At 57.2% G+C, this 56,185-nt stretch carries 52 protein-coding genes, 1 tRNA gene and 1 pseudogene (1 of these 54 only partly in view); 28 read left to right on the top strand and 26 right to left on the bottom strand.

The annotated features are described in order from the left end of the window. A protein-coding gene (locus CI070_RS09580) for a UDP-glucose dehydrogenase family protein (RefSeq protein WP_094135346.1) crosses the window boundary here: on the bottom strand, positions 1-1,174 show its 5' portion. The gene continues 149 nt to the left of window position 1, outside the view; 1,174 of the gene's 1,323 nt are visible here — the first part of the coding sequence; its start codon is at positions 1,172-1,174; the stop codon falls past the left edge of the window. 187 nt (positions 1,175-1,361) lie between these two features. Here CI070_RS09580 and CI070_RS09575 point away from each other — a divergent pair, with 187 nt between their 5' ends. The 5 genes from CI070_RS09575 to CI070_RS09550 all read left to right on the top strand — a co-directional run bounded on the left by CI070_RS09575 (position 1,362) and on the right by CI070_RS09550 (position 9,893). After that, positions 1,362-2,351 (top strand): malate dehydrogenase, encoded by a 990-nt coding sequence (locus CI070_RS09575; RefSeq protein ID WP_094135345.1) that lies wholly within the window; start codon positions 1,362-1,364, stop codon positions 2,349-2,351. A gap of 142 nt (positions 2,352-2,493) precedes the next feature. Continuing rightward, positions 2,494-4,644 (top strand): hypothetical protein, encoded by a 2,151-nt coding sequence (locus CI070_RS09570; RefSeq protein WP_094135344.1) that lies wholly within the window; start codon positions 2,494-2,496, stop codon positions 4,642-4,644. A gap of 39 nt (positions 4,645-4,683) precedes the next feature. After that, complete coding sequence (locus CI070_RS09565; RefSeq protein ID WP_179219372.1) at positions 4,684-6,573, top strand: NPCBM/NEW2 domain-containing protein; 1,890 nt, start codon at positions 4,684-4,686, stop codon at positions 6,571-6,573. A gap of 78 nt (positions 6,574-6,651) precedes the next feature. Continuing rightward, entirely contained in the window at positions 6,652-9,039 is a 2,388-nt protein-coding gene (locus CI070_RS09560) for an LPS-assembly protein LptD (RefSeq protein ID WP_143245495.1), read from the top strand. Positions 9,040-9,251: 212 nt separating this feature from the next. Continuing rightward, positions 9,252-9,893 carry an NAD(P)H-dependent oxidoreductase gene (locus CI070_RS09550; protein WP_094135340.1) on the top strand — a complete coding sequence of 214 codons (642 nt, stop codon included), beginning with the start codon at positions 9,252-9,254 and terminating at the stop codon, positions 9,891-9,893. 13 nt (positions 9,894-9,906) lie between these two features. Here the strand turns inward: CI070_RS09550 and CI070_RS09545 are convergent, their stop codons facing one another. Both CI070_RS09545 and CI070_RS09540 read right to left on the bottom strand, forming a co-directional pair. Then, positions 9,907-10,683, bottom strand: a complete 777-nt coding sequence (locus CI070_RS09545; protein ID WP_094135401.1) for an RluA family pseudouridine synthase — start codon at positions 10,681-10,683, stop codon at positions 9,907-9,909. Positions 10,684-10,697: 14 nt separating this feature from the next. Beyond that, a complete protein-coding gene (locus CI070_RS09540) occupies positions 10,698-11,390 on the bottom strand; it encodes a pseudouridine synthase (protein ID WP_094135339.1) in 693 nt (230 codons plus the stop codon). Between the two features lie 135 nt (positions 11,391-11,525). On the opposite strand from CI070_RS09540, the gene CI070_RS09535 reads away from it, so the two are divergent. Both CI070_RS09535 and CI070_RS09530 read left to right on the top strand, forming a co-directional pair. Next, positions 11,526-12,908, top strand: a complete 1,383-nt coding sequence (locus CI070_RS09535) for a tetratricopeptide repeat protein (RefSeq protein ID WP_094135338.1) — start codon at positions 11,526-11,528, stop codon at positions 12,906-12,908. Between the two features lie 130 nt (positions 12,909-13,038). Further along, positions 13,039-13,555, top strand: a pseudogene (locus tag CI070_RS09530) (adenylate kinase). Between the two features lie 570 nt (positions 13,556-14,125). Here CI070_RS09530 and CI070_RS09520 read toward each other — a convergent pair. Further along, positions 14,126-14,202, bottom strand: a tRNA-Pro gene (locus CI070_RS09520). Between the two features lie 102 nt (positions 14,203-14,304). On the opposite strand from CI070_RS09520, the gene argC reads away from it, so the two are divergent. Genes argC through CI070_RS09505 form a run of 3 tightly spaced genes read left to right on the top strand, consistent with a single transcriptional unit; the run spans position 14,305 to position 17,147 of the window. Beyond that, positions 14,305-15,348, top strand: a complete 1,044-nt coding sequence (gene argC, locus CI070_RS09515) for an N-acetyl-gamma-glutamyl-phosphate reductase (RefSeq protein WP_094135336.1) — start codon at positions 14,305-14,307, stop codon at positions 15,346-15,348. Positions 15,349-15,357: 9 nt separating this feature from the next. Beyond that, a complete protein-coding gene (argJ, locus tag CI070_RS09510) occupies positions 15,358-16,635 on the top strand; it encodes a bifunctional glutamate N-acetyltransferase/amino-acid acetyltransferase ArgJ (protein WP_256943507.1) in 1,278 nt (425 codons plus the stop codon). A gap of 11 nt (positions 16,636-16,646) precedes the next feature. Then, positions 16,647-17,147 (top strand): YkgJ family cysteine cluster protein, encoded by a 501-nt coding sequence (locus CI070_RS09505; protein ID WP_256943506.1) that lies wholly within the window; start codon positions 16,647-16,649, stop codon positions 17,145-17,147. Positions 17,148-17,276: 129 nt separating this feature from the next. Here the strand turns inward: CI070_RS09505 and CI070_RS09500 are convergent, their stop codons facing one another. From CI070_RS09500 to CI070_RS09480, 5 genes are all read right to left on the bottom strand, one after another. After that, positions 17,277-18,419 (bottom strand): tetratricopeptide repeat protein, encoded by a 1,143-nt coding sequence (locus tag CI070_RS09500; protein WP_179218285.1) that lies wholly within the window; start codon positions 18,417-18,419, stop codon positions 17,277-17,279. Positions 18,420-18,550: 131 nt separating this feature from the next. Continuing rightward, positions 18,551-19,576, bottom strand: a complete 1,026-nt coding sequence (locus CI070_RS09495; protein WP_094135333.1) for a hypothetical protein — start codon at positions 19,574-19,576, stop codon at positions 18,551-18,553. A 170-nt stretch (positions 19,577-19,746) separates the two neighbouring features. Then, a complete protein-coding gene (locus CI070_RS09490; RefSeq protein ID WP_094135332.1) occupies positions 19,747-22,248 on the bottom strand; it encodes an excinuclease ABC subunit UvrA in 2,502 nt (833 codons plus the stop codon). 1 nt (position 22,249) lies between these two features. After that, positions 22,250-22,888: a polymer-forming cytoskeletal protein gene (locus tag CI070_RS09485; protein WP_094135331.1), complete on the bottom strand. Its 639-nt coding sequence runs from the start codon at positions 22,886-22,888 to the stop codon at positions 22,250-22,252. A 70-nt stretch (positions 22,889-22,958) separates the two neighbouring features. Further along, positions 22,959-23,546, bottom strand: a complete 588-nt coding sequence (locus CI070_RS09480) for a bactofilin family protein (RefSeq protein WP_256943505.1) — start codon at positions 23,544-23,546, stop codon at positions 22,959-22,961. 210 nt (positions 23,547-23,756) lie between these two features. Here CI070_RS09480 and CI070_RS09475 point away from each other — a divergent pair, with 210 nt between their 5' ends. Next, positions 23,757-24,770, top strand: coding sequence for a hypothetical protein (locus tag CI070_RS09475; protein ID WP_143245494.1), 1,014 nt, complete (start codon positions 23,757-23,759; stop codon positions 24,768-24,770). A 49-nt stretch (positions 24,771-24,819) separates the two neighbouring features. Here CI070_RS09475 and CI070_RS09470 read toward each other — a convergent pair whose 3' ends face one another. Continuing rightward, positions 24,820-25,200, bottom strand: coding sequence for a hypothetical protein (locus CI070_RS09470; RefSeq protein WP_143245493.1), 381 nt, complete (start codon positions 25,198-25,200; stop codon positions 24,820-24,822). A gap of 202 nt (positions 25,201-25,402) precedes the next feature. Between CI070_RS09470 and hisA the strand changes: the two genes are divergently transcribed. The 6 genes from hisA to CI070_RS09440 all read left to right on the top strand — a co-directional run bounded on the left by hisA (position 25,403) and on the right by CI070_RS09440 (position 30,119). Continuing rightward, positions 25,403-26,188, top strand: a complete 786-nt coding sequence (gene hisA / locus CI070_RS09465; protein ID WP_094135328.1) for a phosphoribosylformimino-5-aminoimidazole carboxamide ribotide isomerase — start codon at positions 25,403-25,405, stop codon at positions 26,186-26,188. Beyond that, positions 26,185-26,475: a DUF167 domain-containing protein gene (locus CI070_RS09460; RefSeq protein WP_094135327.1), complete on the top strand. Its 291-nt coding sequence runs from the start codon at positions 26,185-26,187 to the stop codon at positions 26,473-26,475. Before hisA ends, CI070_RS09460 begins: the two co-directional genes overlap by 4 nt. A gap of 134 nt (positions 26,476-26,609) precedes the next feature. Continuing rightward, a complete protein-coding gene (locus tag CI070_RS09455) occupies positions 26,610-27,164 on the top strand; it encodes a nucleotide exchange factor GrpE (RefSeq protein ID WP_094135326.1) in 555 nt (184 codons plus the stop codon). 23 nt (positions 27,165-27,187) lie between these two features. Then, the gene (dnaJ, locus tag CI070_RS09450) at positions 27,188-28,345 is read left to right on the top strand and encodes a molecular chaperone DnaJ (protein WP_094135325.1); all 1,158 of its coding nucleotides are present in this window, start codon (positions 27,188-27,190) and stop codon (positions 28,343-28,345) included. Positions 28,346-28,367: 22 nt separating this feature from the next. Then, positions 28,368-29,105, top strand: coding sequence for a 16S rRNA (uracil(1498)-N(3))-methyltransferase (locus CI070_RS09445; protein ID WP_094135324.1), 738 nt, complete (start codon positions 28,368-28,370; stop codon positions 29,103-29,105). Positions 29,106-29,126: 21 nt separating this feature from the next. After that, positions 29,127-30,119, top strand: a complete 993-nt coding sequence (locus tag CI070_RS09440; RefSeq protein ID WP_094135323.1) for an HAD hydrolase-like protein — start codon at positions 29,127-29,129, stop codon at positions 30,117-30,119. A 12-nt stretch (positions 30,120-30,131) separates the two neighbouring features. On the opposite strand, the gene CI070_RS09435 is transcribed toward CI070_RS09440, so the two are convergent. The 5 genes from CI070_RS09435 to CI070_RS09415 all read right to left on the bottom strand — a co-directional run bounded on the left by CI070_RS09435 (position 30,132) and on the right by CI070_RS09415 (position 36,284). Continuing rightward, positions 30,132-31,922, bottom strand: coding sequence for an alpha-1,3-galactosidase-related protein (locus tag CI070_RS09435; protein WP_094135322.1), 1,791 nt, complete (start codon positions 31,920-31,922; stop codon positions 30,132-30,134). 98 nt (positions 31,923-32,020) lie between these two features. Continuing rightward, positions 32,021-32,941, bottom strand: coding sequence for a phytoene/squalene synthase family protein (locus CI070_RS09430; RefSeq protein WP_094135321.1), 921 nt, complete (start codon positions 32,939-32,941; stop codon positions 32,021-32,023). 39 nt (positions 32,942-32,980) lie between these two features. After that, positions 32,981-34,303, bottom strand: coding sequence for a signal peptidase I (gene lepB / locus CI070_RS09425; RefSeq protein WP_094135320.1), 1,323 nt, complete (start codon positions 34,301-34,303; stop codon positions 32,981-32,983). A gap of 16 nt (positions 34,304-34,319) precedes the next feature. Next, positions 34,320-35,696, bottom strand: coding sequence for an FAD-binding oxidoreductase (locus tag CI070_RS09420; RefSeq protein ID WP_094135319.1), 1,377 nt, complete (start codon positions 35,694-35,696; stop codon positions 34,320-34,322). Between the two features lie 3 nt (positions 35,697-35,699). Next, positions 35,700-36,284: a DOMON-like domain-containing protein gene (locus tag CI070_RS09415; RefSeq protein WP_094135318.1), complete on the bottom strand. Its 585-nt coding sequence runs from the start codon at positions 36,282-36,284 to the stop codon at positions 35,700-35,702. Between the two features lie 91 nt (positions 36,285-36,375). Here CI070_RS09415 and CI070_RS09410 point away from each other — a divergent pair, with 91 nt between their 5' ends. Then, positions 36,376-37,029, top strand: coding sequence for a hypothetical protein (locus tag CI070_RS09410; protein ID WP_094135317.1), 654 nt, complete (start codon positions 36,376-36,378; stop codon positions 37,027-37,029). 15 nt (positions 37,030-37,044) lie between these two features. On the opposite strand, the gene CI070_RS09405 is transcribed toward CI070_RS09410, so the two are convergent. Both CI070_RS09405 and CI070_RS09400 read right to left on the bottom strand, forming a co-directional pair. Beyond that, positions 37,045-37,767, bottom strand: coding sequence for an EpsI family protein (locus CI070_RS09405; RefSeq protein WP_179218284.1), 723 nt, complete (start codon positions 37,765-37,767; stop codon positions 37,045-37,047). Positions 37,768-37,781: 14 nt separating this feature from the next. After that, positions 37,782-38,732 (bottom strand): exosortase/archaeosortase family protein, encoded by a 951-nt coding sequence (locus tag CI070_RS09400; protein WP_094135315.1) that lies wholly within the window; start codon positions 38,730-38,732, stop codon positions 37,782-37,784. Positions 38,733-38,814: 82 nt separating this feature from the next. On the opposite strand from CI070_RS09400, the gene CI070_RS09395 reads away from it, so the two are divergent. The 5 genes from CI070_RS09395 (at position 38,815) to hisH (ending at position 43,341) form a co-directional block, all read left to right on the top strand. Beyond that, the gene (locus CI070_RS09395) at positions 38,815-39,744 is read left to right on the top strand and encodes a ribose-phosphate diphosphokinase (protein ID WP_012420508.1); all 930 of its coding nucleotides are present in this window, start codon (positions 38,815-38,817) and stop codon (positions 39,742-39,744) included. Between the two features lie 133 nt (positions 39,745-39,877). After that, complete coding sequence (locus tag CI070_RS09390; protein ID WP_094135314.1) at positions 39,878-40,483, top strand: 50S ribosomal protein L25; 606 nt, start codon at positions 39,878-39,880, stop codon at positions 40,481-40,483. A 140-nt stretch (positions 40,484-40,623) separates the two neighbouring features. Next, entirely contained in the window at positions 40,624-41,850 is a 1,227-nt protein-coding gene (locus CI070_RS09385) for a hypothetical protein (RefSeq protein ID WP_094135313.1), read from the top strand. A gap of 286 nt (positions 41,851-42,136) precedes the next feature. Next, positions 42,137-42,727 (top strand): imidazoleglycerol-phosphate dehydratase HisB, encoded by a 591-nt coding sequence (hisB, locus tag CI070_RS09375; RefSeq protein ID WP_094135311.1) that lies wholly within the window; start codon positions 42,137-42,139, stop codon positions 42,725-42,727. A 5-nt stretch (positions 42,728-42,732) separates the two neighbouring features. Next, positions 42,733-43,341 (top strand): imidazole glycerol phosphate synthase subunit HisH, encoded by a 609-nt coding sequence (gene hisH / locus CI070_RS09370; RefSeq protein ID WP_094135310.1) that lies wholly within the window; start codon positions 42,733-42,735, stop codon positions 43,339-43,341. Between the two features lie 287 nt (positions 43,342-43,628). Here hisH and rpsF read toward each other — a convergent pair whose 3' ends face one another. The 4 genes from rpsF to CI070_RS09350 form a co-directional block, all read right to left on the bottom strand. Next, complete coding sequence (rpsF, locus tag CI070_RS09365; RefSeq protein ID WP_012420513.1) at positions 43,629-43,913, bottom strand: 30S ribosomal protein S6; 285 nt, start codon at positions 43,911-43,913, stop codon at positions 43,629-43,631. 435 nt (positions 43,914-44,348) lie between these two features. Beyond that, the gene (pdxA, locus tag CI070_RS09360) at positions 44,349-45,218 is read right to left on the bottom strand and encodes a 4-hydroxythreonine-4-phosphate dehydrogenase PdxA (RefSeq protein WP_094135309.1); all 870 of its coding nucleotides are present in this window, start codon (positions 45,216-45,218) and stop codon (positions 44,349-44,351) included. Between the two features lie 19 nt (positions 45,219-45,237). Beyond that, a complete protein-coding gene (locus tag CI070_RS09355; protein WP_094135308.1) occupies positions 45,238-45,498 on the bottom strand; it encodes a hypothetical protein in 261 nt (86 codons plus the stop codon). A gap of 146 nt (positions 45,499-45,644) precedes the next feature. Next, on the bottom strand, positions 45,645-46,055 hold the full coding sequence (locus CI070_RS09350) for a thioredoxin family protein (RefSeq protein ID WP_094135307.1): 411 nt from the start codon (positions 46,053-46,055) through the stop codon (positions 45,645-45,647). 173 nt (positions 46,056-46,228) lie between these two features. Between CI070_RS09350 and CI070_RS09345 the strand changes: the two genes are divergently transcribed. Beyond that, positions 46,229-47,200 carry a D-alanyl-D-alanine carboxypeptidase family protein gene (locus CI070_RS09345; RefSeq protein ID WP_094135306.1) on the top strand — a complete coding sequence of 324 codons (972 nt, stop codon included), beginning with the start codon at positions 46,229-46,231 and terminating at the stop codon, positions 47,198-47,200. 44 nt (positions 47,201-47,244) lie between these two features. After that, positions 47,245-48,324 carry a 6-phosphofructokinase gene (locus tag CI070_RS09340; protein WP_094135305.1) on the top strand — a complete coding sequence of 360 codons (1,080 nt, stop codon included), beginning with the start codon at positions 47,245-47,247 and terminating at the stop codon, positions 48,322-48,324. A gap of 77 nt (positions 48,325-48,401) precedes the next feature. Here CI070_RS09340 and CI070_RS09335 read toward each other — a convergent pair whose 3' ends face one another. From CI070_RS09335 to CI070_RS09315, 5 genes are all read right to left on the bottom strand, one after another. Then, positions 48,402-49,499 carry a DUF805 domain-containing protein gene (locus CI070_RS09335; protein WP_094135304.1) on the bottom strand — a complete coding sequence of 366 codons (1,098 nt, stop codon included), beginning with the start codon at positions 49,497-49,499 and terminating at the stop codon, positions 48,402-48,404. A gap of 95 nt (positions 49,500-49,594) precedes the next feature. Next, on the bottom strand, positions 49,595-50,407 hold the full coding sequence (gene zupT / locus CI070_RS09330) for a zinc transporter ZupT (protein WP_094135303.1): 813 nt from the start codon (positions 50,405-50,407) through the stop codon (positions 49,595-49,597). A 50-nt stretch (positions 50,408-50,457) separates the two neighbouring features. After that, positions 50,458-51,477, bottom strand: a complete 1,020-nt coding sequence (locus CI070_RS09325) for a thioredoxin family protein (protein ID WP_094135302.1) — start codon at positions 51,475-51,477, stop codon at positions 50,458-50,460. Between the two features lie 12 nt (positions 51,478-51,489). Beyond that, positions 51,490-52,494: a hypothetical protein gene (locus tag CI070_RS09320; RefSeq protein ID WP_094135301.1), complete on the bottom strand. Its 1,005-nt coding sequence runs from the start codon at positions 52,492-52,494 to the stop codon at positions 51,490-51,492. A gap of 20 nt (positions 52,495-52,514) precedes the next feature. Further along, positions 52,515-52,976 (bottom strand): hypothetical protein, encoded by a 462-nt coding sequence (locus CI070_RS09315; RefSeq protein WP_143246909.1) that lies wholly within the window; start codon positions 52,974-52,976, stop codon positions 52,515-52,517. A 108-nt stretch (positions 52,977-53,084) separates the two neighbouring features. Between CI070_RS09315 and CI070_RS09310 the strand changes: the two genes are divergently transcribed. Genes CI070_RS09310 through gmk form a run of 3 tightly spaced genes read left to right on the top strand, consistent with a single transcriptional unit; the run spans position 53,085 to position 55,857 of the window. Next, a complete protein-coding gene (locus CI070_RS09310; RefSeq protein ID WP_094135299.1) occupies positions 53,085-54,359 on the top strand; it encodes a valine--pyruvate transaminase in 1,275 nt (424 codons plus the stop codon). A 20-nt stretch (positions 54,360-54,379) separates the two neighbouring features. Next, positions 54,380-55,255: a YicC/YloC family endoribonuclease gene (locus CI070_RS09305; RefSeq protein ID WP_094135298.1), complete on the top strand. Its 876-nt coding sequence runs from the start codon at positions 54,380-54,382 to the stop codon at positions 55,253-55,255. A gap of 5 nt (positions 55,256-55,260) precedes the next feature. After that, positions 55,261-55,857 carry a guanylate kinase gene (gmk, locus tag CI070_RS09300; RefSeq protein ID WP_256943504.1) on the top strand — a complete coding sequence of 199 codons (597 nt, stop codon included), beginning with the start codon at positions 55,261-55,263 and terminating at the stop codon, positions 55,855-55,857. The last annotated feature ends 328 nt before the right edge of the window (positions 55,858-56,185 follow it).

Raw genomic sequence — 56,185 nt, 5'->3', positions numbered from 1 at the left:
CGCTCCATTCCGTGGCGATCACCAGCACTTCCGCGTCCCGGGCGCATTCGTACATGTCTTCCACCAGTTTGACCCCCCTGGGTTTCAGAATGGGGGCCGCCGTGTGCATGGCTTTGGGATCCGTAGCGGTGACAATGGCTCCTTCCGCGCAGAGTTTTTCACATAGTTTCAGGGCGATGGATTCCCGGATATCATCCGTGTTCTGTTTGAAGGCAAGGCCCCACACGGCTATCTTTTTATCCTTCAGAACCCACAGGCGGTCCCGAATTCTGTCCAGGAAATGGATGTGCTGGGTGTCGTTGATGTGTTCCACTTCCTCCAGCAGGGTGAAGGGAATGCCCAGCGTGCGGCTGATGTTGATGAAGGCCTTGACGTCTTTCGGAAAGCAGGAGCCTCCGTAGCCCAGCCCCGCGTTAAGGAAGTGGCGTGAGATGCGTTTGTCCATGCCGATGCCTTCCGCCACCAGTTCCACGTCCGCGCCCGTTTTTTCACAGACCTTGGCGACAGCGTTAATGTAGGATATTTTAAGGGCCAGGAAGGAGTTGGCCGCGTGCTTGATGAGTTCCGCAGAGTTGACGTCCGTTTCCAGAATGGGGGCGTGGATGGGCTGGTAAACGCGCTTGATGACGTTCATGGCCTGTTCCGAGTTGGCGCCTATGACAATGCGGTCGGGATGCAGCAGGTCGTCCACGGCGCATCCTTCCCGCAGGAATTCCGGATTGGAGACGATATCGAACTGAACATGCGGCCCCGCATAGTGCTTGATGGTCTGGCTGACTTTTTCCCCGGTTTTGACGGGTACGGTGGATTTGTCCACAATGACTTTGTATCCCATTTCAGGCTGGAGCGCCTGGGCGATTTCCCTGGCCACTTTTTCAATGTAGGTCAGATCCACGGAGCCGTCCGTATTGGGCGGGGTGGGCACAGCGATGAAGATGACTTCGCTTTCCGCGATGGAGTCCGCAATGGAAGAGGAAAATTCCAGCCGTCCGACGGCCACGTTTTTTTTCACGAGTTCTTCCAGCTTGGGCTCGTAAATGGGGATGGACCCGGATTGGAGCGTGCGTATTTTTTCAGCGTTATTGTCCACGCAAATGACGTGATGGCCCATTTCAGCAAAACAGGTGCCAGTAGTCAGTCCCACGTAGCCGCTGCCGATGATTGTTAAATTCATAGTGTTAGCGAAGTATTGATAAAAACTTGATTGCGCCGAAAGATAAAGGCGGCTGAACCAATATTCAAGCATTATTGACAGAGGATTTTTTCTGTCAAAATAAAAAGTTCCTGATTGAGCGTCCCCTTTCCTTGTGGTATAACCGCGACCAGACAGGAAAATATCTGTTTATTTTAATTCGAACGTTATGAAAACACCTATCACCGTTACCGTTACAGGAGCCGCCGGCCAAATTGCCTATTCCCTTCTGTTCCGTATTGCTTCCGGCAGCATGCTGGGGCCGGACCAGCCGATCAACCTGCGCCTGCTGGAAATCCCCCCGGCCATGAATGCCCTGGAAGGGGTGGTGATGGAATTGCGTGACGCCGCATTCCCGCTGGTTAATGAAATTGTTCCGACCTGCGATCCTGATGAAGCGTTCGCCGGGGCCAACTGGTGCCTGCTGGTAGGTTCCGTGCCTCGCAAGGCCGGCATGGAACGCAAGGATTTGCTGGACATCAACGGCAAGGTGTTCATCGGCCAGGGCCAGGCGATTGCCCGCAGCGCCGCCAAGGATGTGCGCGTGCTGGTTGTCGGCAACCCCTGCAATACGAATGCCCTTATTGCCATGCACAACGCAAGCGGCGTTCCCTCCGACCGCTTCTTCGCCATGACCCGCCTGGATGAAAACCGCGCCAAGAGCCAGCTTGCTGAAAAGGCCGGCGTCCATGTGACGGAAGTGACTAACATGACCATCTGGGGCAACCACTCCTCCACCCAGTACCCGGATTTCACCAACGCCAAGATTGGCGGCAAGCCCGTAACGGAAGTCATCAAGGATACGGAATGGCTCAAGGGCGATTTCATTACCACCGTGCAGCAACGCGGCGCCGCCATCATCAAGGCGCGCGGAGCTTCTTCCGCCGCTTCCGCCGCTTCCGCCGCCGTGGATACCGTCCGCAGCCTGGCTACCCAGACTCCGGAAGGAGACTGGTATTCCGTGGCCGTTTGTTCCGACGGTTCCTACGGCATTGAAAAAGGTCTTATCTGTTCCTTCCCGGTCCGCACCACCAAGGATGGCGGCTGGGAAATCGTGCAGGGGCTTCCGGTTGATGCGTTCTCCCGTGAAAAAATTGACGCTACCGTCAATGAACTGAAGGAAGAACGTGACGCCGTTTCCTCTTTGTTGAAGCATTAATGTTGATTTGCTTTTGCGCCGGGTTTCCCGTTTTCGGGAAGCCCGGTTTTTTATGGCCTGAAGAGTTCATCAACCTCATTTTCTGCGGGACAGAAGTTTTCTTCCGTGTTAAAAAAATAATGGATGCAGCATCCGCTAGTTTATGGATCAGGATCGCATATTATACAGGGGAGAGGCCTTTACGCTGACCGGAAATTCTTTGCGCCAGGATGCCGCGCATTGGGCGGAGGTACAGCCGGACGGCCCGGTGAAGACCATGAAGAACGGCCGCTATTCCGAGTGGCGCATTTTTCCGGAAGCCGGGAGTGCTCCGCATTATCGTGGAAATTTTGAAGTGCTTAATCAGGCTTACGGCCTGGCGTTGCATGAGGCAGGGGCCCTGCTTAATGAAGAAGGGACGTTCCGGACGGGGGCCAACTGGCCAACCGTGTGGACCCGGGATATTTCCTACGCCACCCATCTGGGACTGGGGTTGTGGAATGTCCATGCCTGTATGAATAGCCTGAAATCGCGGGTCCGGAACGGGGAGGTGGAGCAGGATACCGGAACGGGCGGCTCCTGGCCCATTTCTTCCGACCGTGTGGTATGGGGGATGGCGGCGTGGGAAGTTTACTGCCTGACGGGGGATGCCGACTGGCTGTCCCTTTCCTGCCGGGTGATGGAAAAGACGTGCGTGAGGGATGAACAGGTGCTTACAGCCACGGGCGGCCTGATGAAGGGGGAATCGTCCGTGCTGGATTGGCGGGAGCAGAGCTATCCTGCGTGGATGACTTCTGCCGATATTGGAGATTCATGCAGCCTTTCCACCATGCTCCTGCACGCGGAAGCCCGCAAGGTGCTGTCCCGGATGTTCCGGGAGCTGGGGCTGGAGGCGAAAGCGCGGGAGTGGGAGGAAAAAAGCGCCTCCCTGGCTTCTGTCATTGAGCGTTTTTTCAGGATTCCGGAACATGTTCTGTACGGGCAGTACCTGTATGGGCGCGGGTACCCCGTGCTGTCGGAGAAGGTGGATTCCCTGGGCAATCTGCTTTGCGTTCTTCTGGGGCAGGCCGGGAGGGCCCATGCCGCCGGGATGGTTGCCTCCCTTCCTCATGGCGTTTATGGCATTCCCTGCATTCATCCCCAGATGCCTGATAGCGTGCCGGCCTACCACAACCGCGCCATGTGGCCGTTCCTGGAGGGCTATTATGCGCAGGCCGCTGCGGCGGTGGAGAATGAATCCGCCCTGGCGCTGGCGGTCGCCTGCATGGTCCGTGCCGCCCTGCTGTGCGGCACGAACAAGGAGAATGTCCTTCTGGAAACGGGGCTGGATGAGGGGCTGCTGCTCAGTTCCGACAGCCAGCTCTGGAGTATTGCCGGAATGCTGGGCTGTTTTTACAAGGGATTGTTCGGTATCCGCCTGTCTCCGGATTCTCTGGAATTCCGCCCTTGCGTTCCCAAGTCTTTTGAAGGCGTTCATGAGTTGTCCGGGCTGGAATACCGCGGCATGACGATAGATGTGATTCTGCAGGGCAGCGGGCACCGGATAGCGCGGTGCCTGGTCAACGGGCAGGAGGCTTCTCCCGTCCTTTCGCCGGGTATGAAGGGCCGCGTTCTTGTGAAATTGGAGCTGGCCGGCGGAGAGGACGGGGAAGGGACGGTGAATTTAACCTGCATGGGCAGCAGCCTGGAGGCTCCTGCATGGAGGGCGACGCGCCATGGCATTGCATGGGAGGCTGTGAAAGGCGCCGATTATTACCGTGTTTACCGGAACGGCATCCCCGTATCCCAGACGGAGTACTGCCATTATATCCCCGCTCCCGGACGTGGGGACGTGTCTTTCCAGGTGATGGCGGTCGCTCTGGATGGCAGGGAGTCTTATCTTAATGAGCCCAATGATTATCCTTCCTCGGATTCCCGCATGGAGACGCGCCCCTGCGGCCTGAGCGGGGATGAGGTCTGGTTTTCCCGCGTTACGGAGTCTCCGGACGCTCTTTGCTACAATGTCAATATAGACAAGCCCGGCGTTTACCGGGTGGACGCCTTTTTCGCTAACGGCACTTATGATGTTTCAGACGGGAATACCTGTGCCCTGCGCAGCCTGTACCTGAACGGCAGGCGCGCAGGAACGCTGGCGTTCCCCCATACGTCCCGTTCCGGAAACTGGGAGCATTTTATTTATTCCACAGCAGTGGAAGCGGTGATGACGCCCGGCCCCTGCCGTGTGGAAGTGGTGTATGATTCCTTTTCCGAAAATATGAATCGTCTGGTGAATGATATGGTGTTAAAACACCTTCGGTTTACCCGTATATCCTGATATCGTTTTATGAATGTTACGTCGAAACGTTTTTCTGTCTTGTTGCTGGTTCTTGGGGCCGGGATTTGGAATGCCCCGTCCATGGGGACGGAGGTGGAGTCAGCTTCCAAGGCGCCTGTTCCTGCCTCCTCATCCCGGGAGGGGGCGGAGTTTACCCGGCTGCCCGTCAGCTGGACGGTTAATCCCGGGGATGCCGCCAACGCCCGCGCCGCCTGGAAGACGCTGAGCGCCTATCATCGGGGCAAACCCAAGTCTTCCAGAAAATTGCACGTGGTTTACGTAACGTTCAAGGACAGGCCGGCCCTTGAAGGATACCGGGAACGGTATGATCATATTCTGAAGAATATCCAGGCTTATTATGCGGATCAGATGCAGGCCAACGGTTTCCCTCCGCTCACATTCCAGCTGGATTTGGATGAACGGGGCAAGCTGGTTATTTATGACGCCTATGTGGATAAACCCATGAGCGAGATGAGCGTGCAGAGCTCCGGCCCCGTTTCCCGGGAGGCCGCCAAGAAGGTGCTGGCTTCCAAGGGAATTGATATTGATAAGGAGCATGTGCTTATCGTGTGCCAGCTTCCGGACGGCGTAGGGCCTTATTACGGCGGCGGCTTCAGCCATCAGGGCACAGGGTGGACCTGCGATCAGGAAGGGCTGGATCCCGCCAGCTTTCTGGATACGGAAATGATGCAGGGCGGCCGTTTCAAGGTGACCAGGGGGAAGAACGCCACCATTTACATAGGCGGCACAGCCCATGAATTGGGGCACTCCTTCGGCCTTCCCCACACGGGGGACGGATGGAATTACCCCAACGCAGGGGCTTCCCTGATGGGACACGGCAATTCCACGTACGGTAATGAGCTGCGCAATGAGGGGAAGGGCTCCTACCTGGCGCCTACGGATGCTTTGAAACTGGCCAGTGTCCCCCTGTTCAACGGGGTGGAGACGGAGCTTCCCTCAGATGCTTCCTTCGGGCGTATGATGGGCAGGTATGTCCCGGGGTCTTTTGAACGGCTGGAGGCCATTCCCGTCAAGGACGGACTGCGCCTGAAAGGGAGGGTTCATCTGACGCGCCCCGCCTATGGCATCGTTGCCCATTTGGATCCGCCCGGAGGGTCGGATTATGATTCCAATGCCGTGGGCGCTTCTCTGGATGAAAAGGGAGAGTTTGATCTTACCATCTGCAGGCCGGGCTATAAGGGCGGTTTTATAGAAATGCGGGTGGCCGTATTGAATTGCGACAGCACGCGCAGCATGATTACTCTGCCCGTGTGGATGGATGCCAGGGGGGCCAAAGCCCCTTCGCTGGCCCAGATCGTTTATTTTGGAGATGTTCAGAATCTGTGGAGGCGGGGCCGCATGGAAGAAGCCCGGAAGGCTCTGGCGGAAGTGGAACGCAGGCATGGTTCCCGTCCAGAAGTGAAGGAGTGGCTCCCTGTCTGGAAGCGCGCCCTCCAGCGCCAGAACCTTGCGCTGGAGGTTGCTCCGGCACAGATTCCCGCGGAAACCGCCAGCATCAGCCTGAATGACTGCAAGCCTTCTGCGGCCCAGGTGGGTTGGGCCGTTCCGTTGTGGGATGCCCTGTTCCCGTCGGATTTGGGGCCCGTGCCTTTCTTCCGGACAATCGGAAGGCCGGAACGTTTCATCCTGGCCCATGCCCCGGCTGTCTTTTCCTATGACCTGGACGGGCGCTGGAAGGAGTTCCGCGCTGATGTGGGGCTGCCTTTCGGGGCCCGCGGCAGCGTCAAATTCAGCGTGTATTTGGACGGCAGGAAGCTCATTGAATCCCCTGTGCTCAAGGACGGGGATTCCATTCCCGTGAAAGCGGCGGTGGAAGGCGGCAGGAAGCTGGAAATCCGCGTGGATGACGCCGGAGACGGCAATTCTGCCGATTGGGGCATCATCGCCAACGGCATGCTGTCCCGGTGAATTTTCCGCTCCACTGGCGGAGAAATGTGACATTAGGCTTGTCTTTTGTCCTTTCTCATAGTGTTCTGTGGGCTAGTCATGATTGGGATGCTTGCAAAGCTATGGGGTGCAGCGGCTCTGGTTGCCGGGGCTTCCCTGTTTGCAGAGACGGCTGCGGAGCGGCCGCCCGCCCCTTCCGCTGAACCCGGGCAGGAAGGTGCCGGGGGGAAAATGGCGGGCAATCTGTTTTCCGGCGCTTTCATGCCGCAGATTCCCTCCAATATCTCCATCACCAATGACGGAGCCGTCAGGGTGGAGGATTCCCGGAAGGTCATTTTTGAAGGACCGCGCATCCACATGGTTACGGATACCGGGGTGGAGGTTTTTGCGGATTATGCCCAGGCGGATATGGATCAGGGCAAGGTGTTTCTGAAAGGGAACCTGTCCATTTACCAGAGTGACGGCAGGACGAGGACCAACAGCCTGGTGCGCGCCGACAGCGCGGAGTTTGACTGGGAGAACGAAGTGCTTCTTACGGAGGCCATCCGTGCGAAGATGGAGGGATTGATTCTGCGCAGCGGAAAGTTTGAATCCCGGAAGGATGCCGCCGGCAACACTTACCTGGAAGCCCGCAATGCCTCCGTCACGGCGGAAGACGTCAGCGAGCCTCTCACCTGGATTTCCGCGGACAGGATACGCGTGTATCCGGAAGACAGGTTTTCTTTCAAGAACCTGACCCTTTATTACGGAGGCGTTCCCTTCTTTTATTTCCCCTATCTCAGCCATTCCCTTAATCCGGAAGTCGGTTACCTTCCCATTCCCGGCATGCGCTCTATCTGGGGGCCTTACCTCCTGAATGAATACGGGTTCCTGATGGGGAAAAAATGGTCGGACAACGGCATGCCTTCCGCGGATTATCTGGGAACCCTGCATGCAGATTACCGCATCCGGCGCGGCTTCGCCTACGGATTGGACATCCGCGACGTGCTGCTGGAAAAGGATTGTCCGGACATGACGGGGCTGTCCTTTTACAAAACCCATGACAAAGGGGTGAAAATCAATGCCGGTGATGATGAGTACCGCGAGCATCTGGATCCGGACCGGTGGAGGTTCGCGCTTCAGCAGATGTGGACCCACCGGGTAAATCTCCGTACGGACTGGCAGTTGAAGGCCAACATCAACATGCTGAGCGACGAGTACATGCTCCGCGATTTTTATCCGGAAATTTATCAGCGCAATTCTTCTCCGGATAACACGGTGCTTCTTTCCCGCACGGACGATACGAATGATTTTTCCCTGCTGCAGCGTTTTGTCCCCAATAATTTTTACATAGCGGATCAGCGGACGGAGTTCAGTTATGAGCGCATCAAGTCTCCCATATTCCGTTCCCCCGTCATGTATGAAAGCCGCACCAGTTTCGCTTTCCTCAAGCAATACGTTCCTCCGTTCATGCGGACGGAAATCCGGAACATGCTGGACGGGATGGATCCCGGAACTTCTTCCTATGATTACTGGGCCCGAATGCTGATGACGGACAGCTACAGCAGGTTCCACTCCTTCCATGAGATTTCCGTCTCCAGGAAAATCATGGGGTTCCTGAACCTGACCCCCAAAATGGGCGGGGGCTATACGGGATATTACGGCGTGGAGGACTACAAACCGCTCAATCAGGGAATTTTTTACGCCGGGGCGGACGCTGATTTCAAATTCTCCCGCCGTTATTCTTCCGTCTATAGCGATTCCTTTGGACTGAACGGCATGAATCATATCGTTCAGCCCCACTTTACGCTGGCGTATGTCAAAACCAACCGCCTGAGCGAGCTTTATCCCCAGATTGACGGCGATACCCCCACGACCAATCCCCCGTCCTTGAGCATAGGCAGGTACACGGAGATCGACTCCCTGTCCACGGGGCTCGTGTTCCGGTATGGATTGCGCAATATGCTGATGACCAGCCGGGACGCCAATTCCCACCGCTGGTTTTCCTGGGATGTGTTCATGGATGCCTATCTGTATAATCCCGTTAACCAGCGGGATTTTTCCAACCTTTTTTCGTTCATGCGCTGGAATCCCGTTCCCTGGATGGAATACCGGTCGGAAATGCAGGCTCCCGTTTTGGGGAAGGACAAGATTTCCGGCTGCCATGAATATAACAACTCCCTGCGTTTCATGCCGTGGCGTTCCACGGAGTTCATAGTGGGGCACCGTTATTTGAACCAGCATTCCCTTCTGGAGGACAACAGCCAGCTGGATTTGCGCATTTTGCAGCGTTTTTCGGAAGCCTGGGCTTTCAGCGGCAAGTGGCGTTTTTCCCTGCTGGACGGCAAGATGGACATTCAGGAATATAATGTGTACCACAATATGGGGTCCTGGTATTTGGGCGTAGGCGCTTTCGTCCGCAAGAACGGGAATAAAAACGAATTCGGGCTGGGCATCAGCTTCACCATCCAGCAGACCGGGGATTATATGCCGGTCAAATTCCTTTGATGCCCGGAAAGCCGCGCGATTGGCGGGATGGGGAGCGGAGCTGTTTCCGGCGTGCCGGACAGGAAGAAGGGCGGGGCCGGCAGGGAGCCGCTGCCGCGCTTGTGCCGGAACCTTGGCTTGCATTCCGGCAGGGAACGGGGAAAATGCCAGGGCATGGAGCAAGCTGCGGGGAAATGCCGCCCGGCTTCCTGCATGAAACATCATACACGAATATGAACGCTCAGGAATTGATCGAGACGCTGGAATGGCGTTACGCCACCAAGGTATTCAATCCGGACCGCCGCATTCCGGCGGAAGACTGGGAAGCCCTTCTGGAATCCCTGCATTTGAGTCCTTCCTCTCTGGGGCTTCAGATGTGGAAGTTCCTTGACGTCCGGGATCCCTCCGTGCGTTCCCGGCTTAGGGAGGTTTCATGGGGACAGCCCCAGGTTACGGACGCTTCCCATCTGGTGGTTTTCTGTGCCCGCAGGGACTTCAAGCCGGAAGACGTGCAGCGTTATCTGGAACGTATCGTGGAAGTGCGCGGTGTCACCATGGATTCCCTGGACCAGTACCGCGCCCGCATTTTTGAACTGGTGGGTTCCAAGTCTCCGGAAGCGCTGAAAGCCTGGCTGGAACGGCAGGTGTACATTGCCCTCGGGTTCATGATGAGCTGTGCCGCGGATCTCCGCGTGGACACTTGCGCGCTGGAAGGGATGGATCCGCTTGCCTATGACCGTGTTCTTCATCTGGAAAATTCCCCTTATTACACGCTTTGCGCCCTGGCCCTGGGTTACCGGAATGAAGAGGCGGATAAGTACGCCCGCCTGGCGAAAGTGCGTTTTGACCGGGATGAGGTCATTCCGGTCATCTGACGGAGTTTTTTTGCTAATCCCCGGTTTCAAGCAGCAGCCGCATGTCTTCCGGCAGGGGGGCTTCCGCGGTGAAGGTTTCTTCATCAAACGGAAATTCCAGCCGGCAGGCATGCAGCGCATGGCGCGGCAGAACCAGCCGTTCCTCCAACTCCCGGCTCCATCCATGCTGGATGTATTCCAGATAGCAATGTTCGGAGGGGCCGTAAATTTTGTCACCCAGGATGGGATGTCCCAGGTGTGCCAGATGCACGCGTATCTGGTGCATGCGTCCCGTTTCCGGAATGCACCGGACCAGCGCCAGGGGGCCCCGGCGTGTGTTCCACGTCCGTTCTTTCCGGAAAACGGTAGTGCATGCTTTGCCGGCTGGATGCACGGCCTGTTTGACCCATATGCGGCTTTCCGCCACTTCCCCCTGTCTTAAAATGGGGGCGGCGCATGCTGTTTCCGTCCATTCAGGCCATCCTTGCACGATCGCCAGATATTCCTTGTGCATCAGACGCCGCTGCATGGCTCTTCCCAGCTCCCTGGCCGCTCTTTTGTTTTTAGAAATCAGCGTCAGGCCGCTGGTTTCCCGGTCCAACCTGTTGACCAGGGAAAGGGCGGCTCCGTTGGCTATTTCGTAGCTTAGCAGGGCTTCCACCCCTTCCAGAAGGTTGGGTTCCTTTTTCCCGTTGGACGGGTGGACGATGAGGGGCGCCCCCTTGTCCACCACAATCCAGTCCCCGGATTCCGCCGCTACCTCAAAGTGCGGAAAACAGGCAATCGGCGCGTCGGAAATAGGGAGCCACATGGCGGACGGGAGGATTACAGCGCCTCCGGACGGATGGGCGCCCATTCCCCCGGTTTCAGGTTCAGGCTATCCAGATGCAGAGAGCCGATGGAAACGCGGCACAGAGATAAGACGGGAGCGCCTGCGGCGGCCAGCATGCGGCGGACCTGGTGGTATTTCCCTTCCGTAAGCGTCAGCCGGGCAAGCCGCGGCTCCCGGATTTCCAACAGGGCGGGGGCGCAGGGGCGAGCCTCCCCGTTCAGCGTGAGAGTTCCGGAGGCGAACAGCTCTACGGCTTCTATAGGGATATCCTTCTCCGTGACGGCTTCATAAACCTTGGCGACGTGATGGCGGGGGGAGGTCATGCGGTGGATGAATTTTCCATCATCCGTGAGGAGCAGCAGACCGGAAGTTTCCTTGTCCAGCCGTCCTACGGAAGAGACCGCAGGGTTTCTGTTCCGCCACCGGAAGGGCAGCAGATCGTAAATCAAATCCCCCTCACCGTCGTCATGGCTGCATGTGTACCCTTCAGGTTTGTAAAGGGCGGCGTACAGGCCGTCCGGGAATTCTACAGGTTCTCCGTCCAGCAGGATGCCTTCCGCCTGCACCTTGTCCGTGGGCGCGGAGCATGGTTTTCCTTTGAATGTAACGGAGTGGCGTTTGATCCAACCCGGCGCTTCCCGCCTGGAACAATATCCGTAACGGGATAAAAGAGCATCCAGTCTCATACGGCGTATTTTTTCCTAACGGGAACAAAAAACAAGGTTGAAGTATGCCTCCCCGGCTGATACCATTGAACCATTACATGCAGGGCCGCCCTGTTGGGGCGCTGCCATTATTCCCATTTACGCTTATATAGTTCCATGATTGAAACGATTACAGAAGAACAGTTGACTCCCCAGCAGGCCGAATTTTGGGTGCGCGCCCGCCAGGCGGTGGACATGAACAATTATCCTTATGCCGTCAGTCTGCTCAAGGCCCTGGTAAAGCAGCTCCCCGGCTTTCTGGAAGGACGCAAGGCGTTGCGCGCCTGTGAAATCAAATTGAATCCGGAGGCCAAGAGAGGAGGCCTGTTCAGCGGCATGAAAATCAGCACCAGCAAGCTCACTTCTTCCAAAAAAGACGCGGCTACCCAGCTTTCCGCGCTGGAAGACGAATTGGAACATGATCCTTACAGCATTCCGGTCAACGAGGCCCTGTTCATGGCTGCCATGGAAGTGGATTTTCCGGACTTGGCCGCTTTTGCTCTGGAGACCGTCCGCCAGGGGCACCCGGGCAATAAGAAAATGCTCCATATGCTGGCCTCCCATTACGTTTCCCGGGATATGCCGGCCCAGGCTGCGGAGGTGTACCATGACCTTGTAAAGCTGGATCCTACGGACAGTGTGGCCGTGAAGAGTGAAAAGGACTGCATGGCACGCGCCACGATGCAGCAGCAAAAGTGGGAGGAAGCCAAAAGCTTCCGGGACGTGATGAAGAACTCATCCGAAACGAACACCCTGGACAAGAGCGACAAGAAAGGACTCACCCGTGCGGAACTGGAAGAGCGCCTGGGGCTTCTCTCCGCCCGTTACGCCCAGAACCAGCAGGATCTGGCCGTCGTGCGCGACATTGCCGGCGTTTATGAACAAATGGAAGACTGGGCGAATGCCTATTCCTTCTATAATTACGCGTTCAGCCTCAGCAATAATGATATTTCCCTGGAAAACAAGGCCTCGGAAATGAATGAACGCTGCCGCAAGGCCCAGGTGGAGGAAATCCGCCGCCGTGCTGCCGCGGAGCCGGATAATAAGGAACTTCAGGAACAGCTGGCCCAGTTCAGCAAGGAGGCCGCGGAACAGCAGGTGGCCTTGTGCCGCCAGCGCGTGGAAAACAACCCCACGGATCCGCAGACCCGTTTTGAACTGGGGCAGGCCCTCTTCGACTGCGGCAATTACACGGAAGCCATTCCGGAACTCCAGCGCGCCCGCAACAATCCCCATATCCGCATCCGCGCCATGCTGTTGCTTGGCAAGTGTTATGACGCCAAGAACATGCATGATATGGCTCTGCGCCAGCTGGAGGAAGCCAATAAGGAATTAATAGAAATGAATGACACCAAGAAGGAAATCCTCTACATGATCGGCCTGCTTTATGAAAAACAGGGCAAGAAGGGGGAATCCCTGGCTGCATTCCAGCAGATTTACGATGCCGAGTACGGCTACCGCGACGTAGCCCGGCGCGTGGAATCCTCTTACGGCAATTAAGGCGGTTTTCATCCCGCGCCCGTAATGGGACGCCATGCTCAAAGCCTTTGCCGGAACCGGCAAAGGCTTTGTTGTTGGAAGGTTATGACAGATTGTTTTTTCTTATGAAACATGAATGATTAATGTTTTTATGATTCTTCTGATTGGCGGCGGCACGCATACCGGGAAAACGCTTGCGGCGCAGCGGGTGCTTGAAAAATATTCCTATCCCTATTTGTCCATTGACCATTTAAAGATGGGGTTGATACGCAGCGGAATGTGTCCCCTTTCTCCTGAGAGCCCCGATGAAGAGCTGACCCCCTTCCTCTGGGGCATGATCAGGGAAATTGTAAAGACCGCGATTGAAAACGGTCAGAATTTAGTGGTGGAAGGTTGCTATATTCCCTTTGACTGGAAAAAGGATTTTACGCAAGCCTGCCGGGAACAGATACGGTATGTATGCCTGATTTTTTCAGAGAATTATATTCAAGGGCATTATCATGATATCCTGAATTGATGAGAATGCGATTGAAAAGCGTGTGGAGAATGCTGCCTTGACACGGGAAGAGTTGCTGCGTGAAAACAGGGATAATCTTGAAAAATGCAGGTCCTACGGCTGTGACTATCTGTTGATTGACGAGCCTTACAATGTGGAGATCGTGTTGTAGAGAACAGAGGTTTCAAATTGTTCCGGGGAAGGAAAAAGGATGTTATGCCGGATTGCTTTGTTCATAGGGACAGGCGGTAAGGGGCCGTGTAATGCGCCAAGACCTCTGATAGAACTATGCCGGGTATCTTAATAACTTGTCCAGCCGCCCGCTCCGTGCAGGGTGTTTGCATCGGCTTTGCCCGGCCAGCAGGCCATTTCTGGCCACTGCCTCGTATCTTTCCCTGGTAGCCTCGTTATGAACGCCTGTATCCTGTCATTGAGCATCCATCGCATCTTTAACGCCCTCTCGCTGGACGGTTGGGAATCCGGTTTTGGACTGCCCGTAGTCACCATCGCAAACCTGGTCGCATCATTTTCGGCGTTCACCGTCTGACCATCCATTCCCGCAACGCATACATGCAGCCGTATGCAAATGGGGTAATCAATGGATTCGAAATACTGACGCATACCCATCCCTTGCCATTTCTGCGGCCCACAATACGGCATTTTTCATTTTGACGTGTGGCTGTTTTAACAACAGGGGAAAATAAAAACCGCTGTAAGCGTTTCAGCTTACAGCGGTTAAAAATGGTCGGGTTGACAGGATTCGAACCTGCGACCCCCTGCACCCCATGCAGGTGCGCTACCAGACTGCGCTACAACCCGATGAACTCGGACCGACCGGGGTCGTGTCTCGTGACGGCGAGGTGTATATAGGAAAACTTTAGTGTTGGCAAGAGTCTTTTTTCATAGCATACCTTTTTTGTCATGAAGCAAGTTCAAGTTGCAGTCGTCGGAGCCAGTGGCTACACCGGGCAGGAGTTGTTGCGCATCCTTTTGAACCATCGCGGCGTGAAGCTGGTATGCGCTACTTCCCGCCAGTATGCCGGGCAGCCGTTGTGGGAGGTTTTTCCCCGTTTTCGGCAGGTTCCGGGTTCCGACCTGAAGTTTACGGATTCCGATGTGGAAGCGATTGCCGCCACTGGGGCGGAGGTCGCTTTTCTGGCCCTGCCTCATGGCGTGGCCGCTTCCTATGCCCGCGGTCTGGTGGACCGGGGCGTGCGCGTGATTGACCTGAGCGCGGATTTCCGTCTGGACAGCCCGGAGGTGTACGAAGAGTATTACGGGAACCCCCACCCGGACACTGCCCTGATGCAGGAGGCCGTGTACGGCTTGCCGGAGTGGCGCCGGGAGGAGATTGCCCGGGCGCGCATTGTGGCTTCTCCCGGCTGCTATCCCACCAGCATTCTTTTGCCTCTCATTCCCTTGTTCAAGGCGGGCATGCTGGAGCCGGAGGACGTGGTGGTCTGTTCCGGCAGCGGCGTGAGCGGAGCGGGGCGCAAGGCGTCCATTCCGCTGCTGTTCTGCGAGTGCAATGAGAGTTTTCATGCCTACGGAGTGCCGAAACACCGCCATTTGAGTGAAATTGAACAGGAGCTTTCCCATGCCGCGGGGGAAACGGTGGTGATGTCCTTTACCCCCCATTTGATTCCCGTTAATACGGGCATCTGCTCCACGATTACGGCCAAAGTGAAAAAGGGGGCGGACCCCGAATGCGTCGGCCGCCTGCTGGAAGAAGCTTATGCCGCGGCCCCGTTCGTCCGCCTTCTGGGGCGCAACCAGCCTGCGGATACCAAGAATGTAACGCGGACGAACTGCGTGGACATTGGCTGGGCTTATGATCCCCGCACGAACCGAGTGATTCTGATGAGCGCGGAGGATAATGTGGTGAAGGGTGCAGGGGGCCAGGCCGTTCAGTCCTTCAATATCATGTGCGGATTTGATGAAACGGAAGGCTTGTGGGTTCTGTAGCTTTTTGATATGTTGAAAGACACTTTCAAGACGATGAATGATTCATCCTATATTCCGGTTGACGGGGGCGTTTGCGCGCCCCGGGGATTTTTGGGGAGCGCCGTAAGCTGCGGCATCAAGAAGCCTACGGCCACGCGTCTGGACCTGGCCCTGATTTATTCCACGGAACCCTGCGTGTCCGCAGGAACGTTTACGACCAACCGCGTGCAGGCCGCCTGCGTGAAGGTGAGCCGGGAGCATCTCCGGAAAGGAAATATCCGCGCCATCGTGGCGAACAGCGGGAACGCGAACGCCTGTACCGGTACCCGGGGTGTGGAGGACGCCAGGGGCGAATGCCGCAGCGTTGCGGAGCTTCTGGGGCTGGAGCCTGCAGAAGTGGCCGTATGTTCCACCGGCGTGATTGGCCTGCCAATGCCTATGATGCGCATTTATCCGAAGTTCCCGGAGTTGGCGGAGGGTCTTTCCCGCGACAAGGGGCATGAGGTAGCCCAGGCCGTGATGACCAGCGATACGAAGGAGAAAATCATCGCCATTGAATTTGTGGTGCAGGGCAAACCCGTGCGCATCGGCGCCTGCTGCAAGGGGGCTGGCATGATCAATCCCTGCATGGCGACCATGTTGTGCTTTATCACGACGGATGCGGGCGTTTCCCGCGATGTGCTGGAGCTGTGCGTGCAGTCCGGAGTGAAGAGTTCTTTTAACTGCATCACCATTGACGGAGACATGAGCACGAATGACACGGTTCTGGTGATGGCGAACGGGGCGTCCGGCGTGAAGCTGGAAACTCCGGAAGATATTTACGCTTTCCAGCAGGCTTTGGCCCATGTGATGCTGGAACTGGCCAAGCACATCGTGCAGGACGGAGAGCGGGTGACCAAGTTCGTCACCGTGCATGTGACGGGAGGCCGCACGGAGGATGAAGCGAAAAAAGCGGCGGAAGCCGTAGCCAAGTCTTCCCTGGTGAAGAGTTCCTGGAACGGGAACGATCCCAACTGGGGGCGCATTATTCATGCTGTGGGCTACTGCGGAGCAAAGGTGGACGAAGAGAAGATAGACATCGACATCGCCGGTTTGGCCGCCTGCCGCGGCGGCGTGCAGGCGGATACTCCGTCCGACGATTTGCGGCAGGCCGTGCAGGTTCCCGCGTTCCAGGTGGATATCAATTTGAATCGGGGCGAGTTTTCCCATACGGTGTATACCACGGATTTGTCTCCGGAATACGTGGATTTCAACCGTTCCGAGTATGCGTACTGGAACCAGGCGAAGGCGGACGGCCTGACCTGTTAACCGGTTCAGTCATGGCGCGTGGCAAATGCCGCCAGGGAAAGGCGGGGGGAATGGTTCCCTCCGCCGGGGTGTTGATGGAGGTGCGGCGCCTTCTGGATGAAGGCGCTTTCCGCGCTTCCCGCGTCCAGCGTTTCTGTACCGGCGCTGCGGATTGCTGCCGGTTCCGCCTGACCGGGGAGACGCCGCATGTAACGCTGGGTGAGGCATGGGTGGCCTGGAAGGCGTGGCGCGCTTCCGGACGCACCCGGCTGGAGCTGTCACCGGACGGGAGCTGCCCTTTTTTAAGCGGGCAGGGAAGATGCATGATTTATGAAGGCAGGCCGTTAGCGTGCCGCACTCATTTCTGCGTGCCGGCCGGGGGCGCCTTGCCCCGCCGGGAGGTCATTGACCTGATTCATGCGCTGGAAGATATTGACGCCGCGCTGGGCGGCGATGGCGCGTCCCGGCTTCCGGAAGCCGTGGAACGGTTGTCCCGAAAAGGCCCGGCGGACGGAAGGAAGAGGCGGCGATGACGATCCGGGGTTTTGACGGCTGTCAGGTATCTATTTCCGGGCGGGGACATGTTTTCCCGCGTGTGTTGATGACCGGATCCAGGCCAAGGAGATGGGATTTCCCGGGGAGGGAGGCAGGAAAACGACTTTTCAGCCCTCTGAGTCCGTTTTTTTCTCTTTTTCCTGTTTGGAAGCCAGATGGCGCAGGGCGCTGGCGGCCTTTTTGTTGCCGTGCTGGACGGCTTTCAGATACCATTCTTCCGCCTGTTTGTCGTCCTGCTCAATGCCGTAGCCGTGGGCGTAACAGTTGCCCACATTGAACATGGCTGTGGCGTTGCCTTGTTCCGCCGCCTTAAGATACCATTTCAGGGCTTCTTCCCGGTTGACGGGCGTTCCCTTTCCGTTCAGATGGCACCACCCCAGGTTGAGCTGGGCGGTGGTATGCCCCTGTTCGGCGGCTTTAGTGTACCAGTGGACGGCTTTGGCCATGTCCACTTCCATGCCCCGGCCGTTGCCGTAGCACCATCCCAGCGTGTATTGAGCCGTAATCTGCCCCTGTAGGGCTGATTTGTGATACCATACCAGCGCTTTGTCCAGATCCGGCTTTACGCCGAAACCGTTTTCATAGCACCAGCCCAGATTGTATTGGGCTGTAGCGTGGTTCTGCATGGCGGCTTCCTCATACCAGTAAGCGGCTTTCTGCGGGTCTTTTGGGGTTCCGCTTCCGTTGCCATAGCACCAGGCCAGGTTATACTGGGCGCGGGGGTCTCCCTGTTCCGCAGCCTGCTTGTACCAGTATACGGCTTGTTCCCAGTTTTTCCGGCTGGGGCTGTTGGCGTAAATCCAGCCGAGGTTGAGCTGGGCTACCGCGTGGCCCTGTTCCGCCGCTTTTTTGTACCAGACGATGGCCTGTTGTTCGTCTTTTTCCACGCCCAGGCCGTTGATGTAGCAGAAACCAAGGTCGAATTGCGCGGTGGGATGCCCCTGTTCGGCTGCTTTCCGGTACCAGTAAAAGGCTTTGCCGTTGTCCTGAGGGGCGCCGATGCCGTTGGAATAAGCCCATCCCAGGTTGAGCTGGGCGGTAACGTGGCCCAGTTCCGCCGCCTGCTGATAGCAGTAAAAAGCTTCCTGCTGGTTTTCCGCCACTCCGCGCCCCTGTTCGTAGTTGATCGCCAGCTGGAACAGTGCCTGCGCGTCTCCTTGCAGAGCTATTTGCTGAAGGGTTTCTATGTCGACGGAATAGATGGAGACGGTGTTTTCCTGCTCACCGTGGTTGTGGGAAGCGTCATTCATTTCACAGGTAACCGCACCGGGGAACAACTGGGACAATTTTCGCTCTCCTGAACTTGTGCGCTTGCCGATTCTGCACATTTCCCCCATAAGAATCAAGACCCGTTTTTACGAGGGCCGGAGTTCGGAAAGCGTTACCGTCCAGTAAGCCTGCGACGGGACAGGGCAAGGAATGAACCGCAGAGGAAGAGGATTCCGGCGCCGGGTTCCGGGACTCTCAGGTCCCCCAGCGGAGCGGTGAAGCTCTGTATTTCTCCCAGGCGGATGCCCGTCAGTCCCGCTTCGTCGTAGTTATAATTATACACGTCGTTTTCTCCATCCAGGCTGGTCAGATAAATGTCGCAGTGGGAGGAGCCGTATTCGTCCGTATAGTCGTTCACGACTACTTTCTGGCGGAACATTTCCACAGCGTAGTCGTCCGAGTCCGTCAGGTAGATAATCAGATTGCCGTCTTTGTCCGTGTCGTAGCCCCACATGGTGATGGCGTGGCCTCTTCCTTCTTCCCCGACGGTCAGCGTGGTTCCCCAGTTTTTGTTGATGCTGTTTGTCAGTTTCTGGTAAACGCCGCTTCTGGTGTCTCCGTCCCAGAAGCTGTATGCGGAAAATAAGGGGTTGTCAACAGCTCCTCCGCTTGAGGACTGCTGGACTGTCAGTCCCAGCTCTTTCCAGTATCCTCCGGGAGCTGTCGTCGTAGAAAGACTTGGATAGGCGGTGGTATCCAGCATCCCGCCGTTGACCCACCAGTTGTAGGCCTGTTCCACGGAGCCTCCGCTGTTTGTCCAGTTCGTGGAGATGGTTTGGTAAATGGCCAGCTGGGCGACCTGCGGCATGACATCGTAAGTGGCGGATTTCCCGTTGGGCGTGGTGGATTTCAGGTCGCTTCTGGTATCCTGCCACCATTGGAGAACGTTGGAGGCTGCCGCCGCCCAGCAGATATTCTGGTCATAAGGAAGGTACAGCCATTCTGTGGGCCGTGCGGAAACCGGAGGATTTAACGGGTTGGTGGGGTGGGGCTTGGTCCCCCATGTCCATTTGGTTTTTTTATTGCAATCATACCATCCTCCGGATTCGGAGACATTTTCAAGGAATACGGGCGCGGCATGAAGCGTTCCGGGAAGGAACAACGCTGCCAGAGCCGAAGAGAGGAAACGGAGAGTCATAGGAAAAAGGAATACGTAACTCCTTTTTTTGGTGAAAAAACAGGGAGGTCGTCAAGATAATAAATAGGGAAAGGGGGAGAATAGACCCCGGAGAAGCGGAATTTTTTGAAGACGCCGGGAACGGAACGCCGGCGGCTGGGATGGGTGGCTGATTTCCTGCTCTGCCGTTGTTAACGGGGGACGAGCCAGGGTGAAGTGGGCGCTTCCGGATTGGACGCTACATCTGCGGGGGTGCCCTCGGCTACGATATTGCCGCCGTGCCTGCCGGCTCCGGGGCCCATGTCCACCAGGTAGTCCGCGGCATTGAGCAGGTCCTTGTGGTGTTCCACGCAGAGAATGGTGTGCCCGGCATCCCTCAGGCGGAAAAGGGCTGCCAGGAGAAGGGCCACTTCATTGAAGTGAAGGCCGCTGGTAGGTTCGTCCAGAATGAACAGGGCCCTTTTCCCGTCTTCCGCCAGTTTCCATGCCGGGGCTTTGGCCAGTTCCGCAGCTATTTTTATGCGCTGGGATTCTCCGCCGGAAAGGGTGTGCGCCCTGCGGTTGAGATGGAGGTATCCCAGCCCTACGTCCTGCATGCTTTTCAGGATGGCGGCGGCTCTGGGCAGGGAGGAAAAGAAGTCCGCCGCTTCGTCCACGGTCAGGGCCAGCGCCTGGGCAATGGATTTCCCTTTCCAGGTGACTTCCAGCGTTTCCCTGTTGTAGCATTGCCCGTGGCAGGCGTCGCAGGGCATGGCCACATTTCCCAGGAAGTTCATGTCCACTTCAATCATGCCCGTTCCCTGGCACCGTTCACAACGGCCTCCGCGAATGTTGGGGGAAAAGCGCGCCGCCGTATATCCCCTCTGTTTGGAAAGGGGGAGCTGTGCGTAAAGGGGGCGCAGCACCTGGAGCAGGCCGGTAGCGGTGGACGGCGTGGAACGCGGCGTTTTGCCGATGGGCGACTGGTCGATGACGACAAGGCGGTTGAAGTGCTCCGTTCCCTGCACGCGGCGCGGAATATCCTTTTTCCCGGATAGGGCTTGCCTGACCGCGGGGATGAGACACTCCCGGACGAGAGTGGATTTCCCTGAACCGGAAGGGCCGGAGATGCAGGTCAATGTACCAACCGGGATACTCAGAGTGACATTGTTGAGGTTGTGCTTGTCCGCTCCGGTCAGGACCAGACGCTCCGCAGGAGCCGTCTTGTGTCCGGAGGCGGGCATGCTTCGCTTGCCTGAAAGCCATTCCCCGGTGGGGCTCCCGGCATTTTCCAGTATTTCCGCAAGAGAGCCCTGCGCCAGAATACGACCTCCGTTGGTTCCGGCTCCGGGGCCCATGTCCACCAGGTAATCCGCCGCGGTTAGAATTTGCTCATCATGTTCTACGACCAGCACCGTGTTACCCTGGTTCCGGAGCGTCCGGAGAGCACGGAGCAGGCGCTCCGTATCGGCGGGGTGCAGTCCGGCCGTGGGTTCGTCCAGGATGTAAAGAACTCCGGAAAGGCCGCCTCCCAGCTGGGAAGCCAGGCGCGCCCTCTGCAGTTCGCCTCCGGAAAGGGTGTTTGCCTGGCGGTCCAGAGACAGGTAGGAGAGCCCCAGCTCATTCAGGAAGCGCACGCGTTTGTTGATTTCCTCCATGAGCGGGTTTAGTGCCGCCGCCAGGGAAGGAGGCGTTTTCAGGCGTTCCAGTTCTCCGGCCATATCTTCCAGCGGAAGAGCCGTCAGTTCCGCCAGATTGTAGGCCCGGTCCGGCGCAGACATGGTGACGGCCAGGGCCAGAGGGGAAAGGCGCTTGCCTCCGCAGGCGCGGCACGGGCCGTTTTCCTGTTCATTCAGGCCGGTTCCCCGGCAGGAGGGGCATGCTCCCAGCGGGGAGTTGAAGGAAAAATGACGGGGAGTAAGCTGGGGCAGAAGGAAGCCTGTTTCCGGATTGCGGTAGCGGGTGTGGAAGGCCCGGATTGAAGCTTCCTCTCCCTGTATGGTGATGATGGCCCGCACCTCGTCCGGATTGATACGGAGAGCCGTTTGCAGGGAATCCGCAATGCGCGATGCCGTATTTTCCCCTCTGACGATGAGGCGGTCAATGACCAGGGCCGCGTCCGGAGGCGGGGGGGCGGGGGAGCTTATTTCTTCAATATCCCGCATTTCTCCGTTCCAGTAAACCCGTAGGAAGCCCTGCCGCTGGAAGTCGCCAAGCGTTGCTGCGGGGTCCTGGGACAGCAGGTTTTCCGCCGGAGCGGCCAGAACCAGGCGCGTGTGTTCCGGCAGGGAAACGAGTTCCTCCGTAATCCGGTCCGGGCTTTTGCGTTCCAGTTCCTTTCCTGTCTCCGGGTCATGGGGCGTGCCGGCGGCTGCGTAAAGGATGCGCAGGTAGTCCAGAATTTCCGTGATGCTCCCCAGCAGGGTGCGGGAGCTCTGCTGCCTGGCGGATTGCTCCAGGCACAGGGCCGGGGGCAGCCCGGTAATGCTGTCCACTTCCGGTTTTTCCGGTTGATCCATGCCCTGTCTGGAGCGTGCCGACAGGCAGTCCAGAAAACGCCTGCGGGATTCGGAAAAAAGCGTATCAAACGCCAGGGATGATTTTCCGGAGCCGGAGGGGCCGCAAAATGCGATGAGCTTGTTGGACGGAAGGTCCAGATCCAGATCCCGGAGGTTGTGTTGGCGCGCGCCGCGGATGGAGATGGGAAGATTCATGTTATGCAAGGCGTGTAAAGGCTCCCTGGTGTGAGCCGCCTTCCTCAATGATGAGACGGCGCGCCGTGATATCTCCCAGGAATTTGGCGTGCCGGTGGATGGTGACGGTTTCATCCGCCGTCAGCGTTCCTTCCAGAGAACCCTGTATCCAGATGTTCTCCACGCGGATGGTGCCTGTGACCAGCACCGTCGTCTTTTTTTCCACCACCATCCTGCGGGCGGAGATGGAACCGGAGATGTGCTGGTCCGTTTTGATTTTGCAGACGCCGCGGCACAGGAAATCACCGGATGCCCTGCCGTATAAGACCAGATCGCGGCATTCGATGTTCAGCCCTTTCAGGTCTGCATTGGCCTGTACTGTAACGCTTCCGCAGGTCTGCACCTTGGTCCGGTGCGTTCTGCTGTGTAAAATGACGTCGTCCAGTTTGATATACGCGGAGCAGTGGCCGCACCTGGCGGAAACTGCCGTGGCGGGGACGGAAGTGATTTTGCGGCAGGAGAAGCATTCCACTTCCCGGGCTGGCGCCGGGCTGCTTTCCGCAGTTGGCGGGAGTGTCCAGGGCGGAGCCGGAGAAGGGTGGCTGATTTTTCCGGAGGGCGCGGCGCTGGTCCGGGGAACGGGATGGAAGGAAAAGTTCATGGAACAAAGAGGGCGGCAAAAGAACGGTCTGTTCTTTTGCCGCCCCGGAGAATGGCAGACGGAGAGTTTTTTATTCCGCGTCAATATCCAGCGTGCTCTGGCTGGCCGGAGCGGGGGATTCCGGCTCCGGAGCAAAGGTCTGGACGGAAGCCGCCTTCTTGGCGGCGGAGATTCCTGTGGCGCCTACCGTGGGTGCGCCTACGGTAGAATGCCCGATGAAGATGGCTCCGCCTTCAATAGCCAGGGAGGCTGCCTGGATATCCCCTACGAGTTCCGCCGTGCTTTTCAGTTCCACGCGGTCCGTGACCGTTACATTGCCGATGACCTTGCCGTGGATGATGACGGACTTGGTGTTGATTTCCGCCCTGATGACGGCGTTCTGGCCTACGGAAAGTACCCCTTCGGAGGAAATGTCGCCTTCCACGGTGCCGTCAATCAGCAGGTCGTCGGAAAAGCGCAGGGAACCGATTACCTCCACATCGGAGTTCAGCACATTGCGGGTCAGCTGCTGGACGCGGGTGGTGGGGGCGTAGGAAGGAGCGGCTTCCGCAACCGGTTCGGGGATATCCTGGCTCTTGGCTACATCCATCCAGCTGGGGGTGGATTCAGGATTTTTATTGCCCTTGGGGGCGGGAACGGTGGTGAATGATCCAAACATGGCGTTAAAAAGAGGGGGGATGAAAGGTAAGGTGGGAGCTCTTGAAACTCGTCCGGTTTAATGTACATCACCCACATGTGGATGTGAAACAATTTTCTCCGGCAGGGATAAAAAAATGTGTCTGTTTTTTATCGTTGCGTTGCCTTGGGCGTTCCGGTAGTGTTTGACCATCTTTTCGCGATTGTTTTCTGTGGATATTTCCGTTTTAAAATGAGTGATTTATTTGAAAAAAAGCCATTCCTTTGCCAGACCGTGCGCAGGAGCGGCGGAAAAGCGGGCTTTGCGCTGGGCCGTATTCTTGCCGTCATCTTTTTCATGATCGCGCTGGGAATGTTTTTCGGCGGTCTTTTCTTCTGGCTCCAGAAGCGCCAGGCATCCCTGGATTCCGGGGCGGCCGCGCGGATTTGCGCCACGCCGGAGATGCTGTCCGGAGAGTTGAAAGCCGCGCTGAAAGACAAGGTGGACTATAGTTTCTGGCCTCCCTGTCACGTTCCTCCGATGGAGAAGCAGGATCTGTTGCGCAACTGCCTGGCGGAAGCCCAGAAATACCTGAGCGCCGCGGATGTGGTTCAAAAGTCTTCTTTTGTGTGGAAGTCCCTGCAATCGCTTCCCTTGATGGTCAGGCATTACGCCGTGTCTCCGCCTGAGGCGATTGTCAGCAGGCCCAAGGGGCCTAAAAGCTTTGCCGTATTTGAGGTGGAGGGGCTTCCCTGCGCCCAGCTCCTAGTTGGCTTTGAAAAGACTCCCGATATGGAATTCTGTTTTTTCAAGGATGAACAGGATGGTTCCTGGAAGCTGGACTGGCAGCAGTTTGCCCGTTTTCAGCCGATGAACTGGGAGGATTTTGTACGTGGGAAAGGGGAGGACATCGCGGAATTCCGCGTATGGATGGTTCGGGAGCGCATGTCGGAAAATAAGGATGAGTACGCATTTAAGCTGATTGCTCCCGGAATGAACGGTTCCGAAGACCGCAGCATTGCCCGGCCCATGGTTTATGTCCCCAAAAAATCGGAAATGGGCAAGCGTTTGTTCATGTTGTTTAAAATCAATGAGGAGATGGAACATTCCCCATACCGGGTGTTAAATGCCAATGACGAGGCCGGCATGCTCCGCGCGCGGGTTCTTCTCTCCCGTAGCAAGGAGCCCAACAGCAAGGGGGAATATTCCTTTACGCTGGTCAGGCTGCTGGGAGAGGGCTGGTACGGCCTTTCTTTCCCGGAATAAAAACGGATTGAGCCGGTCTCCTGCTTTGCGGGGGATGAGCGTTGCGGTTTTACCGGTGGTGGAAACGGGGAGGGTGGCCTTCGTGAGGAGGCCTGGGTCGGTGGGGCCGGGAAGGGGGCGGACACGGCCTAAGGCGTGCGGCATGGTGTCCGCGGCAGACGCCCGCCGGCCAGAAAGGGCCGTGGTAATGCGGCCTGGGGTTCCATGCAGGAACATGGCAGCCGCGGTAGATGCCCCTGATGACGTAAATGGGGGCGCCTGCGGGGGTATAGGCGTAAATGGGCCGTCCGCATGGGGAATATCCCCAGATGGGGAATCCGGAGGGGTCATACAGGAAAACGGCTTGCCCTGCCGCAGGCATGCGGATTTCTCCATGCAGGTGAATCCCGGCTTCCGCAACGGGGGAGGAAAAGGCCAGGAGGGCAGACATGGCGCTTCCGGCGCAACAGAAAAGAAGGTATTTTCTGAAAGGGTTGTTTTTCATCGGTTTTTTGAATGGTGGTTGACGGCAGTTATCCGATAGAGCGGAGTCCCCGTCCCGTTTTGTGTAAATTTTCCAGTCCCGTTGTGCCGGGAGGGCGTGGGGGGAATACCGTCTTGACCTGGAGAGGCTCCCCGGGCAAAGTGACCGCGTGACGAAATTCAGACCATGCATTGATTTACACGACGGGCGAGTAAAGCAGATTGTGGGGGGCACCCTGACGCAGGACGGCGCCTCATTGCACACCAATTTCGTCTCCGACCGCGGCGCGGCATGGTATGCGGATTTGTACCGCAGGGACGGCCTGCGCGGCGGGCATGTGATCAAGCTGGGACCCGGGAACGACCTTGCGGCGCGGGAGGCTCTGGCGGCATGGCCGGGAGGTCTTCAGGTGGGCGGCGGCATGACGCCGGAGAACGCGGAGGAATGGATTTCCGCCGGGGCCAGCCATGTGATCGTTACCTCCTGCCTGTTTGATGCGGAGGGAACGCTGCGGATGGACAGGCTGAAGGATCTTGTGTCCGCCGTGGGCGCGGAGCGGCTGGTGCTGGATTTGAGCTGCCGAAGGGTGCAAGGGGGCTGGGCCGTGGCCATGAACCGGTGGCAGACCCTGACGGAACTCCGGGTAACGGCGGAGACGCTGGATGTCCTGGCGGAACATTGCGCGGAATTTCTTATCCATGCGGCGGATGTGGAAGGGCTCTGCACCGGCATTGACCGGGAACTGGTGAACATGCTGGGAAACTGGCGCCGCCTGCCCATGACGTATGCCGGAGGCATCAGCTGCATTCAGGATATTGACGAAATAGACGCTTTGAGCGGCGGAACCATGGATGCTACGGTGGGGAGCGCTTTGGATTTGTTCGGCGGCGGGTTGATCAGGTATGGGGACCTGGTGGCCAGGCAGCGCGGGAAGTCCCGTACGGAAACGGTATGAAACTGGCCCTGAAAGTTGTTCCCAACGCGAAGAAGAGCGAGGCCGTGGGGTGGGAGGATGATCCCCGTGCCGGCCGCGCGCTGAAGCTGCGCATTGCCGCGCCTCCCGTGGAAGGAAAAGCGAACAAGGCCGTCATCCTTTTCCTGTCCGCGTGGCTGGATATTCCCCGGTCCTCCGTCAGTCTGCTGCGCGGGGAGTCCTCCCGCCTGAAAGTGGTGGAACTGCCGGACGGATGCGAGGGAAAACTTGCCCGGCTGCTTTCTGATGCGGATGTTTCCGGCGTTTAGGGAAGCCGTGCGGAAGGCCGGCATTTTCTTTTCTGCGTAGATGGGTTGCATCAGGCGCGTCCATTACGCGTCAAACGTCATCCATGTCTTAGCACGCCGTTGACGCATCCGGTAAAAGAATTTACATTGCCCGCATGAGCGACGAAGAGAAAGAGAAAAACGCGGAAGCGGAAGAGCTGGAAGCGCAGGAACAGGCTCAGAATGCTCCTGCCGAGGGGAAGGAAGCGGAACCTTCCCTGGAAGAAGAATTGCTTAAATGGAGGGATGCCGCCATGCGCACCGCCGCGGAATATGATAACTACCGCAAGCGCATGGTGAAGGAAAAGGAAGAATGCGCCAAGTTCGCCAACCAGCGCCTGCTGGAAGAACTTCTTCCCGTCATTGATAATTTTGAAATGGGCATGGCCGCCGCCAGCGCAGATGCCTCCTCCATGATTTACATCGGCATGAGCATGGTGAAGAAGCAGCTGGACGAATTTCTCGCCGGCAATGGCGTGAGCGCCGTGGATCCTGTGGTGGGAAGCATGTTTGACCACGCCACGGAGGAGGCCCTTCAGCGGGAACCCTCCGACCAGCCGGAAGGCACCGTATTGCGCGTTATCCGCAAGGGGTATATGCTGAAGGACAGGCTCCTGCGCCCGGCGAACGTGGTTGTCGCCCATACTCCGGAACCCGAACCGCAAGTCTGACCGTTTTTTAACATTCACGCCACATGGCTAAAAAAGATTATTACGAGATTCTCGGCGTTTCCAAGGGCGCTACTGACGATGAGATTAAGAAGGCTTATCGCAAGCTGGCTTTAAAGTACCATCCGGACCGCAATCCGGACGACCCGTCCGCAGAAGAAAAGTTCAAGGAACTGGGAGAGGCCTATGAGGTGCTTTCCGATGCGGACAAGAGGGCTGCCTACGACCGCTTCGGCCATGCCGCCTTTGAACAGGGCGGTCCCGCTGCGGGCGGCGGTTATGCCGGGGGCGGGTTCCAGGACCCGATGGATATTTTCGCCCAGATGTTTTCCGGCATGGGCGGTTTTGCGGATATGTTCGGGGGCGCCGGCCGCGGCGGCCAGAAAAGGTCCACTAAAAGGCCCGGCTCCGATTTGCGCTATGACCTGGACATCACGCTGGAAGAGGCCGCGAAGGGCTGTACCAAGAAACTTGAAATTGAGCGTCTGGTGACTTGCAAGACCTGCCACGGCACCGGGGCCAGGGATGGAAAGGAAGCGTTCAAATCCTGTCCTACCTGCCAGGGGCGCGGCATCATTACCCAGCAGAGCGGCTTTTTTGTCCAGCAGTCCACCTGCCCCACCTGCCACGGCACCGGGGAAATCATCTCGGATCCATGCCCCGTCTGCCGCGGGGAAGGGCGCGTCAGGGAGGATTCCCACATCACCATCCGTATTCCTGCGGGCGTTGCCACGGGCAGCCAGCTCCGCATCGCCGGGGAAGGGGATGCGGGAGTGCATGGCGGCCCTACCGGGGATCTGCACGTGTTCATTGACGTCAAACCGCACGATATTTTCCAGAGGGAAGGCAATGACCTGAGCTGCACGGTTCCGGTGCCGCTTTCCCTGGCTGTCTCCGGCGGCAAGCTGAAGGTCCCCACGCTGGAAGGCGCGGCTACCATCAAGCTGCCGGAAGGAACGCAGAACGGCATGATCTTTCGTTTGCGCGGCAAGGGGGTAAAGGCCCTTCGCAGTTCGGACGTGGGGGATATGCTGGTGGAGGTGGAAGTGGAAATCCCCTCCCGGCTGACCAAGGAGCAGATGGATAAACTGAACGCGTTTGCTTCTGCTCTGGATGAAAATCGCAATCAGCCGGCTTGCGTGGAGTTTGCCGACAAGGCGGCGCGTTACCTGAAGAGCAAATAAGGTCCGTTTCCCTTTTTCAGACATGGCCCGCTTTTTTCTTCCGCCTTCCGAATGGGCTGCTTCCGCCTGGGAGCTGCGGGGGGATGAGGCGCACCATGCCGCCAAGGTTCTGCGTCTGAAGCAGGGTGACTCCTGCATCGTTTTTGACGGTTGCGGCCGTGCCGCCCGCGCTGTGGTGGCGGAACCGCCGCGCAGTTCCGGCGTGTTGCTGGTTCCGGGGGAGGAGTGTCCTCCTTCTCCCCCCGTGGCCCATTTGACGCTGTGCCAGGCTGTTCCCAAGGGCGCCAACATGGATCTCATTATTCAAAAGTCCGTGGAACTGGGTGTTTCTGCCATTATCCCGCTCGTGACGGATCGCACGATCGTGCGCCTGAATGCCCGGGAGGCTGAGGCCAAAAGGCAGAAATGGCAGCGCATTGCCCTGGAGGCCTGCAAGCAGTGCGGCCAGAACACGCTGCCTGAAGTGGCGCTTCCCGTTCCCTTCGCGGAATGGCTGCGCTGCGGAATTCCGGAAGGACTGAATATTATCGCCTCTCTGGTGCCCGGAGTGCGGCCGGTCAGGGAGGTGCTGGAGGCTGCCCGTTCCCGTTCCATTCGGCACGCTTCTCTGCTGGTGGGGCCGGAGGGCGATTTTACGGACCGGGAGACGGCCATGGCGTTGGAAGCGGGGTTTGCCCCTGTCACGCTTGGCCCTATCGTTCTTCGGGTGGAGACGGCTGCCTTTTTCGGCCTGGCCGCCATGCGGTACGCTCTGGACTAAGTTTTTTCCATACGCATTCCCATGTTCAAGAATATCATTTTCGACTGGTCCGGCACTTTGGTGGATGACCTGGCCCTGACGCTGGACGCCTCCAACTACGTCTTTTCCCAATACGGGAAACCCTGCATGAACAGGGACGAATTTCGCGCGGAATTCCAGCTCCCCTATCCGGACTATTATGCCCGGGTGCTGCCCCACGCGGATCTGGATGAACTGGAAGACCTTTTCCGGTACGCCTTCCGCGTTTCCAACGCTCCGGTGGAAGTGCTGCCAAATGCCCGGGAATTCCTGGAATTCTGCCGCGCGCGCGGCGTGCGCTGCTTTATTCTTACCAGCGTGGACGCCAAAGAGTTTGATATCCAATGCAGGGAACTGGGCATGATGGAATATTTTGAAGCCATTCACGCTGGCATCCGCCATAAGGATGCCCACATTCATACCCTGCTGGCCCAGCACGGGCTGCATGCCCATGAAACCGCATTTATCGGGGACATGCAGCATGATGTGGAAACGGCCCACCACGCAGGCATCACATCCATTGCCGTCCTGACCGGCTATAATGACGCTGCGCAGCTTTCCAAAGCCAAACCGGACATGATTGTTCCGGACCTGCTTGTTCTGCGCACGCTGATGCGCCGTTACGCGCTCCCTTCCGATACGCAGGATTCCATTAACATCAACGGTCTTGAACTGGATACCTTCATCGGCGTTCCGGACGAGGAGCGCGCTTCCATGCAGACCCTGAAAGCGGACATCACTTTTTATCCGGAGGAGGCCTTGTCCGGACTGAAGGATGATTTTTCCAGAACCGTCTGTTATGATTCCATGGCCCGTGCGCTCCGGGCGGAGGCCATGGCGCGCCCGCGCAAGCTGGTGGAAACGCTGGCGGAGGATATGGGAAACGTTTGCCTGAAGGAGTTCGGCGCGCGGCACGTGGTTGTTACTCTGCGCAAGTTCATCCTGCCGCGGACGGACAGCGTTTCCGTAACGGTGCATGTTTCCCGTCACCGGTAGGGAAGAGGTTTTCTACCGGATATCCACCGCTTTTTCTTCAGGGATCTTTTTTCCGTCTTTGGTGAAAGTGTTTTTCTCCGCCTTGACGCTGCCGGTATGGCGAGTGCGGATGGCGGTTCCGTTCTTGAGGTCAAACGTGTTTCCGGTAATAGTGATGTTCCGGTGAACCTCCCCTTCCGGCCGTGGGGCGTGCGGCACGATCTGGATGACGGCTTCTCCGCATTGAATAAAGGTATTGCGGGAAATGGTCATATTCCTGACCACGCCGGATTCATACCAGCCGGAGGCGTCATCTTCCACCAGGATGGCGGGCATGCCCGTTTTCTCAAACCGGCACCGTTCAACCAGCACCGGCTTCCTGGTGGTAAGCAGGAAGCCCCGGGTGGGAATGTGGCGGCATACCGTGTTGCTGATATGGACGGATGGCGTCCATGTGACGTTTTCCACAACATCATTAGGCTGGATGTTTTCGGGATTGGGATGTTGCAGCGTAAGTTCTATTTCCTTTTCATTGAGTTGGTTGACGCCGGAAACGGTATTGGATGCATAAGGCACCAGCGTGTTGCTGGAAACATAATCGATCCGGTCTCCTGGGGCAAAGGCGTCAAAGCCGAAGGTCTGGGGATGCATGAACCGGACGGTGATTTTGTTGGGGGCCGGCCTGCCTACAATGCGCAAGTGGGTGCCATGAACATTGATGGCGTCGTCATGGGAGGCTCCCAGCACGCAATCCTTGACGATGATTTTTCCCCTGCATCCGGAAAAGTGCAGATTATCCGCCCAGGAGGAGTTGGTGCGGAGGGAGCGGGGGCGCGGAGCTATGTTCAAGCGGCTGAACATGATGTTCTCGCAGAACTGGGAAACGACGCCCATGCCGTGCATATAGTAAATATGGCAGTTATTCCAGAGGATGTTTTTGCTTCTGTATTGAAAGAAGCCGCAGCAGTCCCTGCGGGTATTGCGGTTCTGGTAGGATTGGCCCGATTTCATGGTTGGGGAGCCTTCCTTGAACGTGATGCTGATTTTTCCGGGAGACAATTCTCTGATGACTGTTTTCCCGGGGTCGAAGCGGCCCTGGAAAGTGCCGGAAGCGGAATCGAAAACTTTGGAATACCCTCCCATGCGGAATTCCCATCCGGGTCCGTGCCAGGTCAGGTTCCCATCCTTCACTGTGTACAGGATTCCGTCCGGAATAGTTGCTTTCATGGTATTCCCTTCAACTTCCGTAACCAGAAATTCTCCCATGGTCGGATGCAGGTAGTCAAAACCCAGGCCGTTCAGGGAAACGTTTTCCGCATGTTCCATGCAGACAAAGATGGCTTTTCCCTCCAGAAGGATGTCGGTGGCTCCCGGTTTTCCCTCCAGGCGTATGTTTTTGGCTTCCGTCAAGCGGACAGCCATGGCCTTGGGCTCGTTGGGCGCATCGTTGGTGTTGGAAATCTGCGGTTTTCCGGTAATCAGGGCACCGTGTTTGAAGATATGCCTGCCGGGCATGAACCGGATGGTGACCGGGGACTGTTTGGAACCTTCCCCCATCAGTGCCAGGGAGACGGCGTGTTCCCCCGGATGGATGACGAGCGTATCTCCCCGCGCCATGATGAGGCGGTTGGCCGGTGCCATGCTTTTCCACGCCGTGGATGGGGACGTTCCCGGATTGCTGTCATTTCCCTTGTCCGGATTGATATGCCAGACATGGTTTCCTGCGGATTGCGTGCGCTTCGCCCGTTCCGGATAATCCGCTGCCGGGCATGGCCCGGTTAGCGTTGCGAGAATAAAAAGCAGGAAGGCCACGGGGTTTTGCATGCCGCAACTCCTACAGGAACACGGTTTTCGGGACAAGCATAATTCCCGCGGAGTTGAGAGAAAAGCCGCAGCTTTTCCATGGCGCACCTGGGAGACCCCTATTTTTCATCCTTTCTGCCGGGGCGGGAAAGAAAGCCTACCAGCTTGTCATAATATGCCTTGGATTTGTCGTAGTAGGATTGGGGGTCAATATCCAGTTTGATGCGGAACAGGAGCCAGAGCTTGTGGAAGGTGTTGACGCGGTAGCGGATGTTGAAAATACGGAAGCCGCTCGCCTTCATTTTGTCCAGAATGGTATGGTAAATGAGCGCCATGGCCTGCGCCGGAACAAGAGCGGCTTTGTCTTCCGGGCTGAGGAGGTTGTATTCCCTCTCCGCTTCCGCAAAGAAAGTTTCCGCCAGATCCGCTTCATACTTCAGCAGCTCCTGAAGCCGGGGGGAATACACCCTGCAGCGCAGGTCTTCCAGAGTGTATCCAAAGCGGTCCATATCCTCCTTGGGCAAATAAATGCGGTTAGACTTGCTGCAGTCTTCCGCCACATCCCGGATGATGTTCACCATTTGAAGGGCATGCCCCAGGGCAATGGCATACGGATAGGAAGCTTCTCCCGCCCCCATGATGCGGGCGGAGGTAAGTCCCACGCAGCAGGCTACGCAGTAGGTGTAATCCAGAAGTTCATCACGGCTGCGGGGCTGCTGCTGGTTGATGTCCGAACGGCAGCCTTCAATCAGGTGCAGCATGGGAGTAGTGTCCAGCTCCAAATCCTGGATAAGGGCTATGATGTCCTCTTCCAGCTCCGTCAGTTCCAGGCCTTCTCCGCCGTTGATGACCTCCACCCAGCGGTTCAATGCGTCGTGGCGTTCGCGGGGGGTCATGCCCGGTTCGTCCACGATGTCGTCCACCGTGCGGCAGAAAGCGTAAAATTCCGCCATATGGCGGCGTTCTTCTTCAGGAAGGTCAATGAGGGCAAAGGCCAGATTGGACTTGGCCTTGCTGGTGATGGTTTGGGCTTGAGTCATGTCTTGACGGAGAAAACGTGCCTGCGAAAGGGATAAAAATCATGGAATCAGGCCCCAGTGGGAAGTAAAGGGCCACAGGCAGAAGCTGGCGGGACCTACGATGTTGTATTGGCGGACGGGACCCCAGTACCGGGAATCAAAGGAGTTTTCGCGGGTGGAATTGTCCCCCAGCGCCACGTATTCACGCAGATAGGGGCGTTTGCTGTCGTTGGACAGATGCACGGTCCCTCCCTCCGTGATGTAAGCTCTGCCGTCCAGCAGGCTCAGGGGGGCGGGAAGGGCCACGTAGCCGCAGGGCTGGTAGGGGGGCTTGCCGGAAGCGACCCTCTGGATAGTCCGTTCCGTGGCGGGTTTCCCGTTGACGATGAGCTGGGAGTCCTGAATGGAGAGGGTATCCCCCGGAATGCCGCAGAGGCGTTTGACGTAGTGGGTTCCTCCTTCCTGGCCGGTGCTGCTTCCCTTATTGGCGATGCCTTCGATGCCGCGTGTATCAAAGACGAAGACTTCCCCGCGTTCCGGCTTGCGGAAGTGGTAGGCCATTTTATTCACCACGATCAGGTCTCCGGCGTCAAAACGGGCATTGACGATTGTGTCTCCGGGCAGGTAGGTTCTGAACGGGGTGTGCCGTTCGGCTTCAAAGCGCGGCTCCTGATTGAGGAAGTAGCGGCGCGTTTCCGCTTCCGCCGCCGGGATTTCCAGCTTGGAGCCGTCATCGAAAATCACGTTGGTCACCGTGAGCAGAAGATACTTGGTGGCAGGTTCGAAGCGGACGATTTTCTTTTCCTTGGAGGCCGTTTCATGTACATAAGAGCCGCCGTACAGGATCATGTCCCCGATTTTCTGCATCAGGGTGGGGCTTCCTTCCTGGGGAAGGGCGCGGATTCCGTTCAGGGAGGGCTGCATGGAACCGGTCGGGATGCGGAAGGGCTGGACTACGTAACAGCGCAAGCCCAGGAAAATGGCCAGAATCACGAACAGAACTTCCACGTTTTCCGCCAGGGCGGAAGGAACCGCTCCGGGAATGGATTCCAGCGTGGATTCCAGTTTGGCGGTAACGGTTTCCGCCTGCTGCCTGTCGCCCCGGTAAAGGGCCGTTTTCAGCAGGTCGCGGCTTTCTTCAAACTCCGCCAGGCGTTCGGGAGGCAGAAGGTCGCGATTGTAATTGATATAGCGGCGCACTGTTTTCAGGGCCATACGCCCTTTCCGGCGCCATTTGGGCGTGAACCAGGCCAGAGGATGATCCAGAATAAACACCAGAACGGCGTCTGCAACCGGGAAGCAATCGTAAAGGGCAGCTAGGATGGACTTGTGCGGGCTATTCATGAAGTACGGCATCCATGATGCCCCGTCCGGAGGCGTCATGGAAGTTTATTTTACGTTACGGAAGCCCCATTTTTCCAGGATTCAGCAGATTTTTTGGGTCCAGGGCGGATTTGACCAGTTCGTGAAGGTGGAAGGCTCCTTCCCCCACGGCTTTCCGGAACCATTTGGCCTTCGCCAGGCCGATGCCGTGTTCCCCGGTAATGGCTCCTCCGTGCGCCAGCACCCAGTGGAACAACCTGTCCACACAGGCGTCCGCCAGGGCCTTCTTCTCCGGATTCGAGTAATCGTCCACCATGATGTTGGTATGGATATTGCCATCCCCGGAATGGCCGAAACACGCGATGTCCAGCCCTGTTTCCCGGTTCAGGGCCTCGCAGAATTCCACCAGGGCCACCAGGCGCGACCTGGGAATGACGATGTCTTCGTTGAGCTTGGTCATTCCGGTCGCTTTCAGGCTGTAGGAAAATTCCCGGCGGAGCTGCCAGATGGCTTCCGCCTCCACTTCCGTGTCTGCGCGCAGAATTCCGGTTGCGCCGCATTCCTCCAGCAGGGTGCATAGGGAATCCAGTTCTTCCCGCACGGCAGGCCGTCTGCCGTCCACTTCCACAATCAGGTGGCCGCGGCAGCCGGAAGGCAGGGCGCTGTCCCCCAGATAGTTCCGGGCGGCGCGGAGAGTGAAGCTGTCCGTTATTTCCAGGGCGGAAGGAAGGTGCCCGCTGTTCAGGATGCGCTGCACGGCGGCGGCGGCCAGAGGGAATTGCGGGAAGCCGGCGCTGAGCGCGCCGAATGCTTCCGGGTGGGGGATGAGCCTCAGAACGGCCCGGGTGATGATGCCCAGCATTCCTTCCGAACCGATAAAGAGGTCTCCGAGATCGAATCCCGTCTTGTTTTTATGGGTGCGGCCGCCGCATTCCACTACCTCTCCGCTGGCAAGCACCACGGTCAGCCCCAGCACGTAAGCTTTGGTGACTCCGTATTTCAGGCACCTGGGGCCGCCCGCGTTCGTGGCGATGTTTCCCCCGATGCTGCATTCCTTCCTGGAGGCCGGGTCCGGAGGGTAGAACCATCCCAGAGCACGGGCTTCCCGCTGAAGATCCGCTGTGATAACGCCGGGTTCCACCACGGCAACGCCGTCTTCCGGGGATATCTCCAGGATACGGTTCATCCGTTCCAGGGAAAGGCTGATGCCTCCGCGCACGGGAACGCATCCCCCTACGTATCCTACCCCGCCGCCGCGGGCCGTGACGGGGATATTCATGGAGGATGCGTAGCGCAGCAGCAGGGAGACGTCCTCCGTGCTTTCCGGGAAAACGACTGCCTCCGGCAGAACGGAGGCGTACCATTTGTCTCCGGCGTGCGCCGCCAGCACATCCGGGGCTCCGGAAACTTTTCCAGGCCCCAGAATGCGGGAAATGTCTTCTTTCAAAGACATGGATTATTTGAGAATGGGGGTGCAGAAGCAGTCCGGGCGGTGGAAATCCGGATTGCCGGAAAGGTCGTCCGCCGTAGTCAGGAAAATCTGGTCCGGAGTATCCAGGATGAACGTGGCTGCCAGCTTGCAGTCGCGGATGTCCACGCCGCGCAGTTCGTTCAGAGGAATCCGGGCCATGGCGCACCAGCTTTCATCCGTTAAAATGCACTTGGTATCCACAGCCAGCGGAGCGGGAATGTCTTCATTGGCGCGGCGGGTGTCGGAAAAGGCGCAGGCCCACCATGCGCCGTTGGGCGCGAGGTTGAATTCCCAGTAATTGGTGCCGTCTCCGGCGGCCATGAACCATTCCGCCAGGTCGTAACGCCATAATTCCGGCTGGAACTGGCCGGGCCGGGCTTCCGGGTGGATGGTGGCTGCCTTGCTGCGGGATGCCAGAAACCAGAGAAATTCCCCGTCCGTGGCGAAGGCGAATTCCGCGCTTGGCTCCACATCATAGCCGAACCAGTCGTTGACAAGTTCCTGGCGGGGCAGGGAGGCAAGCTGGTCAAAGCTTCCGTTGAAGGCCCATTGGTGAATGATTACTTGCATACCGCCACATTTGGACAGTTTTCAGGTTTTATCAAGCCAGAACGTCTTACAGGCTTGGATATTGACGTGATTTCTCCATTATGAGGCCGTCATGCATTTTCAAAGGACGCTGAATCGGTTTCCCCGCGAAAATGTCCCCGAATATCTGGCTGTGTTCATCGGCGGTTTCGGGGATATTTGGGCAGGTTGTCTGAGCCGTGTGGAAAAGGGATTTTCCGGTTTTTTGCCGGGTGTGGCGTACGCAACGGCTTATTACCACTGGGATGGAGGCGGCTGCGGCGTGTTTCTGGACAGGTGCGGAAAAATAGCGGTGGAGCTGGAAGAATTGAGAAGGAGATATCCCTGCCTGCCTGTCGTGTTGATAGGACACAGTTACGGAGGCTCCTGCGCGGTGGAAGTAGCCAGGAGCCAGGCGGTTCAGGCTGCTCCGCTTTGCCTCCTGACCATAGACGCCGTGGCGCGCCGGCAAAAGAGCGTGCGTCCGGCCTGTGTGGAATGGTGGGGGAACGCTTACCTGCGGGACGGAGGCGGCTTCATGGACGCGGTGCCCAGAATAGGCGGACGCTGGGGGCATTGCTCCGGGGCTGATGCCAATCTGGCTTTTTCAGGCTTCCGGCGTGACCGGAAGGGCCGCCTTTATTCCCACCGGCGTCCTGCGCCCATGCTTTATGAGCCGCCCGGGGAAGAAGCGTGCAGCCTGTTTCAAGCCGCTTCCTCCTGGCTGGAAGGAAATCTTCCGGATTGAGCCGCCGGAGCCGTGTTACCGCTTCAATTCATCCCACTTCACCAGTTGGGAGAGAAGTTGGCTGATGAGGCGTTCCGTCTGTTCCCGGGCTTTCTCTTCCGATACCCTGATCTTGTCCCCGTACGTGGTGGAAATCTGGAAATAGCACCAGCGTTGATCCATGCCGTGCAGAACCCTGTCTTTCATATCCATCAGGGTGCGGATCAAGTGGTCTTCCGTCATGTGGCGGTGGCCGATAAATACGTAATAATGCATGCTGTCCAGAATGACAGGTTGCGGATGGTCCGGAGCGATGTTCTGCTGGGATTTCAGCTTGGTCATCCTGATGGTTCCATGGCCTTCCACGGGGACATCCGCCGTGGTCCCCGTCAGGTTAAAGTGGCCCTGGGCCGGAAGGCAGCGTTCCGGACGGTGGATGGAGTTGTTTAAATCATGACCGGATCTAACGATGGAAACGCGGCACAGAACGGGTACGGTTTCCGTCTCATCCAGGCTGATGGGAAGTTCTTGCACGTAATCCGCTTTGGAAAATTCCGTGTCCGGGGCCAGGAGGCTCCGTTCCTGTTCAGATTCCTGACGGCGCGTGCCGTGCCAGCCGTACGGATTCATGCCTGTGGGGAGATCCATGCTGATGGATGAGTCCTGCACCTCCCCCTTGCGGGGCATCAGGTAAGTGCCGCCGAGCATGACGGCCATCAGAAAAGGGATGATGAGAATTTTGAGCGTTTTAATGTTCATGGCGGCGGAAACGCTTAATGGGACTTGTTCATTTTGACAACCAGTTTCTTTCGTTGTGACGGCTTCCATATCAGCTCCCCGGCCAGCAGGGAGTGGACGGCCGCCAGGCCGAAAAGGCTGATGGGGAAGAAAAACAGCAGGCCGGACCAGTCATGCCAGGTTTTTGACGCAAACTCGGGATCTCCGTATTCCGCCATCACCACGATACTGGTGATGCGGACACCGTTGCCGATGACAGCCAGGGGAATCGCGCTGAGGAAGAGCACGCATTTTTTCCAGAATTTCAGGTCGGACAGGTAGGCCCAGGCCGCGGACAGCATGAGCAGCGCCATCAGGGAGCGCATGCCGCTGCACCCTCCTGCAATATTGAAAGCGTCCCAGTGTCCGCCGGTAGAGCGGATATTGGTGCCCTGCAGATAGGTATCTACCCCGAAGACGGTTGCTCCCCAATGCCCCAGCTCCGTCGCGATGATTTGCAGCCCTACCGTAGCCTGCTGGAAGGAGGGCAGGGGGATGCACAGCCAGAAAAAGAGCAGAGGGAAAGCGCACAGCCTGGCGGTTTGCGGTCCGGCCAGATACCAGGCCCCGCCCAGTAAAATCAGGGGAAGAGCGCCTACGGCCACGCGGGGCTGCCCCACGCGGAAAGAAAGCATCAGAAGCATGATTGCCGGGATGAAAAGAATCAGGCCGCGCCAGTCCATGCGTCTGGGAGCCTGGGCAATTTTCTTTCTGGCATGGTACAGCATGAAGGCGATGATGGGAACCACCAGCCAGCCGTGTTCATAATCCGTTTGCTTGTTCCAGGAGGAAATGAGCCACTGGATGCTGGTTTCATTTCCGGATGAACCGAATTCCGGGAATGCCAGATAAGTCAGCGCCAGCAGCAGTGTGCTCACGGCCAGGGAGGCGATCATGGGGGCGGTCAGAAATCTCTCTTTGCCGTCAGGAACGGGGGAATCCATCATGGAGAAAAATTAAATTGTGAGAATTAAGTATTGCGATTATGCGGACCTGTGTTCAGAATGCGTCCGCTTTTCAGTTTCCGGTATGAAGATTATCAGCGGTACAGCACACAGAGAACTTGCGGAGCGCATTGCGCAAAGCGTAGGCATTCAGTTGACGAACGTTACGGTGAATACTTTCCCTGATGGGGAAAGTTTTGTAAAGATAAATGAAAACATCCGGGGCAAGGATGTTTTCCTCATTCAGCCCACCTGCCCGCCCACGAACCATAATATCATGGAATTGTGCGTGATGGTAGATGCCGCCCGCCGCGCCAGTGCCGGACGCATCACGGCTGTTGTCCCCTTCTTCGGGTATGCCCGCCAGGACCGCAAGGACCAGCCCCGCGTTCCCATTACCGCCAAGCTGGTGGCCAATCTGCTGACGGCCGCCGGAGTGGACCGCGTGCTGACCATGGATCTCCATGCCGCCCAGATCCAGGGATTCTTTGATATTCCGGTGGATCACCTGTACGCCGCCCCCGTTTTAATCCGTCACCTGCGCGAACATTATGTTAAAGACCTCAAGAAACTGGTCGTCGTCTCCCCGGATGTGGGCGGCGTGAAAATGGCTCGCGCGTACTCTGACGCGCTGGGTGCGGAATTGGCCATTGTTGCCAAGCACCGCGTCAACGCCACCCATGTGGAAGCCATGAATGTCATTGGTGACGTGGAAGGTCGCGATGCCGTCCTGATTGACGACATGACGGAAACCGCCGGCACTTTGTGCGCTGCTGCCAATATCCTGAAGGAACGGGGAGCCCAGCGCGTGTTCGCCTGCGTTTCCCACGGCGTGCTGGGGGACATGGCCCGCGAACGGATTTCCGGTTCCTGCATTGAACGCGTTCTTACCTCCGACACTGTTCCCATGGCTTATGGCCCCAAGGTGGACTGTGTCAGCGTGGGAGATCTGCTGGGTCATGCCGTGCAGCGCATACATGACGGAGAATCCGTATCATCATTATTTGACATTTAGACAATTTTAGTGCAGAGTCCTGCGCCCTGACCTGAGTACCGGTTTACGCGGGTTCGGAAATCCCGGCGGGGCCTCTGCCTGAACCCGATTAGGAAACATCATCAATCAACACTCAATATTGCCTCTATAAAACATGGCTACATCCCATTCCCTCAAGGCCGAAACGAGAGCCTGCGGCTCCGGTAATCTGAAGCAACTCCGCAGCCAGGGCCTGGTTCCCGGCGTGGTTTACGGTCCCGGTTTTGACAACGTCAATATCCAGGTTGACGCCCGTGAATTTGCCCGCATGCTGGCTTCCGCCGTTTCCGAACACATCCTCGTGGCCCTGGATATCAACGGCAAAATCGTGAAGGTTCTCCTTAAGGAAGTGCAGCACAACCCCATCACCAACGCCTGTCTGCATGTGGACTTCCAGGCTGTGACCGACACTACGGTCATCCATTCCATTGTTCCCGTCATTCTGGAAGGCGATTCCGCCGGCGTGGCCTTGGGCGGCGTTCTGGACCAGACCATTCATGAACTGGCAATTATCTGCCAGGTGAAGGATCTGCCGGAAGCCATTAACGCTGACGTCTCCGGTTTGAAGCTGGGTGAAAGCCTGCGCATTGCCGATCTCAAGCTCCCCTCCGGCGTAACTACGGAACTGGCCGGCGATGTGATCGTCGCTATTGTGGAAGCTCCCCGTGTTTCCGGCGAGGAAGCGGCTCCGACTGCTGAAGAAGCTGCTGCCGAGAAATAAGTTTGATACATACTGTTTCTTCTTTTCCGGGTCCGGAGCCGTTTTTGCGGCTCCGGGCTTTTTTTTGTCGCCAACAGGGCGTCTTTTGATAAAGTGCAGGATACGTATTTGTCTGATCAATCTGGAAAAGCCTTAGATTTATGAACAAGTCCCTCATATTGGTGTTGGCCGCATTCGTTCCGCTTGCAGCTGCAGATGAAGTAAAACTCAAGGATGGAACCGTTTACAAAAATTGTACGGTAGAAGTGGAAACGCCGGAAAGCGTCAGCCTCCTGGTTCCCGTGTCCGGTGGGATCAAGGATTCCGTGACTGTGAAGAGGGATTTGATTGAATCCATCAGGAAGGCAACTCCGGATGAACTGGAAGCTGCCCGAATCGGCAAGACATATGCCAAACCGGAAACCATGAATGCCGGGGATTTGGAAAAAGCCTTGGCGGACCTGGACAAGACCATTAAAAAGAATCCCCAGGGGCTCGCCCATGACGCCGCCGTCAAGACAAGGGCCAGAGTAGTGGTTTTGCTGGAAGAGAAGAAATTGACGGAGGAAGCACAGGCTGCTCAGGATGCCAAGGAGGAGGCGGAAGTGACCGTGCGCACCAAATACGATCATGAAGCCAACAAATTGCTGAAGCGTTTCAAGGCGCTTGCCGTGCGCAATCCATACCGGGCCATGGCCGTGTATGACCGCTTGCGCGACGGTTATCCCGGTTCCGCCGCTCTGGCGGATGCCTATCCGGATGCCGCCAGAATTGCCGGACAGCTCAACCGTAAGCTGGAGGTCATGATCGCCGCCAAGGAAAAGTCCCTGGAGAAGGAACGAGAAGCCCTGAGAAAAGAGGAAGAGAAGCGCCGCGGAAATCCCAAATTGACAAAGGAACAGCGTCAGGAGCTGATGGATGCTTTCCAGAAAAGGCAGACTGCCATCCGGGAACGTGAAAACCAGCTCACGGAAGTGTACCGTGCTTTGCGCAAGAAGGTCAAGGAACGCGGGGACCGGTGGTTTGAACCTACGGCAGGTTCTTTGGAAGCCATGAGAGACCTTAAACTGGTAGCCGCTACGGATGCGGAACGCTTAAAAAAACAGGACCCGGAAAACGGAGCCGGTTCCGCTGCGCTGGAAAAGGCCTGGAATCTGTGTGACGAGAAAAAATTTGACGAGGCTATGGAGGTTCTGACGGAGCTCCGGACCGCCCGGGTTCCCAGGGAATACTATGAGGAACTGACGGAAACGGTGCGCGTGGGATTGCGGGAACAGCGTGCCCGTGAACGTGCCGAACGTGCGGAAGCGGCGCGCAAAGCCCGTGAAGACCGGGATAAGAAGCGCCAGAAGGAAAGAGACGAGGCGGCCAAGGCCCAAAAGAAATAATTCTGCCGTTTTCCGGAGAAAACGCTCCAGGGAAACATGTCGGAAATAGCGTTTGCGGATGGGATGGATCAAGTATGGGTTGATTCTATCCTATCCGTCAGGCTTTCCGTCCGTCGGTTTTGCGCAATTTGTCGTTAAAGATTCCTGAAATTTTTCTGTCGGAGCGGGGCCGGAGGCGTGTTCCTTTGACGGTCTGCATGGTTTTTTGCGGGAAGAAGAGGGCAAATCTTTTCCCATGCGATATTTCCTGCTTTCTTCCGCCGCGTCTTCAGTATAGAAGTGCTGCATGAGGAACGCTTCTTGCAAACGGGTCACGGGTGAAACGGACATCAGCATGGAACTGAACCTGGACGGCACGGGATGCGCCGCCGTCGCAACGGGGCATGCATTTTTTGACCACATGCTGGACTTACTGGCCCGCCATTCCCTGATGGACCTGACCCTTCAGGCCCGCGGAGACCTGGAAGTGGACGCCCACCACACGGTGGAGGATGTGGGAATCGTTTTGGGGGAATGCCTTAAAAATGCGCTGGGGGACAAAAAGGGCATTGTCCGCTACGGCTGTTCCTACCTGCCCATGGATGAAACTCTTACGCGCGTGGTGATGGATTTGAGCAACCGCCCGTATGTTGCTTTCCGTATCCCGGAAGGCGGTTTGCCGGATGCTCCCAACTTTCCGCTGACCCTTTGCGAGGAATTCTGCCGCGCGCTGGCCAATAACCTGCGTTGCAACCTGCATGTGGAAGTGCTTTACGGCAGGGATGGCCACCACATTGCGGAATCTGTCTTCAAGGGCATCGCGCATGCGTTGCGGCAGGCTGCGGCGATTGATCCCCGGGCCGCCGGGACGCTGCCTTCAACCAAGGGAATGCTGTAAAATACATGAAACTGGGCGTGATTGATTACGGTGCGGGCAATCTCCGCAGTGTGCTGAACACCTTTGAGGCCGCCGGCGTGACGGGGCACCTGGTGCGTACGCCGGAAGATGCGGCGGGCGTAACTCATTTGGTTCTTCCAGGCGTGGGCGCCTTCGGCGACTGTGCGGAAAAGCTGCGCCGCCAGAATCTGGTGCCCCTGGTTCGGGAGTGGATAGAGCGGGACAGGCCTTTTCTGGGCATTTGCGTGGGCTATCAGGTCCTTTTTGAAAGCGGGGAGGAAGACGAACAGGTCCCCGGACTGGGAATCCTCAAGGGGCGCGTGGTCCGGTTTTCAGAATCGGAACTCAAGGTGCCTCACATGGGTTGGAACAGCGTGGCTCTAGCCGATCCCGCCGATCCCATCTGGAAAGGCATGGGGAAGGAACCGTACTTTTATTTCGTGCATTCCTATTATCCTCAGCCGGAGGATGAATCCCTGATTGCCGCTTTCTGCACCTACGGCGTGCGTTTTGCGGCCGCTGTCAGATGCGGCAATCTGGTCGCCACCCAGTTTCATCCGGAAAAGAGCCAGAAACTGGGCGTGAAACTGCTGGAAAACTTTATTTCCCTGTAAGGCGGAAATTGCCGGCTCACAGACTGCCGCTCTTTTTCCTGACAGCAAGGGGCAGGATGAGCGGTGAATCAAATGAAGCGTGATTCTCGAAGAGCGGCCGATTAGTCTCTTATTGCCGGTTCCTGATCAATATTGCTTTAGAGGCGGGGAATATTTGTTGAGCAGGGAGCTTTGCCTTCAGAGGGGAAGGGAGGGCAGTACCTAAGAAAAAAAGAACCGCCCCTTCACGGGAGCGGTCCTTTTGGTAAAAAAGCAAGGAGCGGAAACTTCGTCCGCATGGGCCTGATTTAGCCGAGCACCTTGTAATACTGAAGGTGAATCTGGGGATTCAGGCGAAGGCGTTCGCGGATGGGCCTGATGGCGGAAGGTTCCGCAGAGAACGTGTAGGTCACATACTGCCCGGCGGAAAGGTGGTTGGATTCGTAGGCGAATTCGCGGCGGCCGGCGTTTTCCGTGGCGGTGATGTCGGCGCCTTCTTCCTTCATCGCGGCGGCTACGGTGCTGATCAACTCTTCAACGGGAGTTTCCGTACCCTTCATGTTGAATACGATAAGAGCTTCGTAATTTCTCATGGTCTTGTGATAATTAGAAATGTGTCGTGCGAACGGTGCGCACCTTGCGGGCAAGTAAGGTGCAATGATTGCCTTCAGAAAGCAAGCCTATTTTTTACCTTGTTTCCGGGAACATGCCGTTTCCTGCGTTTTACTCTCTCCGAGGCACGGAAGAATTGTTCTGCATGGCGTTTCCTGCCGGCAGCCTTTGCTGTAGGAGAGACGATTCCGGCGTTCGCTTGGCGGGTGCCGTACGGAAAAGAAGTGGACGCCGCAACTTAGGATATGATCTTTTCCCGGGTAAAGGATTCCTTTTCCTGCAAAAAAAGGAGGAACTGGCGGGAGGCAGATCCGCTGGAGCGGTTGCTGCCACGGGCAGAAGGGCTTTGTTCCCCTCCGGAACAGCTTTGTCTTGCGCAGGGTGTGGCGGGAAGAGCTCCGGAAAGAAGAAAAACGTTAACGCGTCTGCGCCATCTGTACGGCCAGCTGGAAAGCGTGGATGGTGCTGGACGGATTGGCCTTTCCGGTGCCCGCCAGGTTGAAGGCGGTTCCGTGGTCCGGGCTCAGCCGGGGGCGGGGCAGGCCCAGGGTGACGTTGACGGCGGTATGGAAGTCCACCAGCTTCAGAGGAATCAATCCCTGGTCATGGTAAGGGGCCAGCACGGCGTCATAGTTCCCTTCCACGGCATCCCGGTACACGCAGTCCGGGACGGAAGGCCCGTCAAATGCGGCATCCGTATTGATCCTCCTCAGTCGTTCCACGGCCGGGGTAATGATGGCTTCATCTTCATCGCCGAAAGCGCCGTGTTCCCCGGCGTGGGGGTTCAGGGCTGCCAGGGCGATACGCGGGCGCATGATTCCCTTGCGGATGCAGAAGTCTTTCAGCAGGGTTCCGATGCGGACCAGTTCCTCTGTTTTCAGCAGGGCAGGCACGCTTTGGAGGGAGGTGTGGATGGTTGCCAGCCCCACCGTCAACCGTTTTCCGGTCAGGCACATGGCGTAATTGTTCGTTTCCAGGCGTTCTGCAAAGAATTCCGTCTGCCCCGGCCAGCGGAAGCCTGCCTCATGCAGGGTTTCCTTGCAGACGGGGGCGGTGACGACAGCGTCCACCGTTCCTTCCCGCAGGGCATGGGCCGCCTGTTCCAGATGGTCGAAGGCGTGTTTGGCGGATTCCGCGTTAGGTCTGCCCAGGGGAAGATTCTCTCTCTTGCCGATGAGGCGGTATTCCGCGCCTTCCGGGAGTTCTCCGGAAGCAAGCGCGGCGGAAATGACTTCCGGGCCTATGCCCGACTGGTCGCCCAGCGTGTATCCAATGACCGGTTTCATGATTCGGAAAGGGGCGTGATTACAATTCCGTGGCTTCCGGCATTCCGGCAGCGGAAGCGGGAAGTTCTTCCGCGGGGGAAACAGGAGTTTTTTCCTCCGGAACAGCCTGCAGGGCTGCCGCCCGTTTCTCCATGTTGATGACCTGTATCGTTTTTTCCGGCTCGTCAGGGTTGCGGAGTTCGAATTCCAGGTGGGAGTTGGTGGACCAGTGATAATAAATGGTGACGCCGAGGGCCGCCAGCACCAGAATCAGGAGAATGGAACCGAAGAAGGAGCGCATGCCTCTACTGTGTGCCGGAGGAAAGGGGAATTCAAGAAATTATCAAGACCGCCTGCGTGGGCTGGCAAACGCCGTTAACAGCCGTACACCTTCATTTCCTGAAAGAGGATGGACGCGCAAAAAGAGGCGCCCCGGCATGAGAATATTCAGGACAGGATTTTCATCGCGAGGAACAGGATCATGAGCAGGATGGCAAAACCGATGATTCTGGCCGCCATGCTGCCGTTCTTTCCGTCCTGTACGCACATGGGGCAGTTTTCCGGGCCGTTTATGCCGTTGCATCCCATGCCGCACGCTCCGCAGGGGGAATCCTCTTCCCGTTCTTGCAGGTGGTCTTTGAGTAGGAGTTCCAGCTCGCGCACGGAAGGCTCCACGCCGGAAACGACGATTTTCCCGTCAATGGCGAGTGCGGGCAGAGGCGCCCCAATCTGCTCCGGAACGGTTTCCGCGGTTCGCATCTCCGCATTAATGCCCAGATGGTCCAACGCCTGGAGGGTATTGGCGCGCAGGATGTCTCCCGGGCAGTCCCGGCTGTAAAAAAGCTGAATGCTGGTCATGGCGCTGGGTATGTCAGGAACGCTTCCGTTCGGGAAGACTCTTCCCCCAACAAATAGGACGGAGCCCCAAAGGTCAATGCGTTTTTCCGTGTCATGACATATAAGTGTTGTACGGAAAATATTTTAGACTTTTCAAATGAGGAGGGAATGGGCACTATCCCGCCGGTCCCGCCATGAAAAAGCTATCTCTATTCTTTTTGACCCTGGCCTGTGTATTCCAGTTTTCCGCCCAGGCGCAGGAACGGCCCAGTTACATTGCCATTGAGGCCAATTCCGGCAAGCTTCTTTTCAGCTCCAACGCAGAAGCAAAAAGGCCCGTGGCCAGTCTTTCCCAGGTAGCCACAGCCATGGTGACTTTGGACTGGGTGGCCCGTACGCGGTTGCCGCTGGACACTTTCATTGCCGTGCCCCAGGAAGCTTTTGGTCTCCGTGCGGGCAATCCCATGGATCTTCAGCCGGGAGACCGCCTGACGCTCCGGGACGCTTTGTATTCCACCCTGCTGGGCTCGGACAATGTGTCCGCCCTGACTATTGCCTCCTTTGTCGGTCGGGACCTGGTGTCCCGCCGGGGCGGGGGCGCCCCCATTGCCGCTTTTGTGGGGGAAATGAACAATCTGGCCCGTTCGTTGAGGATGTCCAAAACGCACTTTACCGCTCCCCACGGGCTGGACGCCGGAAACTCCGTTTCCACTTCCTGCGCGCTGGATATGGCCCTGTTGGGCGTTTACAGCATGCAAAACCCGGCTTTTTGCTACATTGTTTCCCAGGCGAGCCGACGCATTGAAGTGCAGTCCCAGACCAAGGGCAGGACGATGTATGATATTTCCAACAACAACAAACTCATGAGCGCTTCCGGCGTGGACGGCATCAAGGCGGGCACCTCCCGCGCCGCCGGCTCCTGCCTGTTGCTCAGCGTAACGCGCAACGCGATTTCCCGCCGCAGCCCTCAAACGGGGACGGAAGTGATTTATCCGCAACGCATGATTATTGCGGTTCTTGGTTCTGCAAACCGCTATTCCCTCGCCAGGGAAATGATGAATACCGGCTGGCGCGTTTGGGAAAACTGGCAGGCTTCCGGCATGGACATGAAGGATCCCAAGGAATTTGTCCAGCTTCCTATGAAATCTGCTTCACAAAGGAGATAGGAAGTAGACGGGAACGGAATTTTTTGCTATAAGAGCCGTCTAATATGAACATCGGTGTTTTGAATAGCGGGGGCGACTCCCCCGGATTGAATGCAGTTATTGAAGGTGTTGTGGGCGCGGCTTCCCGTCGCGGCTGGAACGTTGTGGGCTTTTACGACGGTTTTGAAGGGCTTTTGTCCGAGGAAGGGGATGAACGGTTTGAATGGCTGACCCCTGTCGCCTGCCGCGGATTGCGCGCCAAGGGGGGCACCATTCTGGGAACCGTGAACAAAGGCAACTTTGCCATCAAGGTGGGCGTGGACCAAAAGGGGTCTATCGAACCCGCAGTGCTGGAAAAAACAAAGGCCACTGTCCGCCGGCTGGGGCTGGATGCTTTGATCGTCGTGGGCGGAGACGGCTCCCAGTCCACGGCCCTGTTGCTTTCCGAGATAGGGCTTCCCGTAGTTGGAGTGCCCAAAACTATTGATAATGACCTGGGCGCCACCGATGTCACTTTCGGCTTCTACAGCGCCGTTTCCATTGTTTCCGAATCTTTGGACCGTCTGGAAACCACCGCGAACGCGCACCAGCGCATGATGGTGGTGGAAGTGATGGGGCGGCATGCGGGATGGATTGCTTTGGAAGGCGGCATCGCAGGAAGTGCGGATGTTATTCTTCTGCCGGAAATTCCTTTTTCCCTTGAAAACGTGGTGGAATGCATCAAGGCACGCAAGGCTGCCGGACAGCGGGAAATCCTGGTAGTGGTGTCTGAAGGAGCCCGTCTGGCGGACGAACTGGTATTGCTGGATGAAAAGACCCAGGGGGAAGTGCGCCTGGGAGGCATCGGCAAGGTGGTTTCCAAAAAACTGGAAGAAGCCACTGGGATTGAAACCCGCTCCTGCGTGCTGGGCCATATCCAGCGCGGCGGTTCTCCCTGTTCCTATGACCGGATTCTGGGAGCCCGGTTTGGCAGTTATGCTGTGGAGCTGGTGGAAAAGCGCCAGTTCAGCTGCATGGTTGCCCTCCGCGGGACGCAGATGACTGCCGTACCCATTGAGGAAGCCGTGAAAACCTTGAAGCGGGTAGACCCCGATTGCCAGCTGGTGCGCACGGCTCGCGATTTGGGCGTATGCTTCGGGGACTGACGTTCTCCGCTTGCGTCACGGGGAAAACTGATTGTTACCCGGTGGGGCTTTGCTTGTCTTCCAACCGTATCCTGGAATCAGGATACGGTTATTTTTTGTGGAAGCGCGCCGTATTCATTGGGGCCTGGAGAGCTTTTAAGAAGCATCATGGACAGGAAGAGGATGGAAAGCAAATCCATCAGGCTGGACACCATTCCCAGGTAGTTCAGGTAGGGCGCCATATCTTCCGGGACCAGGCGCAGCAGGAAAATCAGCAGGAAAGTGACGATGAAAATAAGAATGGGAATCAGGATGAATTTCCCGCTCAGATTGCTGTCATGCAGGCGGCGCACGGCGACCGGCAGATTGAAGAGAATATTGAGCCCCGCCACAGCCGCCAGAAGCTCCAGGGAAAGCATGCTCAGCTCTCCGGATTGATAGAAGAAGTAAAAGGTGGGATTGAAGCAGGAATGAGCCAGTAGAATCAGAGCATCTTGCGGATGGGCGGCATACAACAGGATTTGGAGGGCAGGAGAGGTGTAGAAACCCGTCGGACGGCTGTCAACGTCTACCATGCTGTAGCCCAGCGGCAGGAACAGGAGGATGGAGAGGAGGAAAAAGGACCAGAATTCCGACCGGGACGCGCGTCCTGCCACCGTATTCAGTTTTCTCAGGCTGATGAGCCAGTAAAGGTAAAACGGGGTCAGCGGTTGTCCTTTCAATTCTCCGGCAGGGGAATCAGCCGGTTGGGGCTCCGGGCGGCGGCTGTATTTGTTGCCGTCCGTTTTTCTTTCTCCCAGCGTCAGATAAAAAAAGGTCAAGTGCCCCAGTCCGAAGGGAATAAAAAGGGTAAGAAGCCAGAGTCCGCTTCTGCCTGTATCATGCAGGCGCCTGAACGCGGCTGAGATGCTTGGGATGAGCAACACCGCCCACAGGAGGATGGTTAAAGCGTCTCCGTAGATGCTCAATCTTGTATCCGGAATGTGCAGCCAGTCCGTCAGGATATACCCCGCCAGAGCTGGAATCAGCGCCAGAAGGGGAAGAGCCATGAACCACCAGAATTCCGCCCGGGAAGCGCAGCCCCGAAAATTCGCATAATGAAGAAAACCTTTTTTCCAGCAGGAGAGGGGGGAAGAAAAGGAAGATGCCTGCGTGGAAACTGGAGAAACGGCAGGAGAAGCAGGAGATTCCGGCATGGATAAAAAGGGGGTTTCCGTTTAGACTCCCTGATGCCGGGGAATGCTCAATGCGCCTGCGCCCAGGACACGGAAATTTTTCTCCTGAAGCAGGTTTAGATCAGGACAATGGCCATCAGCAGCATTCCGGCGATGATGCCCATGATGGAAATGTGATGGTGTCCCCAGCGTTCCGCCATGGGCAGCAGTTCGTCAAAGGAGATGAAGACCATGATGCCTGCAACGGAGGCGAAGAGAACCGCGAGTACGGTAGGTGTGAGGAAGTGGAACAGGAAGAACATGGCGATGGCTGCTCCCATCGGTTCCGCCAGGCCGGAGAGGAAGGAATAACAGAGGGCCTTTTTACGGCTGCCCGTACCGTAGTAAAGAGGTACCGCCACGGCGATTCCTTCCGGAATGTTATGGACGGCTACGGCCAGGGCGATGGAGGTGCCCAAGGTCAGGGAGTCCAATCCGGCGGCAAAAGTGGCGATTCCTTCCGGAAAATTGTGGATGCCGATAGCCAGGGCGAACAGAATTCCGGACCTTTTAATTCGGGAGGAGGAAAATTCACCGCTGGCTTGTCCATGGATGTCTTCCGGGCCGCGCGCTTCGTGCGGGTTTTCGTCTTCCGGAACCAGATAGTCAATGAGAGCCGCCACGGCAATTCCTCCGAAGAAGGAAGCAATGGCAATCCAGGAGCCTGCCGTATGGCCTTCGAACTCCATCAACCTGTGCTGGGCTTCTCCCAGCAGCTCCACCAGGGAGATATATACCATGACTCCGCCGGATAATCCCAGAACGAAAGTAAGTGCCTTCGTGTCCGTCCTTTTCATGAAGAAGGCGATGAAGCCTCCTATGCCGGTGGCGAGACCTGCCAGTGTGGTGAGCAGGAAGACAACGAGAATGTGATTGGCGGAAAGGTCCATGTGTGCACCTGCCGGGCAGGGATGCCCCCGACAGTAAAGAGAGGGTTGTCTTATTTCGCGGATGCCGGGGGAACAATCATTTTCACGGCCCGGATAGCGCCGGGGGGCAGGGGTGGTTCTTCCCCCGGCTTCAGGTGGCCCCGTTCCTTTTTGATTTCAGGCAGCTTGTCCAGAAGCCTGCTGAACGCTTTTCCTTCAAAACTTTCCGGAAGGAGCGCAGCGCCTTTTTGGAGAAGCCGTTCCAATTCATTGACCCTGTTTTGCCGCATGAGCAGGTTCACTTTTTGCATGAGAACGGCTTGTTTGACTTCCGGAAGAAGCCCGTCCTTTTGCAAGTAACTGTCCATGATGGAAAGCGCTTCATCAGGATTTTGTTCCGCCAGAATGTGAACGTTTTTCCGACGGAACGTATCGGCCCATTCCAATATCTGGGCATGGAGCAGATTGTTCCTGTTCAGTTCGGAAAGAATTCCTGAAGCGTCCTGCGGGTCCAGTTTTTCCAGTTCTGCCAGAGCCGGCTTGTAGAAAGTGCGGATGCTGGATTGGGGAACCGTTTTCAGCAACTGGACCAGCGTGTCCCGCCGCTGCCGGTCAGTGAGTTTTTTCTCCAGCTTGTCCGTCAGGGCCTGCTGCGTGTTGAGCGCTTCCTCCGCTTTTTTCGTATCCTGCATAACCTGGTCAGGATTGGCGTAACCTGTAACGGTGTGGACGGGGCGCCCATGGGCGTCCGCAAACACCAGCGTGGGGAATCCGGTGATGCCGTAGGATTTTTTATAGTTTTCCAGAGAAGATTTTGTCTGTGCGTCCTGCTGTTTTTTACGCGGGTAGTCCAGCTCCACGGGAATAAAGGAACGGGAGATGGCTGTTTGAATTTCGGGAAGGGCAAGAGCCTGTTTTTTCTGCATGATGCAGGCTCCGCACCAGTCGGAACCGGTGAATTCCAGCATCACTCCCTTATTCTGCGCGGCAGCTTTCTGCATGGCTTCCGCGGGGTTCGCGCACCATGTTTCGGAGGCGCCGGCACCCCAGGCTAGGAATATGGCCGCAAGGGGATGTATGATTTTTTTCATGGCGGGAGTTCATTATTGCATGGGAGGAAGCGGAGAGTGGGCGGGGGGAACCCACATGTTTCCGGAAGAGGGATTGCCGGAATCTCCCGTGTGGGTGGGCGTTTCAATTTTCGGTTTTCCGGCAGGCGGCTCCAGATCTTCCACCACCACTTTCTTTTTAGCGGGCTGGGGCGCGGAGGCTGCCGCCGGGACTGGCGAGGACGCCTTGCGGATGACGGGAGCCTTGAGGGAGGCGTCCGTCTGGTTCATGGCCGTAATATTCAGCGGATCGCCGTAGGCCAGCATTTCCCGGATGTCGTCAGGAAGATCTCCGGCAGGAATGGAGGTGCTTCCCTGTTCGTGCATAATGCGCACGAATTCATTTTCCACGCGGGTGATTTCCACATTCAAATAAGTTTTGCCGGAATGGGATGTCTTCAGAATGTCAAACTTGCGGCCGCGTGCCTTGGCTCTGGCGTGTTGGCGGTAGCGTTCGAAGTAGGAGCGGATTTCCCCCCGGATGCCGGCCACGCGCATTTTCTCTTTTTCAATGGACTTTTGAGTCTCTTCCAGGTCGGACGCCGTGTGTTCAAAGATATCCAGAAGGCTGAGAAGCTGTTCCTTGGGCGCGGTCCTGTTCCGTATTTCCCTGAGCTGTTCCTGCTTTTTCAGAAGCTGGGCATGATTGGCTTCCAAAGCTTCCCGCGAGTCTTTGACCGGATCCGGAAGCTGGGAAAATTTCTCATAAACAATGTAGCCGGCGCTGATGACGATAAGGGCGAACAGACCCAGGCAGAGGTTCCAGAAAAGAGCGTCTCCCCTGGCTTTCCGTTCGGAATCCTCCTGCCGGGCGGATTCTTCTTCCACAGCGTGTTCCGAGATGACGTCCAGAGGTGTTTTCAGACGTTTTTTGATGGCGGGGGCGGGGTTTTCTTCCTTGTGTTCCCCTCCGTTTTCCTTGGGAGCAAAGCGGGTTTCGTCTTCAGCGGGGGGAAGGGTTTCGCCGGACGGCTGGCTGGGTGCGGGGGCGTCGGTCATGGAATGCGCAGGAATGGATGTTAATCTACCGGGTGGGTCTGTTTGAATTCGGCCAGTTTGGCCGCATACGCGTTATATTGGTATTGCAGGGCGTGGAATTCCTGCTTGCGCTGCGCCAGCGTTTTGCGCATGTCTTCAATGTCAAAGCACAGGTGCTCGAAGTCGCGGCGTTTGGAAGGCAGGATGTCTATATCCTTCACCGTGAAGGGCGTCGTGATTTTTCCCGGGTTGGAAAGTCTTTTCTGAAGATTGTAATTTACGCGGGCGTCGTGGGATTCCGCCTGGCTTATTTCCTGTTCCGTCTGGGCCAGAGCGTTTTTCATCTGCTGGAGCTGGGCCTGGAGCTGCTGGTGTTCCTGGGATGAATTTCCCGTCAGGAAGGAGGTCAGAGCTTCATTCGTACTGCTGTCGCACGAAGTAAGGGCCAGCGTGAGGGCCAGAGCCGGACAGGTACGCCTGGTGAATCGCACGATGTTGAACATGCCTAGGATTATGAACATTAACGGAGGGGAAAGTCAAACCGTTCATGCGCCCTGCGGGACAATGATTTTTCTCGCATAAAACGCGTATGCGGCTACAATGCCTGCGGCATGATGCAATTATCGGAGATCGGAGGCCATCTGACGGCCAGAACGGGTATTGATGATTTGATGGAGGATTTGTTTAAGGCCCTTCATTCGGGAGACGCAGGCCTGTGCCAGTTGAACGGCGGGAGCCCCGCCGTTATTCCTGAGGTGACGGAACTTTGGCGCCGCAGCATGGAGGAACTGGTGCGGAATGGAAAATTTGACGTGCTGGTGGGCCATTATGCCCATCCGGGCGGGGATCCCGCTTTCATCCGTGCGCTGGTGCATTTCCTCAATGAACGTTGCGGATGGAACCTGACGCCGGAAAATGTGGCAATCACCCAGGGCGGCCAGATGGCCTGCTTTACCCTGTTTAACATGCTGGCGGGTCCGTGCCCGGACGGCGCTATGCGTGAAATCCTTTTTCCCCTGTGCCCGGATTATGTGGGATACCAGTCCCAATCCCTGTGCGGCGGCGTCATGTTCCGGGGCATCCGGCCCGGCATACGCATGCTGGACGAGCACACGTTCAAGTATGTGATTGATTTTGACCGTCTGGACATACGTCCGGAAACGGCCGCCGTCTGCATGTCCCGGCCTACGAATCCCACCGGGAACGTGGTGACGGATGAAGAATTGGGGCTTCTGCGGGAAATGACTTCCCGCGCCGGGGTTCCCCTGATGATCGACAATGCTTACGGACCTCCGCTGCCCAATATTTGTTTTGTGCCCGTAACCCCGGCCTGGGATGAAAACATGATTCTGACCATGAGCCTGTCCAAGATCGGGTTGCCCGGCACGCGCACCGGCATTGTCATTGCTCGCCCGGATATCATTCGTGCCGTAGTGAGCATGGTGACCACATCCTCCCTGTGTCCGAACAATCTGGGCCAGGCTCTGGTGACGCCTTACCTGGAAGACGGCACTCTGGATAGAGTCTGCCGTGAGACCCTTACGCCGTTTTACCGCGGCCGGGCGGAATTCGCCCTGTCCCTGCTGCCGGAACTCTTCGGAGACTCCATCCCCTGGCGCGTTCATAAGAGTGAGGGCGCCATGTTCCTGTGGCTGTGGTTTGAGGGGTTGCCCATCACGTGCCAGGAGCTTTACGAACGGTGCAAGTCCCGGGGCTGTTTTGTAAATCCCGGCCATCACTTTTTCTTCGCCCTTCCGGAGGAGGGGGAACCTTGGCCGCACCGTCATGAATGCATCCGCATCAGCTTTACCCAGACGGAGGAACTCCTGCGCAAGGGGCTTTCCATCGTGGCGGATGAAGTGCGCAAGGCCTACTCCCGTTCTTAATCCAAACCTGACCCGTATCCATGAACAGCATGACCGGCTTCGGCAGAGCCGCTGCCCAGACAGACCGTTACAATATTCTTGTTGAAATATCAGGCGTTAACCGCAAACAAACGGAAATCGCCGTCAACGTGCCGCGCGGCTGTGCGGAATGGGACGCCTCCGTGCGCCCCATCGTGCAGGGGGCCGTTTCCCGCGGCCGCGTAGGCGTCTCCATTTCCGTGGAGCGTCTGGAGGAAGCGGACGGCTCCCTCCAGCTTGATGAGAAAAAACTGGCTTCCCTGGCGGAGCTGTTGAACCGTGCGTCTGGCCTGACAGGTCAACCGCTGCCCCTCCAGGCGTCCGACCTGCTGAGGCTGGATATCGTTACTACCGCGGCGGAAGCGTCCCTTTCTCCTGAAGAAGCGTGGCCAGTGGTGGCAAAGGCTCTTAAAGCCGCCCTGGAGGATTTTATCTCCATGCGCGCGGCGGAAGGCGCCAACCTGAAAGCGGACGTTCTTGGCAAGCTGGATGTCCTGGAACAATTCCGCCTCCGTATTGCGGAACATGCACCTTCCGTTCCTGTCAGGCTCCGGGAGGCCATGCTTAAGCGCCTGGCGGATGCCGACCTGTCCGTTTCCGCGGATGATGAGCGCATCATCCGGGAAGTAGCCCTGTTTGCGGACAAGTGCGATATTTCCGAGGAGATTACCCGTCTCTCCTCCCATTTTGACCAGTTCCGTACTTTGTGCGGTTCCTCCGCTCCCGCGGGCAGGCCTCTGGATTTCCTCTGCCAGGAAATCTTCCGGGAATTCAACACCATCGGCTCCAAGGCGAACGATTCCACGCTGGCCCATCTGGTTGTGGCCGCCAAGACGGAGCTGGAAAAAATCAGGGAACAAGTTCAGAACATCGAATGACAGCCATGAAACAGCCATTGGGAACGTTGCTGGTGGTATCCGGACCTTCCGGTTCCGGGAAGACGACGTTGTGCCGCCGCGCGACGGAAAACGGCCTGTGCGTGTACAGTATTTCCTGCACGACGCGCCAGCCCAGGCCGGGGGAAGTCAATGGGGTGGATTACCATTTCCTGACTGCCACCGAATTTGACGCCAGGGTGGAGCGGGGGGATTTTCTGGAATACGCGGAGGTGCACGGCAATCGCTACGGCACGCTGAAAGCGGATATTTTGAATCTTCTGGAACAGGGGAAAAACGTGGTGATGGATATCGACGTGCAGGGGGCCGGGCAAGTCCGTTCCTGCCATGAGGGAATTCTTCCCCTTTGTTACGCGGACGTTTACATTTACGTGCCGCAGGAAGAGCTTAAAAACCGCCTTTGCGGCCGGCAGACGGATGGAGCGGAAACCATCGCCCTGCGCCTTCGCAATGCGGAACAGGAAGACGCCTGCCTGCCGCAGTACCGGTACTGCCTGGTTTCTGCTGACCGCGAGGCGGATTATGCTTCCTTTTGCGCCCTGCTCAAATGCCAGTCCATGCGGGTGGGGCTGATGCGGGACTAAGGTTTTGCGTGTTTACTGGGGGAACTGTGTTTTCCTCCCAGTCTCATGGCATCCGGAATGGCTGCTCCGGTTCCGAAACATTTGGAATTGGCTCTCTTCCCATATTCGGATGATATGTGATTTCCTTTCCTCCGCTTAAGCTTGCGTGAAGAAAGGCGGGCCGGAATTCTTGACGGGCAGGGTATTCATCAGCTTTTTGAATAATTCGATGCTGAAATGATCCTCCAGGCGAAGCGCCTCGAATGAGGCGCCCCGGTAGGTCAGATGCTGTCCCGCTTCCTTGTATCCGTTGCGCAAATTCAGCCGGAAGCTTTGGTTCCTTTTCCGT

It is taken from the genome of Akkermansia muciniphila, from assembly GCF_900184965.1.
In the GTDB taxonomy this organism is placed as follows: Bacteria; Verrucomicrobiota; Verrucomicrobiia; order Verrucomicrobiales; family Akkermansiaceae; genus Akkermansia; species Akkermansia muciniphila_A.
Note: the sequence above shows the minus strand (reverse complement) of the source record. Positions and strands in the feature narration are given on the sequence as shown.

Excerpts from the sequence above, each read along its gene's own strand:
- pdxA (WP_094135309.1), bottom strand. The coding sequence starts at position 45,218 with ATGAAACCGGTCATTGGATACACGCTGGGCGACCAGTCGGGCATAGGC.
- CI070_RS09320 (WP_094135301.1), bottom strand. The coding sequence starts at position 52,494 with ATGACCGACGCCCCCGCACCCAGCCAGCCGTCCGGCGAAACCCTTCCC.
- CI070_RS09310 (WP_094135299.1), top strand. The coding sequence starts at position 53,085 with ATGATGCAATTATCGGAGATCGGAGGCCATCTGACGGCCAGAACGGGT.
- CI070_RS09385 (WP_094135313.1), top strand. The coding sequence starts at position 40,624 with ATGAACAAGTCCCTCATATTGGTGTTGGCCGCATTCGTTCCGCTTGCA.
- CI070_RS09345 (WP_094135306.1), top strand. The coding sequence starts at position 46,229 with ATGAAAAAGCTATCTCTATTCTTTTTGACCCTGGCCTGTGTATTCCAG.
- CI070_RS09305 (WP_094135298.1), top strand. The coding sequence starts at position 54,380 with ATGAACAGCATGACCGGCTTCGGCAGAGCCGCTGCCCAGACAGACCGT.
- CI070_RS09575 (WP_094135345.1), top strand. The coding sequence starts at position 1,362 with ATGAAAACACCTATCACCGTTACCGTTACAGGAGCCGCCGGCCAAATT.
- CI070_RS09545 (WP_094135401.1), bottom strand. The coding sequence starts at position 10,683 with ATGTGGCTCCCTATTTCCGACGCGCCGATTGCCTGTTTTCCGCACTTT.
- zupT (WP_094135303.1), bottom strand. The coding sequence starts at position 50,407 with ATGGACCTTTCCGCCAATCACATTCTCGTTGTCTTCCTGCTCACCACA.
- CI070_RS09480 (WP_256943505.1), bottom strand. The coding sequence starts at position 23,546 with ATGTTTGGATCATTCACCACCGTTCCCGCCCCCAAGGGCAATAAAAAT.
- CI070_RS09415 (WP_094135318.1), bottom strand. The coding sequence starts at position 36,284 with ATGCAAGTAATCATTCACCAATGGGCCTTCAACGGAAGCTTTGACCAG.
- CI070_RS09550 (WP_094135340.1), top strand. The coding sequence starts at position 9,252 with ATGAACGCTCAGGAATTGATCGAGACGCTGGAATGGCGTTACGCCACC.
- argC (WP_094135336.1), top strand. The coding sequence starts at position 14,305 with ATGAAGCAAGTTCAAGTTGCAGTCGTCGGAGCCAGTGGCTACACCGGG.
- CI070_RS09475 (WP_143245494.1), top strand. The coding sequence starts at position 23,757 with ATGAGTGATTTATTTGAAAAAAAGCCATTCCTTTGCCAGACCGTGCGC.
- CI070_RS09350 (WP_094135307.1), bottom strand. The coding sequence starts at position 46,055 with ATGACCAGCATTCAGCTTTTTTACAGCCGGGACTGCCCGGGAGACATC.
- CI070_RS09430 (WP_094135321.1), bottom strand. The coding sequence starts at position 32,941 with ATGACTCAAGCCCAAACCATCACCAGCAAGGCCAAGTCCAATCTGGCC.
- CI070_RS09355 (WP_094135308.1), bottom strand. The coding sequence starts at position 45,498 with ATGCGCTCCTTCTTCGGTTCCATTCTCCTGATTCTGGTGCTGGCGGCC.
- CI070_RS09560 (WP_143245495.1), top strand. The coding sequence starts at position 6,652 with ATGATTGGGATGCTTGCAAAGCTATGGGGTGCAGCGGCTCTGGTTGCC.
- CI070_RS09335 (WP_094135304.1), bottom strand. The coding sequence starts at position 49,499 with ATGCCGGAATCTCCTGCTTCTCCTGCCGTTTCTCCAGTTTCCACGCAG.
- argJ (WP_256943507.1), top strand. The coding sequence starts at position 15,358 with ATGTTGAAAGACACTTTCAAGACGATGAATGATTCATCCTATATTCCG.
- CI070_RS09495 (WP_094135333.1), bottom strand. The coding sequence starts at position 19,576 with ATGACTCTCCGTTTCCTCTCTTCGGCTCTGGCAGCGTTGTTCCTTCCC.
- CI070_RS09490 (WP_094135332.1), bottom strand. The coding sequence starts at position 22,248 with ATGAATCTTCCCATCTCCATCCGCGGCGCGCGCCAACACAACCTCCGG.
- hisB (WP_094135311.1), top strand. The coding sequence starts at position 42,137 with ATGAGGAACGCTTCTTGCAAACGGGTCACGGGTGAAACGGACATCAGC.
- CI070_RS09400 (WP_094135315.1), bottom strand. The coding sequence starts at position 38,732 with ATGATGGATTCCCCCGTTCCTGACGGCAAAGAGAGATTTCTGACCGCC.
- lepB (WP_094135320.1), bottom strand. The coding sequence starts at position 34,303 with ATGACGCCTCCGGACGGGGCATCATGGATGCCGTACTTCATGAATAGC.
- CI070_RS09540 (WP_094135339.1), bottom strand. The coding sequence starts at position 11,390 with ATGAGACTGGATGCTCTTTTATCCCGTTACGGATATTGTTCCAGGCGG.
- CI070_RS09500 (WP_179218285.1), bottom strand. The coding sequence starts at position 18,419 with ATGAATGACGCTTCCCACAACCACGGTGAGCAGGAAAACACCGTCTCC.
- hisH (WP_094135310.1), top strand. The coding sequence starts at position 42,733 with ATGAAACTGGGCGTGATTGATTACGGTGCGGGCAATCTCCGCAGTGTG.
- CI070_RS09445 (WP_094135324.1), top strand. The coding sequence starts at position 28,368 with ATGGCCCGCTTTTTTCTTCCGCCTTCCGAATGGGCTGCTTCCGCCTGG.
- CI070_RS09315 (WP_143246909.1), bottom strand. The coding sequence starts at position 52,976 with ATGTTCAACATCGTGCGATTCACCAGGCGTACCTGTCCGGCTCTGGCC.
- CI070_RS09535 (WP_094135338.1), top strand. The coding sequence starts at position 11,526 with ATGATTGAAACGATTACAGAAGAACAGTTGACTCCCCAGCAGGCCGAA.
- CI070_RS09485 (WP_094135331.1), bottom strand. The coding sequence starts at position 22,888 with ATGAACTTTTCCTTCCATCCCGTTCCCCGGACCAGCGCCGCGCCCTCC.
- CI070_RS09405 (WP_179218284.1), bottom strand. The coding sequence starts at position 37,767 with ATGAACATTAAAACGCTCAAAATTCTCATCATCCCTTTTCTGATGGCC.
- CI070_RS09395 (WP_012420508.1), top strand. The coding sequence starts at position 38,815 with ATGAAGATTATCAGCGGTACAGCACACAGAGAACTTGCGGAGCGCATT.
- CI070_RS09340 (WP_094135305.1), top strand. The coding sequence starts at position 47,245 with ATGAACATCGGTGTTTTGAATAGCGGGGGCGACTCCCCCGGATTGAAT.
- gmk (WP_256943504.1), top strand. The coding sequence starts at position 55,261 with ATGAAACAGCCATTGGGAACGTTGCTGGTGGTATCCGGACCTTCCGGT.
- rpsF (WP_012420513.1), bottom strand. The coding sequence starts at position 43,913 with ATGAGAAATTACGAAGCTCTTATCGTATTCAACATGAAGGGTACGGAA.
- CI070_RS09455 (WP_094135326.1), top strand. The coding sequence starts at position 26,610 with ATGAGCGACGAAGAGAAAGAGAAAAACGCGGAAGCGGAAGAGCTGGAA.
- CI070_RS09390 (WP_094135314.1), top strand. The coding sequence starts at position 39,878 with ATGGCTACATCCCATTCCCTCAAGGCCGAAACGAGAGCCTGCGGCTCC.
- CI070_RS09420 (WP_094135319.1), bottom strand. The coding sequence starts at position 35,696 with ATGTCTTTGAAAGAAGACATTTCCCGCATTCTGGGGCCTGGAAAAGTT.
- CI070_RS09470 (WP_143245493.1), bottom strand. The coding sequence starts at position 25,200 with ATGTCTGCCCTCCTGGCCTTTTCCTCCCCCGTTGCGGAAGCCGGGATT.
- CI070_RS09460 (WP_094135327.1), top strand. The coding sequence starts at position 26,185 with ATGAAACTGGCCCTGAAAGTTGTTCCCAACGCGAAGAAGAGCGAGGCC.
- CI070_RS09325 (WP_094135302.1), bottom strand. The coding sequence starts at position 51,477 with ATGAAAAAAATCATACATCCCCTTGCGGCCATATTCCTAGCCTGGGGT.
- dnaJ (WP_094135325.1), top strand. The coding sequence starts at position 27,188 with ATGGCTAAAAAAGATTATTACGAGATTCTCGGCGTTTCCAAGGGCGCT.
- CI070_RS09505 (WP_256943506.1), top strand. The coding sequence starts at position 16,647 with ATGGCGCGTGGCAAATGCCGCCAGGGAAAGGCGGGGGGAATGGTTCCC.
- CI070_RS09440 (WP_094135323.1), top strand. The coding sequence starts at position 29,127 with ATGTTCAAGAATATCATTTTCGACTGGTCCGGCACTTTGGTGGATGAC.
- CI070_RS09435 (WP_094135322.1), bottom strand. The coding sequence starts at position 31,922 with ATGCAAAACCCCGTGGCCTTCCTGCTTTTTATTCTCGCAACGCTAACC.
- CI070_RS09410 (WP_094135317.1), top strand. The coding sequence starts at position 36,376 with ATGCATTTTCAAAGGACGCTGAATCGGTTTCCCCGCGAAAATGTCCCC.
- CI070_RS09570 (WP_094135344.1), top strand. The coding sequence starts at position 2,494 with ATGGATCAGGATCGCATATTATACAGGGGAGAGGCCTTTACGCTGACC.